Raw genomic sequence first — 49979 nt, 5'->3', positions numbered from 1 at the left:
GGACCTGCCGGCCATATACAGCCCCAGTCGTGGCTTCGGGTACTTCGGCGCCCCGCCCGACAGCGCCGAGACCGCCCTGATCGTCGGCGGTGACGAGGCGGACCTGCACGCCCGGTGCACCTTCCTCACCCCGGTCGGCAGGGTCGACACCCGCCTCGGCTTCGTCGGCAACACCCGCGATGTCACCATCTACGACTGCACCGGCCCGAAGCGGCCGTGGTCGCGGATGTGGCCGGAATGGATGCACCTGTAGCGCGCTAGTGTTTTCGCCATGACATCCGGACAGACCCAGATCTGGCACAACCCCCGCTGCTCCAAGAGCCGCGCGGCCAAAACCGCGCTGGACGAGGCCGGGGTGGACTACATCGAGCGGCAGTATCTCGACGACCCGCCGACCGCCGATGATCTTCGGGAGGTGCTGGCCCAGCTCGGGCTGGAGCCCTGGGACATCACCCGTACCGGTGAACCGGAGGCGAAGGAGCTCGGCATGTCGGGCTGGTCGCGTACGGAGGCCGATCGCGAGCAGTGGATCGAGACACTGGCGAGCAATCCGAAGCTGATCCAGCGTCCGATCGTGGTCACCCCCGACGGCCGGGCTGTCGTCGCGCGCGACGAGCAATCGCTGAAGTCGGTGCTGTAGACCCCCACCCGGTGCGCGGCCGGAGTACGAGTCCGGCTGCGCGGCAACCACTTCGGTGCGCCGCGGCATTACCCGACGGGTAATCGACCCGCCGCCCGCTCTGCGACATGCTCGTCCTATGAGCGAAAACGAAACCACCAGCACCTACGACGCCATCGCCCAGCGCTACATCGACGCCTGGAACGAAGCCGACGCCGCGGCGCGGCGCAAACTTCTCGACGAGCTGTACCGGCCCGACGCCACCTACACCGATCCGCTCGCGGCCGTCGCCGGAGTTGCCGCGATCGACGAGATGATCGCCGGCGTCCGGGAACAGTTCGCCGGTATGCGATTCGGCCTCGGGCCGGTCGACGGACACCACGACCAGCTGCGGTTCACCTGGACGCTGGGGACTCCCGGCGCCGAGCCGCTGATCGTCGGCTTCGACGTGGTCGTTCTCGACGGTGATCGCATCGCCCGCGCGCACGGATTCCTGGACAAGATTCCGGGCTGACCGTCCGGCGTCTCAGTGAATGCCGTTGTCCGCCAGGGGAAACGGCGGCCGCCCGATTCCGGCGATCCGCAGATTTCCCCACGGGTCGCGCTCCTGCAGCCGGCCCGCGGCGGGCTCGCCACCCGCTATCCGCAGCGACACCACACCGCGCCCGGGGTCGGGCAGCAGGTCCGCCTCCGCCGCGGTGAGACGGCCGTACCAGTGGTAGTGACCGTCGATCGGGTCGGGATGCCCGTTCAGTGCGGCTGTCACCGCGAGTTCGGCGCCCGGTGCGTCGAGTACCGCGGGACCGGCGTACTCGCAGGCGGGCGCCCGATCGGCGGCGACGGTCGTGTCGAAGTGCCGGTGATCCGGTCGCGGCAGCCGCCGGCCGGGGTGGGGGTTCGCAGCCCAGCGACGTGCCGATTCGTGCTGCACGGCACGTCGCAGCTGGATCCGGGTACCGCCGGTTCGGCACATCGTCGCGATGCAGCGCGCGGCGTATTCGTCGCGGGCTTGCACCGGATAGTGCGGCCAGTGCGCGTCGGCGGGGGAGTGCGTCCAGAACAGGTTCGGCATCTCGTGCATCGCCGTGCCGAGATGGGCCACCCGGCCGTCGCTCAGCAGTGCGTGCAGATCGGCGCCGACTCCGGTGATGCGGTGAGTGTCGAGGTCGGCATCGGCCAGGATCACCACCGACGCCGTGGTCGTGCCGTCGTCCGAGCGCAGCCGCCAGCGGTCGTGCGCGCCGTCGAATTCCATGGTGTGTACCGCGGGCGATGGGTGATCGGCCGCGAGCGCGGTCGAGCCCAGGACGGTGATGTCGCGAATTCCGTTGCGCCGCAGCGTCGCTGCGACGATCGGTGCCGACGGCCGGGCCGCGACGACGGCCACGCCGCCCGCGCGGTGCCGGTCCGGCCTCATGCGAGCAACCCCCGCCGCCGCCAGAGTCGCTTGCCGATCGGGCCGAGCAGCCCGTTCTCGTCCAGGAACGCGCCCAGGTCGGCGCCGCCGGCCGCGAGCATGCGGTGCGCGTGCGGATTGGCCAGCGCGGCGCGCACGGCCACGCGCCCGTTCAATCCGGCGCGAATGTACATGTGCCGGTTGGTGATCAGCCGCACGAACAGTGGAGCGGCGACCGCGACACACATCCGCACATAGGCGCGTTCCGCGCGCGACATCGCCGGAACACGGCGGGCGAGGGCGTCACGGGCGAAACCGATGTGGCGCGCCTCCTCGGTGACGTGGACGCGGAACGTGCGCGCCACCACCGGCTGCAGCTGCGGATCATCGATCGTGCGGCGTTGCAGCGCGTCGAAGATCTCCTCACCGACCAGCGCTCCCACCCACACCATCGGGCCGTGCAGAAGCAGTTGCAACGACGAGATCGCCAGCCGGGCAGGGGCTTTGGGCCAGTAGGGCCGGGCGTCGATGCGGTCGATCAGCTTGCCGAACATGGTCATGTGCCGACATTCGTCGCCCATTTCGGTCAGCGTGTAGTGCGAGCGGTGCGAGGTGGGATCGCCGTTCATCAACTCCCGCAACAACAACCGGTTCAGGATGTTCTCGAACCAGATTCCGACCGACAGGATGTTCGCGAGTTCCTGCCGCGACAGCTCGCGCCGCTGCTCGGGTGATATCGCGTCCCAGAGGTCGGTGCCGTAGAGGGAGACCACCTCCGGCGGCAGGAAGAACTTGTCCGGATCCAGCGGGGCGTCCCAGTCCAGATCGACCACCGGGTCGTAGGACTTGCGGACCGAACCGAGCAGCAGACGCTGCGCGAAGGTATCCCGCGGGAGCAGGGTGGCGTCGTTGCCCATTGCTGCGCTCCAAACGAATCGAATTACCGAGACAGGATGTAACACCAAGGTTAGTGAGACGGGGTGTATCGGTCAATACCGCATGAGTATCGTTGACATGTGAGTGAAACCGGTGGACAACGGCCCCCGCGGCGTGCGGAACGGTCCGCGGCGGCCGGTGTGGACGGTCGCAGTACCCGCTGGAACGGGCACAAACAGCGGCGGCGTGCCGAGGTGATCGAGGCCGCGGTCGCGGTGATCGAGGAGAACGGCGCCGAGGTGTCGGTCCAGCAGATCGCCGACCGGCTGGGCCTGCCGCGTCCGGTGGTGTACCGCCATTTCGACGGGCGGACCGATCTGGACGAGCAGATTCGCGGCCGCATTTTGGAATCGCTGCTGACTCAACTACTTCCGACGCTACGGGCGGACGGAACCGTCAAGGACGCGGTGCGCGGGGCGGTCGGCACCTACGTCGGCTGGGTGGACTCGCATCCGCAGCTGCACCGATTCCTGGCGGCGAGTGCCCCGCAAGGGGATTCGTCGCTCGCGCTGGCCGGGGCACGCGACCGCATCGGCGCCCGGCTCGCGGATCTGTTCGCCACCGCCGCCGCGCGCGTCGGCATCGACCCCGTGCGGGCCCGGCCGATGGCCTTCGGGATCGTCGGCTTCGTCGACGGGGTGGTCAACAGCTGGCGCGCCGACTCCGCCTCGGCGCTGGGGTCGGAGCAGATCGAGGCGATCGTGACCGAATCGGTGCTCGGGCTGCTGGAGAGCAATGCACGCAGTCTGGGGGTTCCGCTGGACCGCGACGCCACCGTCGCCGACCTGGTGGCCCGGTCCGAGGCGGCTGCCCCGGACCCGCTGGCGGTCAACTGAATTCGCGACACCGCGCGGCGCGGTGACGGGCCACCGCACCCGGGCGGCCCCGGGGATCGCGCGCGTCGCCTAGGCTCGACCCATGCAGCGCATCATCGGAATCGAGGTCGAGTACGGCATCTCGACACCGACGGAACCCTCGGCGAACCCGATTCTCACGTCCACCCAGGCGGTGCTGGCCTACGCGGCGGCCGAGGGCGTACCCCGGGCCAAGCGCACCCGCTGGGACTACGAGGTGGAGTCGCCGCTGCGCGATGCCCGCGGCTTCGACCTGGGCCGGCTCAACGGGCCGGCGCCGGTGATCGACGCCGACGAGGTCGGCGCGGCGAACATGATCCTCACCAACGGCGCTCGCCTCTACGTCGACCACGCCCACCCCGAATATTCGGCGCCCGAGGTCGTGGACCCCCTGGACGCGGTGATCTGGGACAAGGCCGGTGAGCGGGTCATGGAGGCCGCCGCCCGCTATGCCTCGAGCGTGCCGGGTGCGCCGCGCATGCAGCTCTACAAGAACAACGTCGACGGCAAGGGCGCCTCCTACGGCACCCACGAGAACTATCTGATGAACCGCGATACGCCGTTCAACCAGATCATCGTCGGCCTGACGCCGTTCTTCGTCTCCCGTCAGGTGGTCACCGGGTCGGGGCGGGTCGGCATCGGGCAGTCCGGCGACCACGCCGGATTCCAGCTGTCGCAGCGCTCGGACTACATCGAGGTCGAGGTGGGCCTCGAGACCACCCTCAAGCGCGGCATCATCAACACCCGCGACGAACCGCACGCCGACGCCGACAAGTACCGGCGGCTGCACGTGATCATCGGCGACGCCAACCTGGCCGAATGGTCGACCTACCTCAAGGTCGGCACCACCGCGCTGGTGCTGGATCTGATCGAGGCCGGCGAGGACCTGTCGGATCTGCAGCTGGCGCGTCCGGTCACCGCCGTGCACACCATCAGCCACGATCCCAGCCTGCGCGCCACCGTGGCGCTGGTCGACGGCCGCGAACTGACCGGCCTTGCGCTGCAACGGATCTACCTCGACCGGGTGGAGAAGTTCCACGACCGCGAGGGCACCGACGACGCCCGCGTCACCGATGTGCTGGAGAAGTGGGCGCATGTGCTCGACCTGCTCGAACGCGACCCCATGGACTGCGCGCATCTGCTCGACTGGCCGGCCAAACTGCGCCTGCTCGAGGGGATGCGCAGCCGCGAGGGCCTGGGCTGGGCGGCGCCGAAACTGCATCTGATGGATCTGCAGTACTCCGACGTGCGGCTGGACAAGGGCCTCTACAACCGCCTGGTGGCCCGCGGTTCGATGGAGCGGCTGGTCTCCGAACAGCAGGTCACCGACGCGATGACCAACCCGCCGACCGACACCCGCGCCTACTTCCGGGGCGAGTGCCTGCGCCGCTTCGGCGCCGATATCGCGGCGGCGAGCTGGGATTCGGTGATCTTCGACCTGGGCGGCGACTCGCTGGTCCGCATTCCCACCCTGGAGCCGCGCCGCGGGACGAAATCCCACGTCGGCAAGTTGCTCGAGGGTGCGGGCACGGCCGCCGAACTGGTCAAGCAGCTCACCTCCTGACCGGGCGGCCGGGCGCCGGCGGCGTGCTCGTGCCCGGGTGGCACGGCGTGCTGTGACGTTGCGGCGGGGGCACATTGCGATGTAATCCGGCATGTTGTCACCGTCGCTGGGTAGTGTTGAGGGACGAGCATCGGAGGTTTCCGGTGCTCGCCGATGATCAGTACAGAGGAGGTCGGCTGCTATGGCACAAGAGCAGACCAAGCGCGCCGGTGGTGGCGACGAGGACGACGACGCGGCCGGTGTCGAGGCCGCGGGACAGGAGCGCCGCGAAAAGCTGGCCGAGGAGACCGACGACCTGCTCGACGAGATCGATGACGTGCTCGAGGAGAACGCGGAGGACTTCGTGCGTGCCTACGTCCAGAAAGGCGGCCAGTGACATCAGGTGACCCCTTGCGGCTCCACATGGGGTACGCCCTCTCGTCATTCTCCGAATATCTGCGGGAAAACGCGCCGGAACTGTTGCCGGGCAACGGTTTCGGGCGCGCTGCCGGCGGTAACGGCTCGGCCGGGGACCTGGCGCCGCACGGCACCACGATCGTCGCGGTGACCTACCGCGGCGGTGTGCTGATCGCCGGCGACCGCCGGGCCACCCAGGGCAACCTGCTGGCCAGCCGCGATATGGAGAAGGTGTACATCACCGACACCTTCTCCGCGGCCGGTATCGCCGGCACCGCGGGCGTGGCGGTCGAGATGATCCGCCTGTTCGCGGTGGAGCTGGAGTACTACGAGAAGATCGAGGGCGTGCCGCTGACCTTCGACGGTAAGGCCAACAAGCTGTCGAAGATGGTCCGCGACAATCTGCCCGCGGCCCTGCAGGGCCTGGCGGTGGTGCCGATCCTGGTCGGATACGACCTCGAGGCCACCGATCCGGAGCGGGCCGGTCGCATCGTGTCCTACGACGTGGTCGGCGGCCGCAGCGAAGAGCGCTTCGGCTACACCGCCACCGGTTCGGGCTCGATGTTCGCCAAGTCGTCGTTGAAGAAGACCTACAGCCGCGATTTGGACGAGGACCGCGCCCTGCGCATCGCCGTCGAATCGCTGCTCGACGCCTCCGACGACGACACCGCCACCGGCGGCCCGGACCTACAGCGCGGTATCTTCCCGACGGCGATCGTCATCAATGCCGAAGGGGCGCTGGAGGTTTCGGACGAGCGGCTCGAGCAGATCGCGCGCTCGATCGTCGGCGAGCGGGTGGCCGAAGAAGGGAGTGCGCGTCCATGACACTGCCGTACTACGCGTCGGCCGAACAGATCATGCGCGACAAGACCGAACTTGCGCGCAAAGGTATCGCCCGGGGACGCAGTGTCGTGGTGCTGGTGTACGACAAGGGTGTGCTGTTCGTCGCCGAGAACCCCTCGGCGACGCTGCACAAGGTGAGCGAGCTCTACGACCGCATCGGATTCGCCGCGGTCGGCAAGTACAACGAGTTCGAAAGTCTGCGTCGTGGTGGGATCCTGCAGGCCGACCTGCGCGGATACCAGTACGACCGGCGGGATGTGACCGGGCGGGCGCTGGCGAACATGTACGCCTCCACACTCGGCACGATCTTCACCGACCAGCTCAAGCCCTACGAGGTCGAGATCTGTATCGGTGAGGTCGGCTATCCGGAGCAGGCGTCGAATTCGGTCCTGTACCGGATCAACTTCGACGGCTCCATCGTCGACGAGCGCGACTTCGTGGTGATGGGCGGCAACACCGACCCGATCAGCACCGCGCTCAAGGACACCTTCCAGCCGGGCCTGGAATTGCGGGCCGCGATCCGCACCGCCGTGGACGCCCTGCAGAAGGGGTCGCCGGACAACAGCGACAAGGACAAGCGCGGCATCGCGGTGTCCTCGCTGGAGGTGGCGACGCTGGAGCAGGCCCGCCCGCGCCGGGCTTTCCGCCGCATTCCGCACGCCTCGCTGGAGACGCTGCTCTCCGCCGACGGCGCGGCGAGTGCGGAGGAGAACGCCGAGCCGGAGACTCCCTCCGCCGGAGATCCCTCCAACCCGTAACCGCTGGTAGCGGGCTCGAATCAGCCGCCCGGCCCCATCCTGTGATCGTGAGGATGGGGCCGGGCGGCTGTCGTCTGCGGGGAGCGCCCGCACCGCGAACTCGGTGCTGCCGACGGCGTCGCGGCCGGTAGAGCCCATATTGTTGTGAACCCGTATGCAACCGCTTGCTCGCACAGCCACTTTCGCCGTTCGCTTTGCCGTAATGTCGATGGTGTGCAGCGACGAATTATGGGGATCGAGACCGAGTTCGGGGTGACGTGCACGTTCCACGGTCACCGTCGGTTGAGTCCTGACGAGGTGGCCCGGTATCTGTTCCGCCGGGTGGTGTCCTGGGGCCGTAGTTCGAACGTATTTCTCCGCAACGGAGCGCGGCTCTATCTCGATGTCGGTTCCCATCCGGAGTATGCGACGGCCGAATGTGACTCGCTGGTTCAGCTGGTCACCCACGATCGCGCGGGTGAGCGGGTGCTCGAGGAGTTGCTGATCGATGCCGAGCAGCGCTTGGCCGAGGAGGGGATCGGCGGTGACATCTATCTGTTCAAGAACAACACCGATTCGGCGGGCAACTCCTACGGCTGCCACGAGAACTTCCTCGTGGTGCGGGCCGGCGAGTTCTCCCGGATCTCGGATGTGCTGTTGCCGTTCCTGGTGACCAGGCAGCTGATCTGCGGTGCCGGAAAGATCCTGCAGACGCCGAAGGCGGCCACGTTCTGCCTGTCGCAGCGGGCCGAGCACATCTGGGAAGGGGTGTCGTCGGCGACCACGCGGTCGCGGCCGATCATCAACACGCGCGACGAGCCGCATGCCGACGCGGAGAAGTACCGCCGCCTGCATGTGATCGTCGGCGACTCGAATATGGCCGAACCCACCACCATGCTGAAGGTGGGCACCGCGGCGCTGGTGCTGGAGATGATCGAGGCCGGGGTGTCGTTCCGCGATTTCGCGCTCGACAACCCGATCCGCGCGATTCGCGAGGTCAGCCATGACCTGACCGGCCGGCGACCGGTGCGGCTGGCGGGCGGGCGGCAGGCCAGCGCGCTCGACATCCAGCGCGAGTACTACGCCCGCGCGGTCGAGCATCTGCGCAACCGCGAGCGCGATCCGCAGGTGGATGCCGTGGTGGATCTGTGGGGTCGCACGCTCGACGCGGTCGAGGCGCAGGACTTCGCGAAGGTCGACACCGAGATCGACTGGGTGATCAAACGCAAGCTGTTCCAGCGCTACCAGGACCGGTACTCGATGGAGTTGTCGGATCCGAAGATCGCCCAGCTGGATCTGGCCTATCACGACATCAAGCGTGGTCGCGGAGTGTTCGATCTGCTGCAGCGCAAGGGTCTGGTCAAGCGGATCACCGAGGACGAGGCGGTCGACGCCGCGGTGACCACGCCGCCGCAGACGACGCGGGCCAAACTGCGCGGTGATTTCATCACCGCCGCGCAGGAGGCGGGCCGCGATTTCACCGTCGACTGGGTGCACCTGAAGCTGAACGATCAGGCGCAGCGCACGGTCTTGTGCAAGGACCCGTTCCGGTCCGTGGACGAGCGCGTGGATCGGTTGATCGCCTCGATGTGAGGGGCCGACGGCCCCGCGGCGGTTCGCGGGGCCGGTCGATCCGGCTGCCGGCAGCGATATCCCGGCGCGGATCGGAGCGGTGGTGCACCGTCGTTCCGGGAGTCCGATTACTCTGTGTCGGGTGGCGATTTCCAAGGTCGAGCGGCTGATGAATCTGGTGATCGCGCTGCTGTCGACCCGGCAGTTCCTGACCGCGGAGCGCATTCGCGACAGCGTTGCCGGCTACGAGGAGTCGGCCAGCGACGAGGCGTTCAGCCGGATGTTCGAGCGCGACAAGAACGAACTACGGGATCTGGGGATCCCGCTCGAGGTCGGCCCGGTGGGCCGGTTCTCCGGGCAGGAGGGCTATCGCATCAATCGCGATGCCTATGAACTGCCCGATATCGATCTGACCAGCGCGGAAGCCGCGGCGGTCGCGGTGGCGGTGCAGTTGTGGGAGTCACCGGAGCTGGCCAGCGCCGCGGAGAGCGCGGTGCTCAAGTTGCGGGCCGCCGGGGTGCACGTCGACGCGGACGCGGCCTCGGCGTCGGTACCCGCGGTTCCGGCACGTACCCGGGGCTCGGAGGCCGCGCTGGGCAAACTGCTGGCGGCCATCGACGCGGGGCGGGCGGTGCGATTCGAACATCGCGTCACCCACAACGCGCCCTACAGCACGCGCGATGTGGAGCCCTGGGGTGTGGTGACCCGGCACGGACGGTGGTACCTGGTGGGCCACGACCGCGACCGGGACGCCGTGCGGACCTTCCGGCTGTCGCGGATCGGGGCCGAGGTCGAGGTGTACGGCCCCGAGAACGTGGTGCACAAACCGGCGGATGTGGATCTGCGTCAGATCGTGGCGCGGGTGACCGGTGCGGCGCCGGTGACCGGGTCGGCGACGGTGTGGGTGGCGCAGGAGCGCGGGCAGGAGATCCGCCGGTTGGGCGTGGTGATCGCCGAGGAGACGGTCGCAGGTCGTCCGGGTTCGGTGGTGGAGGTGCCGGTGCGGTCGCGGGACTGGCTGGCCCGGCTGATCACCGGGCTCGGTCCGGATGCGCTGGTGCTGGCCCCGGAGGATCTGCGGGCCGATGTGATCGCGCGGCTGCGGTCGGTACTGGAACGGACGGAGGTGTCGGCATGAGACGCGCGAGCGTCGCAAGGGCCCGGGCGGGGGTGCGGCGATGAGCAGCAGATTGTCGACGCGGCTGTCCCGGTTGCTGAATATGGTTCCGTACTTCCTCGCGAATCCGGGGATCAGTGCGCCCGAGGCGGCCGCGGAACTGGGCGTCAGCACCAAACAGCTGATGAGCGATCTCAATCAGCTCTGGATGTGCGGGCTGCCCGGTTACGGTCCGGGCGATCTGATCGATCTGTCGTTCTCCGAGGAGAGCATCGAGGTCACCTTCTCCGCCGGTATCGACCGTCCGCTGCGGCTGACCTCGATCGAGGCGACGGCGTTGCTGGTGGCCCTGCGCTCGATAGCGGATCTGCCGGGCATGGTCGATCCGACCGCCGCCCGGTCGGCGACCGCCAAGATCGAATCCGCCATCTCCGGCGAGGCCGGGCCTCGCAGCGAACCCGACACCGCGGAGCCGGTCGAGGCGCCGGCGGTGACCACGGTGCGTTCCGCACTGGCCGACGGACGAGCGCTGCGGCTGGTGTACTACTCGGCGAGCCGGGATGTGGTGTCCGAGCGCGTCGTCGATCCGATCCGAATCGTGCTGGTGGACAACAACTCCTATCTCCAGGCGTGGTGCCGGCAGGCGGAGGGGGTGCGGCTGTTCCGGTTCGACCGGATCGAGGAGGCCACCGAACTCGAGGAGCCGGCGAACCCGCCCAGCCACGCCACCGAGGAGTCCGCGGGGCTGGACCTGTTCTCCGACGATCCCGCGGTTGCCTTGGCGCGCTTGCGTATTCGTGGCGACTACGGGTGGGTGCTGGATCAGTATCCGATGCATCCGGTGGTGGTCCACCCGGACGGCAGCGTCGAGGCGACGATGCGGTTCGCCACGCTGGGCTGGATCGCGCGACTGCTGCTCGGCTTCGGTTCCGGTGTCACCGTGCTGGGCCCGCCGGAGCTGGTGAGCGCGGTGCGGGAACGGTCGGCCGCGGCGCTGGCCGCCTATGACGAGGTCGGCGACCTCGGTTACGACCGGAACATGGTCGAGGAGGTCGGGCCCGCGTGACATTCCGGGTGACGGTGCTGGGCGCCGGAAGTATCGGTCTGTTCGTCGGTGGCAAACTGGCCGCCGCCGGTGCCGAGGTCAGTTTCGTCGGACGACTGCGGCTGCTGGACGAGATCGGCGCGCACGGGCTGCGGCTGACGGATCTGGACGGCGGCGACGATCGCGTCGCGGCGAGCGGTTTCCGCACCGAGACCGAACCGGACAGCGCCGCCACCGCCGATCTGGTGCTGGTCACCGTGAAGTCGGCGCAGACCGCCCAGGCCGCGGCGCAACTGCGCAATCGGTTGCGCGCGGACACCGTGGTGGTCAGCCTGCAGAACGGTGTCGGCAACGATGCGGCGATCCGGGAGGTGCTGCCCGCGGCGGTGGTCTCGGCCGGCATGGTGATGTTCAACGTCGTCCACAGCGGTCCCGGTCATTTCCATCGCGGCACCGACGGCACCGTGGCGGTGGCCGACGATCCGGCGCTGTCGCGATTCGCGCCGCTGTTCGAACGGGCCGGGCTGCCCCTGGACCGACATCAGGATCTGCGCCCGGTGCAGTGGGCCAAACTGCTGCTCAACCTCAACAACGCGATCAACGCGCTGTCGGGCCGGCCGCTGCGCGAGGAACTGGCCACCCGCGACTACCGGCGCTGCCTGGCGCTGGCGCAGGACGAGGCGCTCGCGGCGATGCGGCGCGCCCGGATCCGCCCCGCGCGGCTGACCGTGCTGCCGCCGCGCGTGATGGCCCGCCTGCTGACGGTTCCCGATGCCGTCTTCGAGCGGGTGGCCGGACGGGTGCTCGCGGTGGACCCGAAGGCGCGCTCGTCGATGGCCGACGATCTGGCCCTGGGCCGGCGCACCGAAATCGATTGGCTCTGTGGGGAAATCGTCGAGCTGGGCCGGATGGTGGCGGTGCCCACCCCGGTGAACGCACGGCTGGTCGACCTGATCCGGGCCGCGGAGAACGGCGACGAACGCCGCTGGACCGGCCCCGACCTGCTCGCGGAGCTGAGCGGAGCGGTCGCCCGCGAGGCGACGCGGCCGGTGTCGAGCTGACCTACGACACCGTTTCGCCGATTCGCGGGTGACGACGCGCGTCGTCGCCGGATCGGGGTCCGGTAGCATCGGACATACCACAGTCTTGGGAGGTTTTCGATGGGTTCATTGAGCCCGACGCACTGGCTCATCATTGCGTTGGTGATCCTGCTGCTGTTCGGCGCCAAGCGGCTGCCCGACGCCGCCCGGGGTCTCGGACGTTCCTTGCGCATCTTCAAGAGCGAGATGAGCGAGATGCAGTCCGAGGGCTCGGCGAACGCGGGTTCTGCGAGCACGGGGTCGGCGAACGCGGCCGGCACCGCACAGCAGTCGGCGCCCGCGGCCGAGCTGCCGCCTGCTCAGCCGGTGAATCCGGCGCCGCAGGCCGACAAGGATCGTCACACGGCCTGATCCGGCCCGTCTCGAGGCCGTCACCCCGGTAACGCCCGCGGGGTGGCGGTGCGATGGCGGTTGGGCGTTTCATCCGGATCCGGCCAGGTGATCAGCGAGGCAGTCACATCCATGCGCATTCCGTTCGACCCCCGCCGTAGCCGGCGCAGGACGAATCCCGACGGCACCATGTCGTTGGTCGAACATCTGCACGAGTTGCGTTCGCGACTGCTGAAGTCGTTGCTGGCGGTGGCGCTGACCACGGTGCTCGGATTCCTCTGGTACTCGCATTCGTTCCTGGGCATCGAGAGCCTGGGCGATCTGCTGCGCGGGCCGTACTGTTCGCTGCCGCCGGAACATCGGGCGCAACTGACCACCGACGGCGCCTGCCGATTGCTGGCCACCGCCCCGTTCGAACAGTTCATGCTGCGGTTCAAGGTCGCCTTCACCGCGGGTGTGGTGATGGCGTGCCCGATCTGGCTGTATCAGCTGTGGGCGTTCGTGACGCCCGGCCTGTACGCCAAGGAGCGCAAATACGCGGTCAGCTTCGTCGCCTCCGGTGTGGTGCTGTTCGTCACCGGTGCGGTGCTGGCGTACTGGGTGGTGGCGCATGCGCTGAGCTTCCTGATGGGGATCGGCAGCAATGTGCAGATCACCGCGCTCAGCGGTAGTCAGTACTTCGGGTTCATCATCAAGCTGCTGATCATCTTCGGGCTGAGCTTCGAGACACCGCTGCTGATCATCGGGCTGAACATGGTCGGCGTGCTGACCTACGAGCGGCTCAAGAAGTGGCGTCGCGGCATGATCTTCGGGCTGTTCGTCTTCGCCGCGATCGTCACCCCGCAGGATCCGTTCTCGATGCTGGCGCTGGCCGCCGCGCTCACCGTGTTGTTCGAGGTGGCCGTGCAGATCGCCCGGCTCAACGACCGGCGCCGCGCCCGCCGGGGCGACAACTGGGGTGCGCTGTCCGACGACGAGGCCTCCCCGCTGGGCGGACCGGACGATCTGGACGGGGTGAGCCCGGTGGAGCCCGCCCAGCCGGTGACGGCGAGCGGACCGGTCTCGGCCGATCCCGCGCCGAAAACTCCGCGCCCGGTGTCGGACTACTCCGATACCCTCTGAGCGTGGGACAACCGTCGCTGACTGGCGAACTCGCGGCATTCGCCGCCGACCTGAAATTCTCCCTGGACCCGTTCCAACAGCAGGCCTGCGCGGCGCTGGAGAACGGGCACAGTGTGCTGGTGTGCGCGCCGACCGGCGCCGGTAAGACCGTCGTCGGGGAATTCGCCGTGCATCTGGCCCGCGCGGCCGGGGGGAAGTGCTTCTACACCACCCCGATCAAGGCGCTGTCGAATCAGAAGTACTCCGATCTGGTGGACCGCTACGGCCGCGACGCGGTCGGACTGCTGACCGGCGACCAGTCGATAAATCCGGACGCCCGGGTCGTGGTCATGACCACCGAAGTGCTGCGCAACATGCTCTACGCGGGCTCGGACGCGCTGCACGGGCTGTCGTTCGTCGTCATGGACGAGGTGCACTATCTGGCCGACCGGTTCCGCGGTGCGGTGTGGGAAGAGGTCATCCTGCATCTGCCGCCGGAGGTGCGCCTGGTGAGCCTGTCGGCGACGGTCAGCAACGCCGAGGAGTTCGGTGCGTGGATGGAGACCGTGCGCGGCGACACCGCGGTCATCGTCGACGAGACGCGGCCGGTGCCGCTGTGGCAGCACGTCATGGTGGGGCGGCGGCTGTTCGATCTGTTCGACACCAAGTCCAGCGACCAGAAGATCCTCGTCGACGAGGATCTGGTTCGCTACATCAAACATCGCGAGGCCGCCGATCGGATGAACGGCTGGTCCGGGCCACGCCACCGCGGTGGCCCGCGCCGCGACTTCCGTCCGCTGCCGCGCCCGGAGATGCTCGCCCGCCTCGACGAGGAAGGGCTGCTGCCGGCGATCACCTTCATCTTCAGCCGGGCCGGCTGCGACGGCGCCCTCGCCCAGTGCCTGCGTTCGCGCCTGGATCTGAGCCGTCCCGACGACGCGGCAGAGATCGAGGCGGTGATCGAGCGCCACACCGGTGATCTGCCGCGCGCCGATCTCGATGTGCTCGGCTACTGGGAATGGCGTGAGGCGCTCTTCCGCGGCCTGGCCGCCCATCACGCCGGCATGCTGCCCGCCTTCCGGCACACCGTGGAGGAGTTGTTCGTCCGCGGGCTGGTGCGGGCCGTATTCGCCACGGAGACACTGGCTCTCGGCATCAATATGCCGGCGCGCACGGTGGTGCTGGAACGGCTGGTGAAGTTCAACGGCGAAACCCATGCCGAGCTGACCCCGGGCGAGTACACGCAGTTGACCGGGCGCGCCGGGCGCCGCGGTATCGACATCGAGGGCCACGCGGTGGTGATGTGGCATCCCGACGTCGACACCAGCGCCGTCGCGGGCCTGGCCTCGACCCGCACCTATCCGTTGCGCAGCTCGTTCCGGCCCGGCTACAACATGTCGATCAATCTGATCGATCGGATGGGCGCCGTGCAGTCGCGGGAGCTGCTGGAGCGCTCGTTCGCGCAGTTCCAGGCCGATCGGTCGGTGGTGGGCCTGGTCCGCGGTATCGAGCGCAACGAGGCGCAGGTGCGGAAACTGCGCTCGCAGATCGGTGACGACGGATTCCTCGAATATCTGTCGCTGCGCGAGCGGATCAAACAGCGCGAACGCGAACTGGAACGGCAGGGGCGGGCCGACCGGCGCGGGGCTTCGGTCGAGTCGCTGACCTCGCTGCGCCGCGGTGACGTGGTGGCCATCCCGACCGGGCGTCGCCAGGGCCTCGCGGTGATCCTGGAACCGGACGCGAGTCCGGGCGATCCCCGGCCGCTGGTGCTGACCGCCGACACCTGGGCCGGTCGCGTCTCGGCCGCCGATTTCCCGACCCCCGCTCAGCCGCTGGGCCGCATGCGGCTGCCCCGCCACGTCGACCACCGCACCGCGCGGGCGCGCCGCGATCTGGCATCGGCGTTGCGCAGCACGGGAATCTCGGTCCCCGGACGAGGCCGGCGCGGTGGTCGTGCGCGCGCGGCCGATGATCGGGAACTGGCGACGCTGCGGCGTGCGCTGCGCGCCCATCCCGCCCACTCCCGGCCCGACCGGGAGCAGCTGGCCCGGGTGGGGGAGCGCTACAACCGGCTCGAGCGCGAGACCGAGTCGATGCGCCAGAAGGTCGCTGCGACAACGAATTCGCTGGCGCGCACCTTCGATCGGATCGTCGCGCTGCTGAGTGAGCGCGGCTATGTCGACGGCGGGGAGGTCACCGCCGACGGCCGGCGGCTCGCCCGGATCTACACCGAAGCGGATCTCGTTGTGGCCGAATGCCTTCGGCAGGGCCTGTGGCGCGGGCTCGGTCCCGCCGAACTCGCGGGCGTGGTGTCGGTGCTGGTCTTCGAATCGCGGCAGGAGGGCGGCTACCTCGGCCCGGCCGGGCCGACCGAACCGGTGCGGCGCGCGGTCGGCGCCACCATCGGCGTGTGGAGCCAGTTGCGCACCGACGAGGCACGGCACAAGCTGCCGCCGACCCGGGAACCGGATCTGGGCTTCGTCACCGGCATCTACAAATGGGCCCGCGGCGACGGATTGGCCGAATCGTTGCTGGCCAGTGGTGATCAGGGCAGTGCGTTGTCCGCGGGTGACTTCGTACGCTGGTGCCGGCAGGTGATCGATCTGCTCGACCAGATCCACCAGACCGCCGACGACACCGAAATCGCCGCCACCGCCGCGAAGTCGGTGCGTGCCATCCGGCGTGGCGTTGTGGCGGTGGACGCCGCGTAGCGTGTCCGGCTGTGATTGGATGACTACCGGTACCGACCGTGGTGAGGGCCTGATCACCTCACGCGGGGGGATGTGAGACGACGAGTGCGAGTGGAGGCAGGCACATGAGCGGCCCGTACGGACCGAACGAGACCCCTGGCCCAGGGGAGGGCCACAGCAGCGATCCGACCCAGCAGTGGTCGGGCCAGCCGCAGCCCGGCCAGTCCGGACCGGCGCCGCAGTGGGGTGGCCAGCAGCCGCAGCAGCCCCAGTGGGGACAGCCCGCACCGTCGCAGCAGCAGTGGCAGCCGCAACAGCCGCAACCCCAGCAGCCGCAGTGGGGTGGTCAGAGCCAGCCGTCCTGGCCGCAGCAACCGCCGGCGCAGGCGCAGCCGTGGGAGCCGACCCAGCAGCAGTGGGGTCAGCCGCCGCAGCCGTCGCAGCAGCAGTGGGCGCAGCAGCAGCCCACTCAGCAGGGTTGGGCGCCGCAGCCCGACCAGTCGCAGCAGCAGTGGGGGATGCAGGAACCGCAGCTGAGCACCACGCCTGCCAAGAAGTCGAAGAAGGGCCTGCTCTTCGGCGGTATCGGCGTGCTGGTCGTGGTGGTCGTCGCCGTGGTCCTCGCCTTCGTCTTCCTGGGCAGCGACAAACTGGACAACAAGGCCGTGCAGGACGGTGTGCAGAAGGTCCTCAAGGATTCCTACGGCATCGACGACGTCCAGAGCGTCAGCTGCCCCTCGGGTCAGAAGGTCGAGGTCGGTGGCACCTTCGACTGCACCCTGAAGGTCGGTGGCGAGCAGAAGAAGGTCACCGTCAAGATCACCAAGGACGACGGAACCTACGAGGTCGGCCGCCCGAACTGAGCCGGCCGACACGCAACGCCCGGCCCTACGTAGTCCCCGCGTGCGCCGGGTGGCTGCGAGGCCGGGAGCGGTGAGTGTGTGCTGCGGCCGTGCCCCGTCCTGTCGGCTCCGACTTGGTGGCTATGGGTATGGCCGACCGGATTCGCGACTGTCCGCAGCGCTCGCGTGCCCGGTGGCATTCGAGCGTTTCCGGCCACGCCGAGCACGGGGAGCCATGCCTGCCAGAGCTTTTCGACACGGCGGCGCGCGTCAGGTGTTCGCCGCGAGGGCGGCGGTCAGTCGCTTGACGGGGCTTTCGGCGTTGTAGGCGGTGGCCAGCGCGTGGAGTCGGTCCGGGTCGGCAGGTTCGGCCGGCAGCAGATCCGGGCCGGACAGTTCGACCTCGGCATCGCGGACGACCCGCACCACGGGGGCGGCCGCCTTCAGATAGTCTTCGGCCGCAGCCAGTTTCGCGCGCACACCGCGCGCCAGATCGGAGGCGGGGTCGGCGACGGCGGCCACGAGCGCTTCGAGTGAGCCGTACCGTGAGATCAGCGTGGCGGCGGACTTGTCTCCGATCCCGGCGACGCCGGGCAGGCCGTCGGACGCATCGCCACGCAACGTCGCCATATCGGCGTAGGCGGGGCCCGCATTCTCTTGCGGCACACCGTATTTGGCGGCCACCTCGGTGGGGCCCCAGAGTTCGGCCTTGGCCAGTCCGCGGCCTACATAGAAGACGTGGACCGGGGGAGCGTCGGCGCGCACCACCTGCAGCAGATCGCGATCACCGCTGACCACGATCACCTCGTTGTCGCGTTCGCGGGCGGCGAGGGTGCCGATCACATCGTCGGCCTCCAGCCCGGCCGCACCCGCGGTCGCGATCCCGGCCGCGGCGAGCACCTCGGCGATCATGTCGACCTGCGGGGTGAGTGTGTCGGGCACCTCCTCGGCGCCGGACTGGGCGTCGGCGGTGGTGTCGAGCCGGTGGGCCTTGTAGGAGGGCACCAGCTCGACGCGGAAAGCCGGACGCCAGTCGAGATCCAGGCACACCACCAGGCGGCCCGGATTGTGGCGGGTGATCAGCGCGGCGACCATATCGGTGAAGCCGCGCAGTGCGTTCACCGGGCGGCCGTCGGGCGCGGTGATCTTCTCCGGGATGGCGTAGAACGCCCGGAACCACAGGCTCGCGCCGTCGAGCAGCAACAGTGGCCGGTCACTCGCACTGGAGGTGAGCATGGCGCAGACGCTACCGGGCCGCACCGACAATCCGGCCACGACCCGGTCGCGAACGTCGTGATCGTCCGGACCGTGTCCGGAGTGACGGGTAACGTCGTATCGCATGAGCGCGCATACGGAGTCACGATTCGGTGCCGAGATCTACGGCAAGCGGCTGGAGCGGGCGGCGGAGCTGACCCGCGCGGCGCATCTGGACGCGCTGCTGATCACGCCCGGGCCGGATCTGCGATATCTGCTGGGGTCGGCCGCGCAATCCTTCGAGCGGCTCACCTGCCTGGTCGTCCCGGCCAGCGGCGAAACCCCGTCGGTGGTGGTGCCGAAACTGGAGTTGGCCGCGCTGGACGGCTCGGCCGCCGGTGAGCTCGGATTGCACATGGTGTCGTGGGTGGACGGTGTGGACCCGTACGGGGTCGTGAAATCGACGCTGAACGCGGGCGCTCGGGTCGCGGTCGACGATGCCATGCCCGCCCTGCATCTGCTCCCGATCGCGGACGCGCTGACGGCCCTGCCGGTATCGGCGACCCCGATCATCCGGGAGTTGCGGATGATCAAGGATGCCGCCGAGATCGACGCATTGCGCCGCGCGGGTGCCGCCATCGATCGGGTGCATGCCCGGATGGGTGAGTGGTTGCAGCCGGGCCGCACCGAGGCCGAGGTCGCCGCCGACATCACCGCCGCGATCGTGGCGGAGGGGCACGACCGGGCCGATTTCGTGATCGTCGGCAGTGGACCCAACGGCGCCAACCCGCACCACAGCCATTCCGACCGGGTCATCGAAGCCGGTGATGTGGTGGTCATCGATATCGGCGGTCCCGTCGAACCCGGATATTTCTCCGATTCCACCCGCACGTACGTGCTGGGCGAGCCCGATCCGGAGATCGCCGAACGCTACGCCGCCCTCGAACGCGCGCAGGCCGCCGCGGTGGCCGCCGTGCGCCCGGGTGTCACCGCCGAATCGGTCGACGCCGCGGCTCGAAACCTGTTGTCCGAGGAGGGTTTCGGCGAGGCGTTCATTCACCGCACCGGCCACGGCATCGGGCTGTCGGTGCACGAGGAGCCCTACATCGTGGCGGGCAACGAGACCGTGCTGCGGCCGGGGATGGCGTTCAGCATCGAGCCGGGCATCTACTTCGGCGGTGAATGGGGCGCCCGCATCGAGGACATCGTGGTCGTCACGGAGGATGGCGGCGAGTCGGTGAATCGACGTCCGCACGGCTTGACGGTGCTGTAAGGCCTCGCGCGCGCCCGACGTTTCGGTGAAGCGACAGGTGTCGGGTGAAGGTCCTTCCACCCGGGCATCGTGAAGTGTTCGAGGCAGCTATCGGAGGATGTCGCCCGGAACGGGAGCGAAGCGTCCGGTCGGCCGACAACGGTGGCCGTACGGTTCGGCCCCGGTCGCTCCGCTCGGCCGCGGCGTATCGCTCAGCCGCGCAGGGTACTGCTCGACAACACGCGCGCGACACGGACCGCGATCACCACCCGCTGCGGGTTCTCGCGCGGGGTGCGGTAGCGCTCGGCGTAGCGTGCCTCGGCCTCGGCGACCCGGTCGCGGTCGGTCCAGACCTCGGCCGGACCTTCCAGGGTGAGCCAGCGCGGGCCGTCGACCTGACTCAGCGCGGCGTATCCGCGCCGGTCCGCATTGCGGGCCTTGGTGGTGGGGCCGCCGGTGATCACCCGTGCGATACCGGCGTCGGGATCCCAGGTGAAGCCGACCGCGACGACGTGCGGTGTACCGTCCGCGCGCAGGGTGGTCAGCGTGGCCAGATGCCGTTCGGTCACGAATTCCAGCGCGCTGGGGGACAGGTCGATGCGCGCGGCCGCGGTACTCGTCATGGCTGCGACGCTAGCAACCGGCGCCGATGGCAGACTATGCGCCATGGGTGTGCGTGAGGTCGACGACGGGGTGATCGTGCTGTTCGGCGGGCGCAGCGAGATGGGACTCGAGGTCGTCCGCCGGATCTGCGCGGACCGCGAGATCGTGCTCGCCGCACGTCGCAGCGATCGGCTGGGGGAGGAGACCGCCATGCTGCGCGCGGCGGGCGCCCGCGCGGTCCATGCGGTGGAGTTCGACGCCGACGACCTGTCCGGTCATCAGCCGCTGCTGGAGAAACTGGCCGCCGACCACGGCCGGATCGGGGTCGCGATCCTGGCCTTCGGAATCCTGGGCGATCAGGCCCGCGCCGAACAGGATCCGGCCGCGGCGGTCGCGGTACTGCACACCGACTTCGTCGCACAGGTGAGCCTGTTGACCGTGCTGGCGAATCTGCTGCGCGCCCAGGGCAGCGGCCAGTTGGTGGTGTTCAGTTCGATCGCGGGGGCGCGGGTGCGGCGTGCCAACTACGTTTACGGCTCGAGCAAGGCGGGACTGGACGGATTCGCCTCCGGGCTGTCGGATGCCTTGCACGGCAGCGGAGTCCATGTGCTGCTGGTGCGTCCCGGTTTCGTCATCGGCCGGATGACCGAGGGGATGAGCCCGGCGCCGTTGTCGAGTACGCCCGATCAGGTGGCGGCAGCCGCGGTCGCCGCCCTACGCCGGCGCGCCACCAGCGTGTGGGTCCCGCGATCGTTGGGACCCGCCGCTGCCGTGGCCCGATGGGTACCACGGGCCGTCTGGCGCCGGATGCCGCGGTGATGCGCGTGCCCACACCGCGTGCGCGCCAGAGCCGCTGCGCCGGAAGCCCGGCAGTGCCGCTGTCCGCCCGCACGGCTGGGACGCTGCCCAGCGGCGCGGGTGGAGCGCTGCTGGGGGCGCGGCTGAAGCGTCGTCCATCAGCGCGGCAGCGTCGTGACGGCGGCGGCTGGTGACGGTATGACAGGCGAAAAACCCGCCCTCGCAACCGGCGACATGCGGGACACGCCGGAGAACGATCGCGTGATAGCGGTCGTGGGCATCGGTGCCGACGGCTGGCCGGGGTTGAGCCCGCGCGTGCGGGCCGAGATCACCTCGGCCGAGGTACTTTTCGGATCGCGCCGCCAGCTGGATCTGGTTCCCGTCGACGCGAGCGCCGCGGATCGCCGGGCCTGGCCGACCCCGTTGCTGCCCGCGCTGCCGGAATTGCTTGCCGCGAATCGGGATTCGCGTATCTGCGTTCTGGCCAGCGGCGATCCGATGTTCTACGGCATCGGCGTCACGCTGGCGAAACTGCTCGGGCCGCAGGCTATCCGGGTCTACCCGCAGCCGTCGTCGGCCACGCTGGCCTGTGCCCGACTGGGCTGGGCCAGTGCGCACACCCCGGTGGTGAGCGTCGTCGGCCGCCCCCTCGAAACGGTTCTGCCCGAACTCGCCGACGGCCGGCGGCTCCTGGTGCTCAGTGCCGACGAGCACTCTCCGGCGCGGGTCGCGGAACTGTTGCGGCGCAACGGGTTCGGCGAATCACGGCTGACCGTGCTGGAACAGCTCGGTGGTCCCGGCGAACGGATCGTCGCCGCGACGGCGACGCAGTGGTCACGGTCTCCGGGCGATCCACTGAACATCGTCGCCGTCGAGGCGGTCCGTGAGCCGGGCGCGCCCCGGCTCACCCGGATGCCGGGTCTGCCCGACGCCTCCTACGGCGGCGACGGACAGCTGACCAAGGCGGAGGTCCGCACCCTGTCGGTCGCGGCCCTCGCCCCGGCGCCCGGCGAACTGCTGTGGGATGTCGGCGGCGGATCGGGCACCATCGCGATCGAGTGGTGCCGCACCCATTCCGACTGTCGCGCAATCACCTTCGAGCGCAGTGCGGCCCGCCGTGAACAGATCGCCGCCAACGCCGCGGCACTCGGGGTGCCCGCGATCGTCGTGCGCGGCGAGGCGCCCGCCGATCTGCCCGCGCCCGGCGATCCGGCGCCCGACGCGGTCTTTCTCGGCGGCGGCCTCACCCAGGCCGGTCTGTTCGCGACATGCTGGGATCGGCTGCGGCCGGGCGGACGACTCGTCGCCAACGCCGTCACCGCCGAATCGGAGGCGCTGCTGCTGCGCTGGGCCGCGGAACATGGCGGCGAACTGCGGAAATTCCAGATCTACCGGGGCGAGCCGCTCGGCGGATTCACCGCCTGGCGCCCGCATCTGCCGGTGGCGCAGTGGATTGCGGCGAAGCCGGCCGAGTAGTCCGCCTCCGCCTTTCTTGCCACAGCGCAGCGAAGGATCATCGGTACGCTCGTGGGCATGGGCGGGGACTTGCTTCTCGTGATCGCCACGGTCGGCCCGCCGGCACTGTTCGGATGGGCGGCTGTTCGGGCGAAGCATCGCGGCCTCGGAGGGCCGTTCGTCTTGCCGTTTCAGGAAATGTTCGATCCCGGCGCGGCACGAGCGCAAATCGTCGTCGAGGAGAGCGCGGAACTGCCGGATCCTTCGGCCTCCGGCGATCCGGACGACGACGATGCGCCGAACACTTTGGTGTACAACGGTTCTGGGCGTCCGAGCTTCGGTTCGTCCTCCATCGACTGCCGGGGACGCTGATCGGATCACGGCTGTGGCCACAGTCCGGCGAGGCGGGCGACGCGCAGTCCGGCATGCAGGTCCAGGCGGGTGGCGCCGTCGGAGATATCGCATCCGGTCACCTCGCGGATACGGTCGAGGCGGTGGTACAGCGTGCTGCGGTGAATGTTCAGCCGGCGCGCGGTGCCCTGGATTTCGCCGCCGCTGTCGAGATATCCCTCCAGCGTCGCGGCGAGCTCCGAAGCCTGGGCGGCCGCCAGCAGGCGTTGCACTCCCGGTGGAAACTGGCTCGCCGTCATCCGGTCGAGCGGAAGTTGCAGCAGCAGCCGATCGATTCCGAGATCCTCCCAGAACACCTTGCGGCCGTAGCGCTTCGGGTCGGCATCGGCGGCGCGGCATGCGATCTGCGCCTCGTGGTAGGAGGTCACGGCGTCGGCGAGCTCGTCCTGCACGCTGCCCACTCCCGCCCGCACCCGTTCCAGTCCGGGGCGGTCGAGCACCCGGTCGAGCCGGTCGCGGTTGACCCGGCGCGGGAACAGGACGACGCCGTCGTCACCGAGTACCGCGCCGACGACTTTGACGGTGGTGGCGCGGCCGATGAAGTCCAGCGTCGCATCGACGGCCAGACGGGTGACCGACTGCGGAAGATGCGCCGGCGCACGGTGCACGAGGACCGTGTAGTGCTCGACGTCCTCGATCAGTCCCTCGCGAACCAGCGTCGCGGCGGCGTGGCGGCGTTCCCGCTGCGAACCGTGCAGCAGATCGGACAGCAGATACTTCGAATGCTCCACGCCGTGGCGCAGATCCGACATGTGCAGGGCGAGCAGCATGGCGATGTCGGGCAGGGCCGGTTCGAGCACGTCCATATCGGCGGCGATCGTCTGTGGTCCCGGCCGGTCGTCGAGGTAGAACAGATAGCCGAGCAGTCGTTTGTCGTGGCGCAGCGCCAGCACGACCGCCTCGCCGGAATCGCCGGCGGGGATTCGCACCGGGCGCGCGGCCGCGCGCAGGTCGTGGGTGCGAATCACGTCCTCGGTCACCGGATTCCAGCCGGCTAGCAACTGAGCCAATCGCGCGCGTCGAACGTCGTTGTCGTGAATGCTGTACGCCGCGATCCGCAGATCCAGATCCAGCACCACCAACGGAGTGTTCAGCCGGTCGGCCGCATCCTGGACCGTGTCGTCAAGGCTCACCGGAGCTTCTCCTCTCGTCCGACAAATCGTCGGGTCCGCGCCTGAAACGAGCGACAGATCGTTCGATGCGCTGCCGTGGTGTGCCCGGATACGGTGAGACCGGGCTCACACACGATAACGATATCCCGAATTCCGAAGCAGCCGACACCGCATTCGACAGCGCGCATTCGAGGCCGCGCGGAACTGCCGTGCGAGAAAGAAAAGCGAGACCAGTGACCGAAATTCACGAACGTACCGTAACGACGAACGGATACTCCACCTTTCTGCTGGAGAGTGGCGCGGAGAATCCGGAAACGGTGATTCTGTTGCACGGCGGCGGTCCCGGCGCCAATGCGTCGTCGAACTGGCGCGGGTTCATGCCGCTGCTTCCGGAGCATCGCGTGCTGGCGCCGGATCTGGTCGGATACGGTCGTACCGATCATCCCGACGAAGGCCCGGCCGCCCTGCTGGGCTGGTTGCGCATGCGCGTCGAGCAGGTCCTCGCGCTCATGGACGCCCTCGGTATCGCACGGGCGCATCTGGTCGGCAACTCCATGGGCGGCGCCCTGGCCATGCACCTGTTGATGGCCGAACCCGAACGCTTCGAACGGGTTTCGCTCATGGGCAGTGCCGGTGGCGAGGCACATCCGACGCCCGAGGTGATGCGGATGGTCACCTTCTACAAGGACCCGTCGATCAGCGCGCTGGAGAACCTCACCACGTGGTTCGTCTACGACGAAGACCTGCTGGACCGATCGGTGTCGTCGATCGTGGCCGAGCGTCATCGCGAGATCATGCGCTCCGAGGTGCGCAGGTCCTACACGCGTTTCTTCTCGCCGACCTCGACGCCGGCCGAGGCCGCGGTGCCGCCGTCGGCGCTGCGCCGGATGCCGCACCCGTTTCTGGTCGTGCACGGCCGCGAGGACCGATTCGTCGCTCCGGAATCCAGCGTCTATTTGCAGCAGCACTTGCCGAACGCGCAATTGCACATCTTCGAGAAGTGCGGCCACTGGGTGCAGATCGAAAAGGCGCAGGGATATGCCGTATTGCTGCGTGCCTTCTTGTCCGGCGCATTGTGATCGCCGCGGAAAGGAATAGAACATGAATATCGAACAGCTCGGCTATCTGGGGCTCTCGGCGCGTCACCCCGAGGCGTTCGTCACTTATGCCACCGACATTCTCGGCATGCAGCGGGTGGCGGGCGAGGACGGCACCACGCATTTCCGCATCGACGACCGCCACCACCGGGTCACGGTCGAGACCGGTGAGCGTGACGGCGGCGCGTACTACGGCTGGGAGCTGGCAGACGGCGCCGCGTTGGCCGCCGCGGTCGACGAACTCTCCGATCGTGGCGTCGCCGTCTCGGTGGCCACGGCTCGCGAGCTGGAGATTCGGCGGGTCGCCGCCATGGTGCACTTCCTCGATCCGGCGGGCAACCGCGTGGAGCTCTACCACGGCGCCGCGGCCGGCGAGGGGCAGTTCACCTCCGCCCGGGACGTCGAGCAGTTCGTCACCGGCGACCTGGGCCTCGGTCACGTCGTGCTGGCAGGTCCCGACGTCGCCGCGCTGCAGGACTTCTACACCGACATCCTCGGATTCAAGATCAGCGACACCATGCGCACTCCGTTCCGGGCGAGCTTCCTGCACACCAATCCCCGCCATCACAGCATCGCCTTCGTCGACGGCCCGTTCTTCGGCATCGACGAGCCCTTCCTGCATCACTTCATGCTCGAGGTGCCCGATATGGACCAGGTCGGCCGCACCTACGACCTGGTGCTGGACCGCGATGTGCCGGTCACGATGTCGCTGGGGCGCCACACCAACGACAAGGTCTTCTCGTTCTACGCGCAGTCACCGGTCGGAGTGAACACCGAATTCGGCTTCGGTGGCGTCCTGATCGACGACGAGACCTGGGAGCCGACCGAGATCCCGGGCCCGGACCTGTGGGGGCACCGGCACTGACAACGACGCGGCACGACGAGTCACCGATTCCCTGAGGAGCCAAGCACCATGAATACCCACAACGTCGTGGAAACCGAAGTTCTCGTGGTCGGCGCCGGACCGGCCGGCGCGGCCGCGGCCGCGTTGCTGTCCACGTACGGCATCGCCAACATCATGATCAACAAGCATGGGGGAGTGTCGAATTCACCCCGGGCGCACATCACCAACCAGCGTTGCGTCGAGGTGTTTCGTGACCTCGGTCTGGAGGCGGAAGTTCAGCGGCAGGCCACCCCGCAACGTCTGATGGGCGAGCACGTGTACGCGATGAGCCTGGCCGGGCCGGAACTGGGGCGACTGCGGACCTGGTACACCCACCCGCATTTTCAGGCCGAGCACGATCTGGCCAGCCCGACATCGGTGTGCGACCTGCCGCAGCATCTGCTCGAGCCGATTCTGGTGAACGCCGCCACCGCTCGCGGTTCGTCGGTGCGCTGCCACACCGAGTTGCTCGGTCTCGTTCAGGACGAGGACGGAGTGAGCGCGCGCGTCCGGGACCGGATCAACGGCACCGAATACGAGATTCGCAGCAAGTACCTGATCGGCGCGGACGGCGGTAATTCCCTTGTGGCGCAACAGATCGGCCTGCCCCTGGTCGGGAAGATGGGAGCCGGGGGTTCGATCAATGTGGTCTTCGAGGCCGACCTCACCCATCTCGTCGAGCACCGCCCCGGCGACATGTACTGGTTCGTGCAGCCCGGTGTGGGCCACGGCGGCAACGGCGTCGGGGTGCTGCGGATGGTGCGGCCCTGGAACAAGTGGATCGGTGTGTGGGGCTACGACGTCGACGGCCCGGCCCCGGATCTGTCCGAGGCCGAGGGCGTCCGGATCGCGCACCAGCTCATCGGTGACGACAGCATCTCGGTGCGGGTCGAGTCCATGTCGACGTGGGCGGTCAACGACGTCTACGCCGAGGACACCATGCGCGGGCGGGTCTTCTGTGTCGGCGATGCCGTGCACCGGCATTCGCCGATGAACGGTCTCGGCTCCAATACCTCGATCCAGGACAGCTACAACCTGTGCTGGAAGCTGGCGATGGTAGTGCGCGGGCAGGCCGGCCCGTCCCTGCTCGAGACCTATCGGGACGAGCGGCAACCGGTCGCCGAGCAGATCGTGCGGCGTGCCAAGCGCAGTGAGGGACTGATGCCGCCGCTGTTCATGGCGCTGGATCTGCCGCCGGCCCCGGATCCGGAGACGATGAGCCGCGCGCTGGCCGCGCTGCGAGCTCCCACCCCCGAGGCCCGGGCCAAACGGCAGGCGTTCGATGCCGCCCTGCAGGGCACGATCATGTGCTTCAACACCCACGGTGTGGAGACCAACCAGAACTACACGTCGAGCGCGATCGTGCCGGACGGTTCACCGGAGGTGCCGGCACCGCGTGACGAGGAGGTCTACTACTACGCGACGACCCGTCCCGGCCGGCATCTGCCGCATGCCTGGGTGACCCGGAATCAGAAGCGGGTCTCGACCTTCGACCTCTGTGGCAAGGGGCAATTCACGCTGATCACCGGCGTGGGCGGGGCGGCGTGGCAGGAGGCGGCCGAGGCTGTCGGCGCGCGCTTCGACGTGCCGATCCGGGTGCGGACCGTCGGCCGGGGTTGTGACTTCGAGGACAGCTACGGCGATCATCGCCGCCTCTCGGAGGTCGACGACGACGGGGCGCTGCTGGTGCGCCCCGACCACATCGTCGCGTGGCGGGCGGCGACGCTGCCCGCGGATCCGGAAAACGCACTGTCGGACGTGCTCACGGCGATCCTCGGTCGCCGCGCGCCCGTCACGGCCGCCGTCGAATGAGCACCGCCGAAACCGATCGCCGACCGCACACCCGCAGCGATTCGTACCCAGTCGAGACAGGAAACCGATGGCCCTGACAGACAAACCCTACGCACCGCCGCCGCCACTGCGGCGCGTGGCGTGCATCGGCGGCGGCCCCGGCGGTCTGTTCGCCGCGATCGCGCTCGCGCACTCCGTGCCGGGCGTCGAGATCGACGTCTACGAACGCAACGCCGAATCCGACGTCTTCGGTTTCGGCGTGGTGTTCTCCGACGCGACGGCCGACAACATCGACGCCGTCGACCCGGTACTGCGCAATGCGCTGCGCACCGACGGCCGCCACTGGGACACCATCGAGGTACATCTGAAGGGCGCCACCGTCGCGGCGGGGGGCAACGGAATGTCGGCCATCCATCGCCGTGTGCTGCTGGACGCGTTGCGGCGACGAGCCACCGAATTGGGCGCGCGGCTGCACTTCTCCGTTCAGGCCGACGTGGCGGAGCTTGATGCCCGCGGTTACGACTTGATCGTCGCCGCCGACGGCGCCAATTCGACGGTGCGCGAACGATTTGCGAGCGAGCTCGGCCATCGCGTCGATCAGGCGGCGGTCAAGTTCATCTGGTTCGGCACCACCTATCGGTTCCGGGGACTCACCTTTCTGCACGCACGGTCCGAGCACGGCAACTTCGCCGTTCACGGCTATCCGATCGGCTCGGGGCTGAGCACCTTCATCGTCGAGGCCGATGAGGACACCTGGCGGCGAGCGGGTCTCGACGGTTTCGATACGACCGCGCCGCCGGGCGAGTCGGACGAGGTGACGCAGCGCTATCTCGAGCGGTTGTTCGCCGACCGGATCGACGGACATCCGCTGGTGGCCAACAACTCTCGCTGGGCCAACTTCCGCACCCGCCGTACCGAGAACTGGTATTGCCGTAGCGCGTCGGGCACGCCGGTGGTCCTGATCGGGGATGCGGTGCACACCGCGCATTTCTCGGTGGGGTCGGGCACCAAGATGGCGATGGAAGATGCCGCCGTGCTGGCGCGGACGGTCGCCGAGCATCCGGCCGATCTGGACGAAGCGCTGCGGCGCTTCCAGGAGATCCGCCGGCCGCAGGTGGCGAAGATTCAGGATGCCTCGTTGCCCAGTCTGGCGTGGTGGGACCACTTCGGTGAGTATTACGGGGCGTTCGAGCCGTGGCAGTTCGGTTTCCACTTCTTCACCCGCGCGATTTCGGCGGAGAAGATCCGCATCCGCGATGATGCCTTCGTGGCGAGCGCCGAAGACGCGTGGCAGGCGAAATTCGCTGCGGCGCCGCTGGATACGCCGTTGCGGATCGGTGCGGACACACTGCGTTCGCGGTTGTTGGTCCTGACGCGGCACTCGGGCGATCGGGTCGTCGTCGGCGACGGCGCCACCACGGTCGACGCGCATGCGTCCGAGGGGCCCGTTCGCCTGTTCACCGCACCGGTCGACGGGACGACCTCGCTGCCGTCCTCCAGCCGCGACGATCTCGACACAGTCATCGCGACACGACCGAAAGCCGTTGTCGTACAGGGTGGTACGCCGCTGTCGCGGGCATTGTGCGCCGAACACGTCCGATTGCGGCACGGCATTCCGGTGATCGTGATCGACACACCGGCCGCCGTGCGCGTGCGCCGCGCCGCCGATGAGCGCGACTGCGCGGCGACGCTGGTGCTGTCGGGGCGCGCGGATGCGGTGGCGTTCGAGACCCGGGAGGCGCGATGACCTCCACCCGAACGACCGCCCCACGTTCCGGCCTCGACCGGTTGTTGCGGCCGGAGTCGGTCGCCGTCGTCGGCGCCTCCGAGGCGCCGGGCAAACTCGGCTCGGTCATGCTCGCGGCGGTCGGCCGCGACGATGCGACCGCCACGTACGGTGTCAACCCCCGCGCCGAGCGAGCGGGATTGCATCGCAGCCTGGGTTCGGTCGTCGAATCCCACGGCGGACCGGTGGATCTCGCGGTGCTGTGCGTCCCGGCGTCGGCCACCCCGCGGGCGCTGCGCGACGCCGCGGACTGTGGTGTCGGCGCCGCCGTGATCTGCTCCGGCGGATTCGCCGAAGCGGGTGCCGAAGGTGTCGCGCTGCAAGCGCAGGTGGCCGATATCGTCGCCGGTACCGGCATCCGCGTCCTGGGACCGAATACGTCCGGGTTCTTCCGGCCCGGCGGGGTGACGGTGAGTTTCGTCCCGACGGTGCGGCATCTGACCCCGGGCTCGGTCGCGGTCGTTGCCGCCAGTGGCGGAATGAATCACGCGCTGTCGTTTCTGCTGTCCGAACACGGTGTCGGCGTGGGACTCGGTGTGGGACTGGGCAACAGCGTCGACGTGACCGCCACCGACGTGCTCGGCCATCTGCGCGCGGATCCGTCGATCACCGCGGTGGCCCTGCACGTCGAGGCGGTAGCGGACGGCGAAGCGTTGTTGTCGGCGGTACGCGCGGTCACCGCGGTCAAGCCCGTCGTGGCGCTGGTCGTCGGCCGCAGCAACGTCTCCGCGTTCGCCGCCTCGCACACCGGCGCGCTCGCCACCTCCTGGCACACCACCCGATCGCTGCTGGCCGAAGCGGGTGCGGTGGTGGTGGATTCGGAGACGGAACTGGTCGAGGCCGTCGCGGTACTGAGCCGAACTCGACTGCCGGCGACCCCTTCGGCCGGAGTCGGGGTGGTGACCGCCCAAGCCGGTCCCGGCCTGGTGATCCTGGATCATCTCCTGGCACACCAGGTTCGGGTGCCGCGCCTGATGCCCGGCACTCAGCGCGAACTCGCTCGTGTGCTGCCGCCGATGACCTATCAGGCGAACCCGGTCGACACCGGCCGGCCCGGTCCGGCCTTCGACGTCGTGCTGTCGGCCACCGCCGCCGATCCCGGCATCGACGCGCTGGCGGTCTACGCGCTGGCGGAGCCGGATGCGGTCGATCTCGCCGACGCCGTGCATCGCGCGGGCGTACACGAGCACCTGCCTGTCGTGCTCGCCCTCGGCGGCCCGCGCGCGGCCCGCGCCGACACCACGGCTCGTGCCGGTGAACTCGGTGTCCCCGTACTCGCCGGCCCGACCGCCCTCGGTATCGGCCTGCGCGCCCTGGCCGCGGATGCCCGCAGTCGCTGGTTGCGTTCGGCGACCGCAGCCGAGCGTCCGATCCTCCCGCCGGCGTTGCCGCCGGTGCCCGCGATGTCGCTGCCCGCCGACGAGGCCGCGGCCAAGGATCTACTGGACGTCCTCGGTATCGCGACGCCTCGACGGCGCGTGTGCACCGACCGCGCCGCTGCACACGACGCCCTGACGGAACTGCCGCACCCGGTCGCGGTGAAAATCCTCGACGCCACGGTGCTGCACAAGACCGATATCGGCGGTGTCCACCTGAATATCGGCAGCGCGGCGGAGCTGGACACCGCCCTCGACGCGCTCGACGCCATCGGTGCTCCGGCCTATCTGGTGGAGTCGATGGCCGACGCCGGAGTGGACCTGTTCCTGGGTGTGCGCCGTGACCCGGTGTTCGGTCCGATCGTGGTCGCCGGCCTCGGCGGCATCGCTGCCGAGGCGATCGGTGATGTCACCATCCGCAGCGGCGCGGTCACTGTCGCGGGCGCCGCGGCGATGCTCGACGACCTGCGATGCGCCCCACTGCTGTTCGGCGGGCGCGGGGGACCGGTGCTGGACCGTGACGAATTCGCCCGGGCGGCAGTGCGTCTTGTTCGCTATCTCACCGAACACCCCGCCATCGACGAGATCGAGATCAATCCGCTGCGCTCGACTGCCGCCGGACTGATCGCCTTGGACGCGGTCGTGCCGGCCGCGCCGCATCGGCTGGAAGGAGAGCTGCCGTGACCATCCGCAGACAGGCCGCGATCGACGGTGTCGTGCCATGGCCCGACGACATCGCCGCCGAGTACCGCACGGCGGGCTACTGGCAGGGCCGATCCCTCGGCTCTTACATCGAGGCCCAGGTGGCGCGGCGTCCCGACCGGGTGGCCGTGGTCGACGGCGCCACCCGCCTGACCTATCGCCGGCTGTGGGAGCGCGCGGCCTCCTGCGCGCGGGCGCTGCTGGACCTCGGCCTCGCTCCCGGCGATCGAATCCTGGTGCAACTACCCAATTGCTGGGAGTTCGTGGCCCTCACCCTGGGCTGCCTCCGTGTCGGCATCGTGCCGGTGATGGCGCTGCCCGCACATCGCCGCCACGAGCTCACCCACCTCGCCGCGGCGGCCGAGGCCGTCGCTCTCGTGGTGGCCGACACCGATCGCGGCACCGACCTGCGCCACGTCGCGCAGCAGGTGGCCGCCGAGGTGCCGAGTGTGCGGGCCGTCCTCGTGCACGGCGAATCCTCCGCCGAGCCCGGCCGAGCGGCACCGGAATACCGGCTGGCCGACGCCCTGACCACCACCGTCGCCTTCGACGAGGCCGAGTACGCGCCGCAGGGCTCGGATGTCGCGTTGATGCTGCTGTCCGGCGGGACCACGGGCCTGCCCAAGCTCATCGTCCGCACGCACGACGACTACGCCTACAACGTGCTGTGCTGCAACGAAGTGAGTGAATTCGATTCCGCCACAGTGTATTTGGGAACACTGCCGAGCAGTCACAACTTTCCGCTGGCCTGTCCGGGCATTCTGGGCGCGCTCTTCGCCGGCGGTCGCGCGGTGATGCTGCCCTCGCCTTCGCCGCAGCGGGCGCTGGCCACCATCGATGCCGAGGGTGTCACGGTCGCGGCGGCCGTTCCCGCGGTCGCGCAGGTCTGGATCGAGCACCAGCGCGAGCACGCCACGATGCGCGGCACCACCCTGCGAGTGCTCCAGGTCGGCGGCTCGCGGATGCCGGACGAACTGGCAGCGCGCGTCGAACCGGTGCTGGGCGCGCGGTTGCAGCAGGTGTTCGGCATGGCCGAGGGCCTGATCAACATGACGCGCATCGATGACGACGCCGACGTCGTCGTGAGCACCCAGGGGCGTCCGGTCAGTGCGGCGGACGAAATTCTCGTCGTCGACGAGGACGGCAACCCGTTGCCCGACGGCACTCCGGGCGCGCTGCTCACCCGTGGACCGTACACGCCCCGTGGTTATTTCCGTGCGCCCGAGCACAATTCGCGCGCGTTCACTCCGGACGGCTGGTACGCCAGCGGTGACATCGTCATCCGCCGCCCGGACGGCAACCTCGTCGTCGCCGGCCGGGACAAGGACATGATCAACCGCGGCGGCGAGAAGATCTCCGCCGAAGAGGTCGAAAACTTCGCCTACCAGCTCGACGGCGTCGAAATGGCCGCCGCGGTAGCCATGCCCGATCCGGCTCTCGGCGAACGCCTGTGCCTGTATCTGATGTTGCGGCCCGGCTGTGTGGTGGAGCCCGCGGACATCGAGGCGGTGATGGAGGCGGCGGGTGCGGCTCGGTTCAAGATTCCGGAACGCATCGAATCGGTCGCCGCGATGCCGTTGACGAAGGTCGGCAAGATCGACAAGAAGGCGCTGCGCGACGACATCCGGGCTCGCCTGGCACGCACCGCCGAGTCCGCCTGATCCTTCGGGAGGAATGTGGCGCCGCATCGCGGGGTTGACCCGATCGTTCGACGGCAGTGAGGTGTTGGGAGTGACGATGCGAGCCCTGGTGATGACCGCCCCCGGCGGTGCGGAGAAGTCGGAGATCCGCGAGGTGGAACCGCCGCGGCCCGCCGCGGGCGAGGTGGCCATCGATGTCGCCTACGCGGGCGTGAACTTCATGGATGTGATGGCTCGCCGCGGAGATGCGGGCTATGCACCGTCGTGGCCCTACCGCCCCGGCCTGGAGATCGCGGGCACAGTGCGTGAATTGGGTGCCGAAGTCACCGGCCTCGCCGTCGGCGATCGGGTGGCGGCCGTCGCGCTCGGAGGCGGCGGCTTCGCCGAGATCGCCACGGCCCGAGCAGAACTCACCGTGCCGGTGCCGGATGCCGTCCCGTTGAGCTCGGCCGCCGCCACCCCGCTCGGCTTGGCGACCGCCCTGCTGCTGCTCACCGACGCCGGTCGCTTCACCGCCGGGGATACGGTTCTGGTGCACTCCGCCGCCGGCGGTATCGGCGGCGCGGTGGCACAGCTGGTGCCGCTACTCGGCGGTGGCCGTCTCCTGGGGACGGTGAGCCGCGCCCGCGGGTCGGTACCCGGCTATGACGCCGTCCTCGTCCGCGATGACGGCCTGGCCGACGAAATCCGCTCCGTGACCGATGGCCGCGGGGTAGACCTCGTGCTCGACCCGCTCGGCACCGAGGCCCTGGATCTGGATCTCGAGGTCACCCGCCCCACCGGACGAATCGTCTTGTTCGGCAACGCAGGTGGCGGCGCCCCCGCCCCGCTCCCGCCGTTCGGTCGCCTGCTGGGCGGCAACCTCACCCTCACCGGTTTCAGCCACCGCGGCCTCGTCGCCGGCGCCCCGTCGAAGGTCGCCGCCGCTACCCGCCAGGTGCTGGATTACCTTGCCGCAGGCGAACTCTCGCTCCCGGTCACCGAAGTGTCGTCGCTGGATGAGGTGATCACCGCACATGACCTGCTGGCATCCGGACACGGCACGGGCAAGTACGTCGCCCGTATCCGCTGACAACCGGGGCGACGCGCCGGGGGCATCCTCACGCCGAGGTTTCCGGTAGCGGGTTCCGGGCTCGGGCAAGTTCGCGGTAGTCCTGGAGGATGCGGCGAATGGAGGGAGTCACGCGGAGGTCGCCGTCCAGTGGCGCCCAGATGTAGGCGGTGTGGGCGGACAGGCGGATGGGGTACGTGGCGGCGACGTCGACGGCGAAGTGCAGGCGGCGGACCGGTTTTCCGATGGGGGACAGGTAGTCGAAATAGCCTACGTGGCTACGGATTCGGGTGACGAGCAGACCTGTCTCGGTGGCGACGCCGCGTGTCACGGCCGCGTCCAGCGGTTCGCCGGGTTCGACGGTGGTGCCGGGAAGTTTGAGGGTGGCCTTGACGGGGCCGCTGTCGTCACGTTCGAGCAGCAGAACCTGCCCGCCACGATCGATGATCACGCCGATTCTTAGTGCGACACCGTCGTTTTGCGCGCGTTCGTACAGTTCGTCGAGCATGGATGCAGGCATCATCCGACTCACCAACCCTCGATCGGTGCACCACGCGGGTAGTGCAGGGGATGACCCATTATGACGGTAGAACATGGTCGCGCGTGGCAGGACGGCGTCCGCGCCCCGAGATCGAGCGTGTCGACGGCGAGGTGGTCCGCGTGGTCGAATAAATCGGTGTTCAGTGCCGAGGTCGTCGTATTCGGCCCCGAGCGACGAGTTCGACGGTGACCGCCACCGCGCACGATTGCGCGAGCAGCAGGCCGAGGAGCACGAGGATCTGGACCGCGGCTGCTCGGCCCGCGGAGCCGCTGGCGATGAGGACACCGACGAATGCCCCTGGCAGCGTGACCAATCCGACTGTGCGGGTTTGGTCCACGCCGGGCAGCAGCGCGTCGGCCGCGGTGGAACGGATGATTTCCAGGCGTGCGTGGCGGTCGTCGAAACCCAGGCTCATGGCCGCCTCGATCTCGCCGCGCCGGTCGTGAACGGCGTCCAGGGCGCGGCGTGCGGCCAGCGAGGTCGCGGTCATGGCGCCACCGAGGATGATGCCGCCCACAGGGACGACCGCGGGCCCGGAAAGAGGGACGACACCGCTGACGAGCATCACCGGAAGGACGGCAGCCCACCCGGCCGCGAGGGCCGCGGCCAGCCATGCTCCGGAGCGTCCCGCTCGTGCTCGGCGAGCGGAGGTGAACACCGCGGCCGCGAACATCACGCCCAGAACGAGAAACGAGGACCACAGATGGCGCAGGGCGGCGGCGAGCACCAGCGCGACCACACTCAGTTGCACGACCGCGCGAACGGCCGCCCCGGGCACGATCAGCATCGAGCCGAGGTAGGCGAACCGGTACACCGCTGCTGACGCGGCCACCAGAACCAGGCACAAAACCGCCAAACCCACACCGGGCGATGCGACGTTCACCGTTCCCACCTTCTGTTGCCGCCGGGCTGCTGTCCAGCTCGGCCGGTACCAGGAGGTATCGGCCGAGCGAGCGTGCTTCCACGGATAGCCAGGTGGCGCACTCAGCGTTTCCACAGCGGTGCTTCGCGACACTGGGCGCGTGTCAGCGATTGTCGATGTCGTCCACGGGTTGGTCGACGAGGTCCGTACCGAATCGTCGAGCAGGGAGATCGCGGTCGGTGCGTCCGCTCTCGGTACGGCTGTCCTTCTCGCCTCGGCCCTCGCCGGCCGGGTCGGCGATTCGCCGGTGTCCGGCGTGCGCGTCGGCTGGTCCGCACTGCGAGCGCTCGTGCTTGCGGCGTTGTTCGTGGTGGTGGCGGTGCAGGTCGCGGAGTCCGGATGGATCACCGGAGCCGATGCGGCCACCCTGCGATGGTTCGTCGAACATCGCAACGGCACCGCGACCGCGTGGGCGCGGGCGATCACCGAGATCGGCAGTCCGGTCGGTGTGGCAGCGTCGGCGGTGATCGTGGCGGGGATGCTCGCGTGGCGGCGGCGCAGTGCTGTTCCGGCCGTATTCGTCCTCGGCACAGTGGGTTTCGCGGCCGGCGCGAGTACGTTGACGAAACTTGCCGTCGCGCGGTCGCGTCCCCCGGCCGCCTTGCATCTGATGGCCGAAGCCGACTTCTCCTTCCCTTCCGGCCACACCACGGCCACCACGGCCTTCGTCGGTGCGGTGCTGGTCGTGTATGCGTCGACGCGGCCCGGGTACGTGCGCACAGCGGCGGCGAGTGTCTCGGCCGCGGTGATCGTAACGATCGTCGCGGCCACCCGGCTGTATCTGGGAGTGCACTGGCTCACCGATGTGGTCGGCGGCGCGATGCTCGCAACGGCGGTCACGCTGGCGGCGGCGACGGTGCTGCTGTGGATGTCCCAATCCGCCGGCGACGGTCGGTGGCGATCCGGACCGGGCCCGGCCGTCGTCGCTGCGGTCCCGGCGGACAACCGATCGGCATGATCGGGCGGCGGACAACGGTCGAGGGCCGGAGCTGAGCGAGTCGGCCGGTGCCTGGCGTTCGATGCGGTGCAGTAACCGGGCGATCCGAACTCCGGAATCGGCGTCGAGGGCTATACCTCGATCTGGGAGCCCATGATGATGGTGCGGTCGCGGGGGAGGCTGAAGTAGTCGGCGGCGTCGGCGGTGATGTAGGACGTGGCGATGAACAGGCGTTTGCGCCAATCCGCCATGGTCGGGGTGGTGCCGCGGCGGAGTTCGATGGTGGACAGGAAGTAGGAGGCGTGGTCGAGGTCGAGCGGGCCTTCGGTGTCTCGTTCGTCGACGAGGGTGAGTGCGTGCGGAACGTCGGGGGTTTCCATGTAGCCGTAGCGGGCGGTGACGTGGGTGATGCCGTCGTCGGGCGGTCCCAGCGGGTCGGTCGCGATGCGCTCGTTGTCGGGGATGCGGGGGACGGGTTCGGTGTGGATGGACAGGATCACGATGTGGTGGTGGCGCACATGGTTGTGTTCGACATTGGCGCGCAAGGCGAGTGGTGCCGTTTCCTTGCCGCGGTTGAGGAAGATGGCGGTGCCGGGAACATGCGTCGTGGCGGGTGTGCCGGCGGCGAGTTCGTCGACGAATGTCCGTAGCGATCCTTCCCGCCGGATTCGTTCGGCGGTCACGATCCGGCGCCCACGTTGCCAGGTTGTCATGACCGTGAATGCGGTCAGGCCGATCAGCAGCGGCAGCCATGCGCCGTGGGCGAACTTGGTGAGATTGGCTGCGACGAACAGCAGATCGACGGTCAGCAGTGGCAGTGCCCCGGCGGCGAGGATCCAGCGTGGGATGTGCCAGCGGGTTCGCGCGACGTAGAAGAACAGCAGGGTGGTGATGGTGATGGTTCCGGTCACCGCCATGCCGAAGGCGAAGGCCAGCGCGGTCGAACTGCGGAACGCGAAGACGAGGGTGAGTACCGAGACCATCAGCAACCAGTTGATCCACGGGACGTAGATCTGGCCGATCGTGGACTCGGAGGTGTGCGCGATCCGCAACCGCGGCAGGTAACCCAGTTGCGCGGCCTGGGAGGCGACGGAATACGCGCCGGTGATCACCGCCTGGGACGCGATGACCGTGGCGGCCGTGGCCAGCAGCACCAGCAGCAGCCGTGCCCACCCGGGTGCCAGCAGGAAGAAGGGGCTGCTGATGTTGCGGGCGTCGTCGAGGATGAGCGCGCCCTGCCCGAGATAGCTGAGTGTGCAGGCGGGAAAGACGAGGATCAGCCATGCGCGGGTGATGGAACGGCGGCCGAAATGTCCCATATCCGCGTAGAGTGCCTCGGCGCCGGTCACCGCGAGCACGATCGCGGCCAGCGCGAAGAACGCGGTTCCGAAGTGTCCGATCAGAAAGCCCAGCGCGTATGTGGGCGACAGCGCCTCCAGGATGCGGGGATTGTGCAGGATGCCGCTGATTCCGCAGGTGCCGATGGTGAGGAACCACGCGATCATGATCGGGCCGAACATCCGCCCGACCGTCGCGGTGCCGCGGCGTTGCACCACGAACAGCGCCACGATGATCACGACCGTCACCGGGATGACAAGATCCTTCAACGCCGGCTCGACGACCTTGATGCCCTCGACAGAGGACAGCACCGAGATCGCAGGCGTGATCATGCTGTCGCCGAAAAACAGTGAGGCGCCGAAGATTCCGAGCGCGGCCAGGCCTATGGCCGCTTTTCGCCCGCGCGGTGAACTCCACCGGCGAAGCAGCGTGATCAACGCCATGATGCCGCCTTCACCGTCGTTGTCGGCGCGCATCGCGAGCAGGACATAGGTGACGGTGACGATGATCATCACCGACCAGAACACCAGCGACACCACGCCGAACACGTTGTCGGCGTTCACCGGCACGGGATGAGGGTCACCCGGGTCGAAGACGGTCTGCAGGGTGTAGATCGGGCTCGTCCCGATATCGCCGAACACCACTCCCAGCGCGCCGACCACCACACCCCAGCGCACCGTATCGGTGTGGCTCGCCGGCCGGTCCGGCTCCACCTCGAACGCGGGACCGCCTCCGATGGTGCCCTTCGCCGCTGCCATGCTGCTCCTCCACATCGCGGTGCCACGCCAGTCGGACGATACAACGCACCGCCTCCGCTGCCGGTGAGAGCACGGCCGCGGGGCCACCGCGTCCCGATGTGTCGCCGGCCCGGGACCGGCGGTGGAGAGGCTGAAAGACGTGTTGCGGCGGGCAACAGCATATCTGTCGCAGGCAGAGTTACCGGGGAACGCCTTGCCGATCGTGAAACAGCTTGCCGCAGAAGGAAGTCCCCCGGATATGACGTGCCGGTCTTGATTGCTCGCCGGCCTGTTCACGATCCGGTGCGGCGAAACTTCACCGCAGAGGGCCAAAATCGTCTGTGGCTCAACGATATCACTGAACATCGCACCGGTGAAAGAAATGTCTACCTGTGTACGGCGAAAAATGGGTCCTGCAACCAGGTCATCGGTTATTCCATCGATTCGTACATGAAGTCGCCGGCGGTGCGCGAGTCGGACGCTGCTGTTGCGCGCCGCGGTGATGTCGCCGGTGGTGGTTCTGCGCGCCGATCCGGTGCGGTACAACGTGCTGGACCGGCAGCGGTGGGGCAGGTGAACAATGGGGGCGCGATCGTGACCCGATCGAAACCGTGATTATCGGCGCTGGCGTCAAGCCAGTCTCCAGCGACTGATCCGCGATCGAATACGAGACAATCAGCACCTCGGCGACAATACGGGCATGTAGCCGCCGTTACCCGATCGTGCGACGGCTCTCGAGCAGTTCCTCCGCACTTTCAGAGGCCATTGTTTCCCGCTCGGAGCGCGGATATATATGCACTTCCATTGCGTACAAATTTCGCAACGCGCGTTCTTTGGTCAGGATCGCAGACGCTTGCTAAAGTCGCTTCGCACAACCCCTGGCAGGGGGCACTCCCCGCGGTTTCGTCCGAACAAAGGATGTGGCTTGTGAGAGGGTTTTTGGCAGCTGTGGTAACCGTTGTCGTCGCTGGTGCGTTGTTGGGCGAACCGCCCGCTCGGGCGGACGAGGGTCCGCCCATCGGGCCGATGCCGCCGTTGTCGCCCGTGAATCTCCCTCCCTCCCCGCTACAGAACTGGATCGACGCGAACATCAAGCCGCCGCAATTGACCACAGGCCCCGGTGACCAGCAGGCGGCATTGTGGCGGGCGATATTGTCGTCGCCGACCGGGGATCAGACCTTCGATGCGTGGCCTGCGAATCTCGCCGGCCTGGAGCCGGGACAGATCATCGAGACGCGGGACGTGACGGCGACGGCAGCTCAGCATATGGCGGTACCGATCCAGCGAGCGGAGCTGCTGAAGTTTCGCTCCACCTCGGGGACGGGCACGCCCTCCTTCGGTACCGCCACATTGATCACGCCGGCGGCCTCGTGGGACGGTCCGGGGTCTCGCCCGGTGGAAGTGAACGCCATGCCGATCAACGCACTCGGGTTGCACTGCACGCCGGGCTATCAGTTGTCGCACGACATACTCGATCGAACCAATAGCGATCTCGTGTGGTTTCTGCCGGCCATCTGGTCGGCCCTGAACAAAGGTCACGCGGTTCTCCTGCCCGACCATGAGGGCCCATTGATGGCCTACGGCGAGACGAATGTGGCCGGGCACATGATGCTCGATTCGATTCGCGCCGTGCGTAATGCGTTGCCGGAGTTCGGTAACAGCCGCTATGTGGTCGACGGCTACTCGGGTGGAGCGATCGCCGCGTACGCCACCGCGATGTTGCAGAGCGAGTACGCGCCGGAGCTGTCGGACGTGCTGATGGGGGTGGCCTCGGGTGGACTGGCCGCCGACTACCGGAATATCGCCCACCGCTTCAACGGCTGGATCGCCTCCGGCATTCTGTTGTCGGTGTCGACGGCGATAGCGCGCGAACATCCGGAGGTGCTCCAGTACATGAATAATCTCGCGCAGTGGGTGACGACTTCTCCGACGCGAGATCTGTGTGGTGACGCCGACGGGCCGCTCGGCGTCGTCGGTATCCCGATGGACGTGGCGACCAATATCGGCAACCCACTCGACAGCCCGGTGGCCGAAAATCTGTATCGCCAACTGGATCTGTCCGACCGGAGGTCGGGTGTGCCGCTGTATATCTACCACGGTGCGTGGGATCCCTGGATTCCCCTCGAGGACGCTCAGCGTATGTACGGTGAACAATGCAGCCGGGGCGTTCCGGCCATTTTCCGCACAGTGCCCGGTGAGCATCTGAGTAGTTACGTCACCAGCTTTCCCGGCCTCGAGGACTGGATCGACGCGCGACTGCGCGGCGAACCGGCACCGAGCGAATGCCCCGGTAGGTAGCCCGGTAATTGTGGCCGGATTTCGCGGCAGGAGGGCGTTGCGGCAGAACCGTTTCCAATAGCCATACCTCAGGTTGATCCTCGTCGGGTGAATGAGAGACGGGCTATGACGGTTTCGGACGTGCCCAGGTTCGCGATCACAAACGCTACCTCTGGGTCCTGAGTTCAGTTGGCGCCGCAGGAGCTCTACTGCCCGGCAACTGGTGACCTTCACGGCTCGAATTGTTCTGGCGGATCGGCCCTGTCGCGGTGCTCGGGGTGATTCCGCTCCTCGACATCGCGATGGGAGTCGACAGCAGAAGCCCGCGCGAGGAAGCGATTCGGCGAGTCGCTCTGGAAGTTCCTGCCCCGCAGCTCCCTGGGCGGCTTCCGCTCGGCGCTCGCCCTGGAACGAGAACGCCTGTCCCACCATGGACACAGGTGGTTCAGCCGGCACAACAACCTGCTGCGCAGGCGCCGTCCGGACGGTCGTTACGCGCGGTGTTCACCGCGCGACAGTTGGAACAGCGACCGCCTCGTGACCAATGTCTTCCTGTTCCACCTGCAACGCCACAGCGACCGCCACGCCAACCCGGGCCGCCGTTACCAGACTCTGCGCACCTCCGAAGAGTCGCCGCAGCTGCCCTATGGCTACGCCGCCGGTGTCGGCCACCCGGGTCCGCCACGCCGACATCGCGGCCGATTGGGCCGACGATGGGCGGGTAAGGCGTAGATAGCCGACCGCCGGTCGCGTGGCCGCAGCTGCCGCATCGGCGGTTGTCCGGAACTCGGATCCTTCAGGAGGTTTCATGTCCACCGACGCCATCGTGCTGCTGCGCGAGGACCACAAGCAGATCCGCAAATTGTTCCGCGAATTCGAGAAAGCGGGCCCCGACGCGCACGCGACGAAGAGCCGTATCGTCGACAAGATCATCGAAGCGCTGACCGTGCATACCTATCTCGAGAACGAGGTCATGTATCCCGAGGTCCGCGAGCTGGTGCCGGAGGTCGAAGACGACATCCTCGAGTCCTACGAGGAACATCATGTCGCCGATGTCCTGGTCATGGAGTTGTCCACGATGAAGCCCGAAGACGAACGCTTCACCGCGAAGGTCACGGTGCTGATCGAGAATGTCGATCATCACATCGACGAAGAAGAGGACGAATGGTTCCCCAAGGTGCGAGAACACCTGGGGCGGAAACAACTTCAGGATATCGGCGCTCGGATGCTGAAATTGCGGGAGAAGGCGCCGACCACCCCCGCCGCCCCGAAGGCCCTCAAAAAGGCACTCGACGCGCTCACCGCCTGAACCGTCGTCGACAGCGGATGAGGTTCAGCGCGCCAGCTCCAGGACCGCCGAGCGGCAGGCCGCCCACGCGGAGGACGCCACATCGATGAGTGCGAAGTGGTCGACGCCGGGGAGCACCAGTAGCCGGGAGTCGTCCCCGGCGCGTCGAGCCGCGGCGACGAAGCGCTGCGACTGGCTGAGTGGTACCTCGTCATCGGCCGTGCCGTGCACGCAGATCGAGGGGACACTCATCGGAAGCAGTGCGCTGGGACAGGCCGGCGTGCAGGACTCGGGGTCGTCGGCCCGAGCGCCCAGGAAGCTTCGGACGGCTCCGGAACCCAGGTCCTCCTGCAGTGCGAGCTCGAGGTCCAAAACTCCTGCCTGACTGACGAATCCGGTCAGTCGTACGCGGGGCGTGGCTCCGGGAGAACCGGCGGGCAGCGACCCTCGACCTGCCAGCCAGCCGGCGAGCTGACCTCCCGCGGAGTGCCCGATCGCGACGACTCGGGAGAGGTCGAGACTGCCGACTTCCAGGCTCTGATTGATCGCGGCGAGCAGGTCGGCAGCGGCGGCGACGTCGAGACAGGTCGCAGGCCAACCTCCGCCTCCGCGGTCCGGGTCCTCGCCCACCCTCCGGTATTCGATGTTCCAGGCAGCGAAGCCGTGCCGGCTCAGATCCTCGGCCAGATCGGAGGTCAGGTCCGCGCCGTAGGCCGTTCGCCAGAAGCCGCCATGGATGACCATGGCAACCGGCCAGAGGCCGGGCCGGTCGGGAACGCTGAGAAAGCCGTGCTGACTCGGGTGGGTGCCGTAGCGCACCAACGTCATCGGCGGGAACCCTCACTCAAGCGATCGATCAGGAAGCCGAGCCCGACGGTGCCCCCGGTACCCCGGCGGTCCCCGATGAAGCGGCGGACCACGTCCAGATGGTTCAGACGCCACCGCGTGAGGCCGGCGATGAATACGTCGAGCTGCGCGCCCAAGTGGACCCGCTGCCGTCGGTCCTTGCTGTCGCCGTCGCGCCGGTCGTCCACGATCTCGAGCAAAGCTGTCACGGGAGCGTGTCGAACGCCGGCCAGCATGGTCGCCAGCTGGGTCGACTGTGCCGCACTCACCCCCTGCAACCGAGGCCGGAACTGTTGGAACGCGTCCACCGTGAGATGTTGCAGGGCACTCTCTGTCGACATCATCAATTCGAGCACGGCATTGGCCCGCTTCATCCGATCGATCGCCCGGTCGAACTCCGCCCGGCGGGCGGACTCCAGCGCGAGCTCGAGGTCCATCAGGATCTGCGAAACCCACAGTTCCGAGGTCTGGTGAACGATCAGGAAGTACCGCTCGTCGCTCCACGCGGAACGGTCGCCGTTGGCGAACAAGGGCTGAACGGCGCCGAGCAGCTCGTCGAGGTGAAGGTAATTCGCGTAGCTGAGGCGCTCTTTCCCGGGCTTCTTCTCGGCCTCGGAGGCGCCGGCGTGGTCAGCCAGATCGCCGACCGGGCACGCAGCGGGAAATGTGTCCACCGAGCCGGCATCGATGTGCTGCTGACAATCCTGCGCTGGAGCAGTATCGGAACGAGTCATCGTGGTCCCACCTTGTCGCGCATACGCGCAGATCCCGCCGAGGGCTTCGAACCACAGTCGGCTGAGCCTCGTGATCGCCGCGCGATCGAGCTTGGATGATGCCCACGTCCACTGGGCATGCAGGTGCGGGCCGCTGTCGCTGTCGACGGTGACAGCATTCACGGCCGCGGTGTGCGCCAATGGCATGGCGTGATCGGCGTTGCCGCTGTCGGTGAACAACGAACCCCAATAGCCGATCCGCCAGACATCACCATCGGCCGAAGTGTCGAGCACGGGTACGCCCAGGCGCCCCAGATAGTTGAATCCGATCTGCGGGTCGGAACCGGTCACGTCGACATCGGTGTTCAGATAGCGCAGCACGCCGTAGGTCACCGGGTTCGGGACCGTACGAAGTTGCTGCTCGGCGTCATGGATCACTGCCCCCAGCGCTGTCTCGCCGGCCGCCACCTGCGACCATGACAGCCCACCCACCGCCAACGACACCGGGTATTTGGTCGTGAACCACCCCACGGTGCGCGACAGGTCGACGTCGGGGGCCAGCTCCTCGTCGCGCCCGTGGCCCTCCACGTCGATACCGATCGGTGTGCCGCCGTTGCCCAGAAACTCCGTCCACGCCAAGGCGAACGCGATCAACAGGATCTCGTGCACTCCGGCATGGAGCGCCGCGGGCACCTCACCGAGGATCGTGCGGGTGGTCTCGACGTCCAGCGACACCTCCATGTGCTCGGCGGTGGCAAACGTATCCTCGGGCTGCACCGCCGGCAGCGCGGCGGGGATCGCCGTCACCTTTCGCCAAGCGGCCGCCTGGCCGACGGTTTCGGGGCGGCGCGCGTGCTCGGCCAGCAGCGACGCCCACCGGGCGAACGACGTCCCGGCTGTCGGCAACGCGACTTGCTGCCCCGCACGGTGTTGGGCCCAGGCGGTGTTGAGGTCGTCCAGCAGAATCCGCCACGACACGACGTCGACGGCCAGATGATTCACCACCAGCGCCAACTGGCGGGTGGACGCGACCCACAGCGCGGCCAGCATCACCCCGGCGGCCGGATTCAACCGAGATTGCGCCTTCGTCAGCTCTTCATCGGACAGCTCGTCGACCGATTGCAGACAAGCGCTCGCATCCACCGACCCCGCCTCGGGCACCTGCAACGACCACTCGCCGTCGCCGTCGCCGTCGCCGTCGCCGTCGCCGTCGTCGTCGACGCGGAGCCGCAGCATGGCATGCCGGTCCAGCAGGGCTTGCACCATCTCCACCACGTCGGTCTCGGTGACACCCGTGGGCGCCTGCAACAACGCCATCAGATTGAACTGTTCGATCGGGCCGCGAACACTCTGCAGCCAGCGCATGATCGGGGTCGCGATCACCGGCCCGAGACCCTCGTCGATCGGGCGATCCGCACTGCCGGCCACCTCGGCCACCTCGGCCAGACGGGCAACGGTCTGCTCGACGAAAATATCGCGCGGCCTGAACACGAGGCCGGCCGTCCGGGCCCGCGCCACCACCTGCGTCGACGAAATACTGTCTCCGCCGAGGTCGAAGAAGGAGTCGTCGACGCCGACGCGGTCGAGTCCGAGTGTGTGGGCGTAGATGGCGGTGAGGACTTCCTCAGTGGCCGTGGTGGGTGCGCGGTAGTGGCTGGTGGTGTATTCGGGTGCCGGTAGGGCGCGGGTGTCGAGCTTGCCGTTGACGGTCAGTGGCAGTGCCGGGAGTGTCATGATCGCGGAGGGGATCATGTAGGCGGGGAGTTTTCGCGTGAGTTGGGTGCGTATCTCGTTCGGGTTTGCGGTGCCGGTGATGTAGGCGACGAGGCGTTTGTTTCCGGGTTGGTCTTCGCGGGTGATGACGGCTGCTTGTTCGATGCCGTCGAGTTGGGTGAGGGCGGTTCGGATTTCGCCGCATTCGATGCGGTAGCCGCGGATTTTGACTTGTTCGTCGGCGCGTGCGACGTAGTGGAGTTGGCCGTCGTTGGCCCAGCGGACCAGGTCGCCCGTGCGATACATGCGTGTCCCGGGTGCGTATGGGCAGGCCACGAACCGTGATGCGGTCAATGCGGGCCTGCGCCAATACCCGTAGCTGACTCCGGCGCCTGCCACGTACAACTCGCCGGTGACGCCGATCGGCACCGGTTGTAACCGGCGGTCGAGGACGAACAATGCTGCCTCTGGTACTGCTGCCCCGATCGGCGGTTTTCCCGATCCGCCGCTCAGGGGTGTGGTGAGGGTGACGCACATGGTGGTTTCGGTGGGTCCGTAGCCGTTGATGACCGTGTGCGTGGGTGCCCACTGGTCTACCACTTGGGCGGGGCAGAATTCGCCGCCGAGTATCAGGGTGACCGATTCCAGCCCTTGTGGTGTCAGCATTGCTGCGGCGGTGGGTGTTTGGGTCAGGACGGTGACGTGTTCGGCGGCGAGAACGTCGTGAAAGTCGTTGGGGGAGCGGGTGATCGCGTCGGGGATGACCACCAGTCGTCCGCCGTGGAGCAATGGGCTCCAGACTTCCCAGACGGAGACGTCGAAGGCGAGCGAATGACACTGCGCCCACACCTGTTCGGACGCGGGAGTGGGGCCGATGTTCAGGTTTGTCAGTAGTTGGGTGATGTTGTGGTGTGCGGTGGCCACGCCTTTGGGGGTCCCGGTGGTGCCGGAGGTGTAGATGAGATAGGCGATGTTGTCCGGGCTGGGCGCGGGTAGTGGAGTACTGGGTTGGGTGTCGAGTGCGGGGTCGTCGACGTCGATGACCGGTATGCCGAACCCGTCCAGCCGCTGGGCCAGGTCGGCGGTGGTGATCACGGCTGCGGGTGTGGCGTCGGTGAGCATGAATTCGATTCGTGCCCTGGGGTGTTCGGGATCGATGGGTAGGTAGGCCGCCCCGGTTTCGAGTACCGCGGTGAGTGCGGTGATCGCTTCTGCCGAGCGTTCCATCAGTATCCCGACCACGCATCCGGGACCGACACCGTGGCCGGTCAGCAAGTGCGCGAGCCGGTTCGCGGTCCGGTCGAGTTGCTGGTAGGTCCAGGAGTTCTCGCCGCAGGTGAGTGCCGTTGCGTTGGGGATGCGGGCGACTTGTTCGGCGAACAGTGCCGGCACCGACATCGCTGAGGGGGTGTGCGTGTGCAGTACCGCGCGGTTGCCGATCTCGTCCAGCCGGGTGTGTTCGGATTCGTCGAGCAGGTCCACCGATGACAGGGGTTGTTCGGGGTTGGTGGTTATCGCCATCAGTACTCGTTCCAACCGTTGGATGAGTGTGTTGATGGTGGTGGTGTCGAAGATGTCGGTGCGGAATTCGACTGCGCCGGTGAGACCGGCGGGTTCGCCGGTGTCGGTGAAGCGTTCTCCCAGGGAGAAGGCTATGTCCATGCGGGCGCTGTGGGTGTCCAGCGGCAGGGAGGTGACGTCGAGATCCCCCAGCGCCAAACCGGCTTCGGCTTCGTTGTTGTATCCGGCGAAGTTCTGCCACGCCAGTAACACCTGGATCAGCGGGTGATGTGTCAGCGATCTGGCTGGGTTGAGTCGTTCGACCAGCACTTCGAAGGGCACGTGTTGGTGTTCGAATGCTTCGAGGCTGCGCGTGCGGACCTGGGTGAGGAGGTCGGTGAGGGTGGGGTCGCCGCTGAGATCGACTCGTAGTACGAGGGTGTTGACGAAGAAGCCGACCAGTTCGTCGAGAGCGGGGTCGCCACGGCCGGCGACGGCGAATCCGACCGCCACGTCGGGGTTGGCGCTGATCTTCGACAACAGGATCGTCAGGGCGGCTTGGATCACCATGAAGTTGGTGGCGTTGTGTTCGCGCGCTGTCCGAGTGAGGTGTTGCTGCAGTTCGGCGGGCCAGTCGATGACGACGCGGGCGCCGTGTTGGTCGGTGGTTGCTGGGTAAGGTCGGTCGGTGGGGAGGTCGAGGTGTTCGGGCATCCCGGCCAAGGTCTGTTCCCAGTACTCCAGCTCGGTGGTGATGCGGCTGTGGGGGTCGTGTAGTTCGCCGAGTTGGGTGCGTTGCCAGAGTGCGTAATCCACGTACTGCACCGCCAACGGTGCCCAACCCGGCGCCCGTCCCGCGCAGCGGCTGGCGTAGGCCACACTCAAATCCGCTGCCAGCGGCCGCAGCGACCAGCCATCCGCGGCGATATGGTGCATCACGATCACCAGCACGTGTTCCTGATCCGAAACAGCGAAAAGCCTTGCCCGCAACGGAATCTCGGCCGCCAGGTCGAACGGGTAGCGCGCTGCCTCGTTCACGGCGGCGTCGAGCCGGGTGTGCGACCATCCGGTCGCATCGACGACGTCGCACCCGAAAATGACCCGCTCAATGGGGACAACCACCTGCCGGGGTGTTCCCTCGGTCGCGCGGAACACCGTGCGCAGGCTTTCGTGACGGCCCACCACATCGGCCAGCGCCGCACCCAGAGCGTCGACATCGAGCCCACCGCTCAGCCGCAACGCCGCCGCCACGTTGTAGACCGGGGAGGGTCCTTGGAGTTGGTCGATGAACCAGAGTCGTTGCTGGGCATACGACAACGGGATCGCGTCGGGTCGTTCCACTGGTGTGAGTTGTGGGAGTCGGCTCGAGCCCGCAGTGTCGATTCGGGGGGCCAGGTGGGCGACGGTGGGTGTGTCGAAGACGGTGCGTACGGACAGGTCGGTGTCGAGGGTCGTGTTGATCGCGGCGATCAGGCGCATCGCCGACAGCGAATCTCCGCCGAGGTCGAAGAAGGAGTCGTCGATGCCGATATGGTCCAGTCCGAGTATTCGAGCGTAGATCGTGGTGAGGATTTCCTCGACGGGCGTGGTGGGTGCGCGGTAGTGGCTGGTGGTGTATTCGGGTGCCGGTAGGGCGCGGGTGTCGAGCTTGCCGTTGACCGTCAGTGGCAGCGCGTCCAACGTCATGATTGCGGCGGGGATCATGTAGGCGGGGAGTTTTCGCGTGAGTTGGGTGCGTATCTCGTTCGGGTTTGCGGTGCCGGTGATGTAGGCGACGAGGCGTTTGTTTCCGGGTTGGTCTTCGCGGGTGATGACGGCTGCTTGTTCGATGCCGTCGAGTTGGGTGAGGGCGGTTCGGATTTCGCCGCATTCGATGCGGTAGCCGCGGATTTTGACTTGTTCGTCGGCGCGTGCGACGTAGTGGAGTTGGCCGTCGTTGGCCCAGCGGACCAGGTCTCCGGTGCGGTACATGCGTGCCCCGGTTTCTCCGAAGGGACAGGCCACGAACCGCGATGCGGTCAACGCGGTGCGACGCCAATATCCGCAGCTGACTCCGGCGCCGGCGACATAGAGTTCACCGGGCACTCCGATCGGTACCGGCCGGAGCCATTCATCCAGCACGAACAGTGCTGCTGTGGGCATCGGTGCCCCGATCGGTGGTGCCCCCGATCCGGGTGTCAAGGGTGTGGTGAGGGTGACGCACATGGTGGTTTCGGTGGGTCCGTAGCCGTTGATGACCGTGTGCGTGGGCGCCCACTCGTCGATGACCTGGGCGGGGCAGAATTCGCCGCCGAGTATCAGGGTGACCGATTCCAGACGTTGGGGTGTCAGCATCGCCGCCGCGGTGGGTGTTTGGGTCAGCACGGTGACGTGTTCGGCGGCGAGAACATCGTGAAAGTCGTTGGGGGAGCGGGTGATCGCGTCGGGGATCACCACCAGTCGTCCGCCGTGGAGCAATGGGCTCCAGATTTCCCAGACGGAGACGTCGAAGGCTAGTGAATGACATTGCGCCCATACCTGTTCCGGCGCAGGCGTGGCGCCGGTGTCGAGGAACGCCAGTAGCTGGGTGATGTTGTGGTGGGTCGTGGCCACGCCTTTGGGGGTCCCGGTGGTGCCGGAGGTATAGATGAGGTAGGCGATGTTGTCCGGGCTGGGCGCGGGTAGCGGCGTGCTGGGTTGAGTGTCGACAGCAGCGTCGTCGACATCGATGATCGGTATGTCGATACCGTCGAGTCGTCCGGCCAGATCGGCGGTGGTGATCACGGCTGAGGGTGTGGCGTCGGTGAGCATGAATTCGATTCGTGCCCTGGGGTGTTCGGGATCGATGGGTAGGTAGGCGGCTCCGGTTTCGAGCACTGCCGCTATCGCGGT

General features: G+C 68.1%; 41 protein-coding genes and 2 pseudogenes. 33 read left to right on the top strand and 10 right to left on the bottom strand.

The window, feature by feature from the left end:
* From RJ03_RS13230 to RJ03_RS13220, 3 genes and pseudogenes are all read left to right on the top strand, one after another.
* A pseudogene (locus RJ03_RS13230) lies at positions 1 to 253 on the top strand (glycosyl transferase family 39); the annotation flags it as partial.
* 18 nt (positions 254 to 271) lie between these two features.
* A complete protein-coding gene (locus tag RJ03_RS13225; RefSeq protein ID WP_036501735.1) occupies positions 272 to 640 on the top strand; it encodes an arsenate reductase family protein in 369 nt (122 codons plus the stop codon).
* Between the two features lie 118 nt (positions 641 to 758).
* Positions 759 to 1133, top strand: a complete 375-nt coding sequence (locus RJ03_RS13220) for a nuclear transport factor 2 family protein (protein WP_036501732.1) — start codon at positions 759 to 761, stop codon at positions 1131 to 1133.
* A 12-nt stretch (positions 1134 to 1145) separates the two neighbouring features.
* Here RJ03_RS13220 and RJ03_RS38370 read toward each other — a convergent pair whose 3' ends face one another.
* Together RJ03_RS38370 and RJ03_RS13210 are read right to left on the bottom strand one after the other, a co-directional pair.
* On the bottom strand, positions 1146 to 2036 hold the full coding sequence (locus RJ03_RS38370) for a DUF4873 domain-containing protein (protein ID WP_245552273.1): 891 nt from the start codon (positions 2034 to 2036) through the stop codon (positions 1146 to 1148).
* Positions 2033 to 2932 carry an AurF N-oxygenase family protein gene (locus RJ03_RS13210; RefSeq protein ID WP_036501729.1) on the bottom strand — a complete coding sequence of 300 codons (900 nt, stop codon included), beginning with the start codon at positions 2930 to 2932 and terminating at the stop codon, positions 2033 to 2035. The genes RJ03_RS38370 and RJ03_RS13210 overlap by 4 nt, the downstream gene beginning before the upstream one ends.
* Before the next feature lie 99 nt (positions 2933 to 3031).
* Between RJ03_RS13210 and RJ03_RS13205 the strand changes: the two genes are divergently transcribed.
* The 13 genes from RJ03_RS13205 to RJ03_RS35965 all read left to right on the top strand — a co-directional run bounded on the left by RJ03_RS13205 (position 3032) and on the right by RJ03_RS35965 (position 17166).
* Entirely contained in the window at positions 3032 to 3787 is a 756-nt protein-coding gene (locus RJ03_RS13205) for a TetR/AcrR family transcriptional regulator (protein WP_051024646.1), read from the top strand.
* A gap of 82 nt (positions 3788 to 3869) precedes the next feature.
* Positions 3870 to 5369, top strand: coding sequence for a depupylase/deamidase Dop (gene dop / locus RJ03_RS13200; RefSeq protein WP_030518124.1), 1500 nt, complete (start codon positions 3870 to 3872; stop codon positions 5367 to 5369).
* Between the two features lie 181 nt (positions 5370 to 5550).
* Entirely contained in the window at positions 5551 to 5745 is a 195-nt protein-coding gene (locus RJ03_RS13195; RefSeq protein ID WP_030518123.1) for a ubiquitin-like protein Pup, read from the top strand.
* A 26-nt stretch (positions 5746 to 5771) separates the two neighbouring features.
* Positions 5772 to 6590, top strand: coding sequence for a proteasome subunit beta (gene prcB / locus RJ03_RS13190; RefSeq protein ID WP_051024645.1), 819 nt, complete (start codon positions 5772 to 5774; stop codon positions 6588 to 6590).
* Entirely contained in the window at positions 6587 to 7366 is a 780-nt protein-coding gene (prcA, locus tag RJ03_RS13185; protein WP_036501725.1) for a proteasome subunit alpha, read from the top strand. The genes prcB and prcA overlap by 4 nt, the downstream gene beginning before the upstream one ends.
* Before the next feature lie 213 nt (positions 7367 to 7579).
* Positions 7580 to 8938 (top strand): Pup--protein ligase, encoded by a 1359-nt coding sequence (pafA, locus tag RJ03_RS13180; protein WP_181320965.1) that lies wholly within the window; start codon positions 7580 to 7582, stop codon positions 8936 to 8938.
* Positions 8939 to 9059: 121 nt separating this feature from the next.
* The gene (locus RJ03_RS13175; protein WP_086007245.1) at positions 9060 to 10055 is read left to right on the top strand and encodes a helix-turn-helix transcriptional regulator; all 996 of its coding nucleotides are present in this window, start codon (positions 9060 to 9062) and stop codon (positions 10053 to 10055) included.
* A 40-nt stretch (positions 10056 to 10095) separates the two neighbouring features.
* A complete protein-coding gene (locus RJ03_RS13170; protein WP_036501721.1) occupies positions 10096 to 11100 on the top strand; it encodes a helix-turn-helix transcriptional regulator in 1005 nt (334 codons plus the stop codon).
* A complete protein-coding gene (locus RJ03_RS13165) occupies positions 11097 to 12140 on the top strand; it encodes a 2-dehydropantoate 2-reductase (RefSeq protein ID WP_036501719.1) in 1044 nt (347 codons plus the stop codon). The genes RJ03_RS13170 and RJ03_RS13165 overlap by 4 nt, the downstream gene beginning before the upstream one ends.
* Before the next feature lie 99 nt (positions 12141 to 12239).
* Positions 12240 to 12530: a Sec-independent protein translocase subunit TatA gene (tatA, locus tag RJ03_RS13160; RefSeq protein ID WP_036501717.1), complete on the top strand. Its 291-nt coding sequence runs from the start codon at positions 12240 to 12242 to the stop codon at positions 12528 to 12530.
* A gap of 111 nt (positions 12531 to 12641) precedes the next feature.
* On the top strand, positions 12642 to 13631 hold the full coding sequence (gene tatC / locus RJ03_RS13155; protein ID WP_036501779.1) for a twin-arginine translocase subunit TatC: 990 nt from the start codon (positions 12642 to 12644) through the stop codon (positions 13629 to 13631).
* Positions 13628 to 16324, top strand: coding sequence for a DEAD/DEAH box helicase (locus RJ03_RS13150; protein ID WP_036501777.1), 2697 nt, complete (start codon positions 13628 to 13630; stop codon positions 16322 to 16324). Before tatC ends, RJ03_RS13150 begins: the two co-directional genes overlap by 4 nt.
* 104 nt (positions 16325 to 16428) lie before the next feature.
* Positions 16429 to 17166, top strand: coding sequence for a DUF4333 domain-containing protein (locus RJ03_RS35965; RefSeq protein ID WP_051024644.1), 738 nt, complete (start codon positions 16429 to 16431; stop codon positions 17164 to 17166).
* Between the two features lie 249 nt (positions 17167 to 17415).
* Here RJ03_RS35965 and RJ03_RS13140 read toward each other — a convergent pair whose 3' ends face one another.
* Positions 17416 to 18381 carry a 5'-3' exonuclease gene (locus RJ03_RS13140; RefSeq protein ID WP_036501772.1) on the bottom strand — a complete coding sequence of 322 codons (966 nt, stop codon included), beginning with the start codon at positions 18379 to 18381 and terminating at the stop codon, positions 17416 to 17418.
* Positions 18382 to 18484: 103 nt separating this feature from the next.
* Between RJ03_RS13140 and RJ03_RS13135 the strand changes: the two genes are divergently transcribed.
* Positions 18485 to 19612: a M24 family metallopeptidase gene (locus RJ03_RS13135; RefSeq protein WP_036501715.1), complete on the top strand. Its 1128-nt coding sequence runs from the start codon at positions 18485 to 18487 to the stop codon at positions 19610 to 19612.
* Between the two features lie 191 nt (positions 19613 to 19803).
* Here the strand turns inward: RJ03_RS13135 and RJ03_RS13130 are convergent, their stop codons facing one another.
* Positions 19804 to 20214: a TIGR03618 family F420-dependent PPOX class oxidoreductase gene (locus RJ03_RS13130; RefSeq protein WP_036501711.1), complete on the bottom strand. Its 411-nt coding sequence runs from the start codon at positions 20212 to 20214 to the stop codon at positions 19804 to 19806.
* Between the two features lie 43 nt (positions 20215 to 20257).
* Between RJ03_RS13130 and dprE2 the strand changes: the two genes are divergently transcribed.
* From dprE2 to RJ03_RS13115, 4 genes are read left to right on the top strand one after another with little or no spacing between them, the layout of a single operon-like run.
* Complete coding sequence (gene dprE2 / locus RJ03_RS13125) at positions 20258 to 21013, top strand: decaprenylphospho-beta-D-erythro-pentofuranosid-2-ulose 2-reductase (RefSeq protein ID WP_174372297.1); 756 nt, start codon at positions 20258 to 20260, stop codon at positions 21011 to 21013.
* Positions 20974 to 21186 carry a hypothetical protein gene (locus RJ03_RS37115; protein ID WP_157122119.1) on the top strand — a complete coding sequence of 71 codons (213 nt, stop codon included), beginning with the start codon at positions 20974 to 20976 and terminating at the stop codon, positions 21184 to 21186. The genes dprE2 and RJ03_RS37115 overlap by 40 nt, the downstream gene beginning before the upstream one ends.
* Before the next feature lie 40 nt (positions 21187 to 21226).
* Positions 21227 to 22468, top strand: a complete 1242-nt coding sequence (locus RJ03_RS13120; RefSeq protein ID WP_036501768.1) for a bifunctional cobalt-precorrin-7 (C(5))-methyltransferase/cobalt-precorrin-6B (C(15))-methyltransferase — start codon at positions 21227 to 21229, stop codon at positions 22466 to 22468.
* Positions 22469 to 22525: 57 nt separating this feature from the next.
* Positions 22526 to 22819 (top strand): hypothetical protein, encoded by a 294-nt coding sequence (locus tag RJ03_RS13115; RefSeq protein ID WP_051024643.1) that lies wholly within the window; start codon positions 22526 to 22528, stop codon positions 22817 to 22819.
* A 5-nt stretch (positions 22820 to 22824) separates the two neighbouring features.
* Here the strand turns inward: RJ03_RS13115 and RJ03_RS13110 are convergent, their stop codons facing one another.
* Entirely contained in the window at positions 22825 to 23991 is a 1167-nt protein-coding gene (locus RJ03_RS13110; RefSeq protein WP_036501708.1) for a PucR family transcriptional regulator, read from the bottom strand.
* Between the two features lie 212 nt (positions 23992 to 24203).
* On the opposite strand from RJ03_RS13110, the gene RJ03_RS13105 reads away from it, so the two are divergent.
* The 7 genes from RJ03_RS13105 to RJ03_RS13075 all read left to right on the top strand — a co-directional run bounded on the left by RJ03_RS13105 (position 24204) and on the right by RJ03_RS13075 (position 34317).
* Positions 24204 to 25049 (top strand): alpha/beta fold hydrolase, encoded by an 846-nt coding sequence (locus RJ03_RS13105; RefSeq protein WP_051024642.1) that lies wholly within the window; start codon positions 24204 to 24206, stop codon positions 25047 to 25049.
* Positions 25050 to 25071: 22 nt separating this feature from the next.
* A complete protein-coding gene (locus RJ03_RS13100) occupies positions 25072 to 25932 on the top strand; it encodes a VOC family protein (protein ID WP_036501705.1) in 861 nt (286 codons plus the stop codon).
* A 48-nt stretch (positions 25933 to 25980) separates the two neighbouring features.
* Positions 25981 to 27762: an FAD-dependent oxidoreductase gene (locus tag RJ03_RS13095; protein WP_036501703.1), complete on the top strand. Its 1782-nt coding sequence runs from the start codon at positions 25981 to 25983 to the stop codon at positions 27760 to 27762.
* A gap of 67 nt (positions 27763 to 27829) precedes the next feature.
* Entirely contained in the window at positions 27830 to 29488 is a 1659-nt protein-coding gene (locus RJ03_RS13090) for an FAD-dependent monooxygenase (RefSeq protein ID WP_051024641.1), read from the top strand.
* The gene (locus RJ03_RS13085; RefSeq protein WP_036501702.1) at positions 29485 to 31587 is read left to right on the top strand and encodes an acetate--CoA ligase family protein; all 2103 of its coding nucleotides are present in this window, start codon (positions 29485 to 29487) and stop codon (positions 31585 to 31587) included. The genes RJ03_RS13090 and RJ03_RS13085 overlap by 4 nt, the downstream gene beginning before the upstream one ends.
* A complete protein-coding gene (locus tag RJ03_RS13080; protein ID WP_036501700.1) occupies positions 31584 to 33266 on the top strand; it encodes a (2,3-dihydroxybenzoyl)adenylate synthase in 1683 nt (560 codons plus the stop codon). The genes RJ03_RS13085 and RJ03_RS13080 overlap by 4 nt, the downstream gene beginning before the upstream one ends.
* Positions 33267 to 33342: 76 nt before the next feature.
* Positions 33343 to 34317, top strand: a complete 975-nt coding sequence (locus tag RJ03_RS13075) for a quinone oxidoreductase family protein (RefSeq protein ID WP_036501751.1) — start codon at positions 33343 to 33345, stop codon at positions 34315 to 34317.
* Positions 34318 to 34345: 28 nt separating this feature from the next.
* Here the strand turns inward: RJ03_RS13075 and RJ03_RS13070 are convergent, their stop codons facing one another.
* Together RJ03_RS13070 and RJ03_RS13065 are read right to left on the bottom strand one after the other, a co-directional pair.
* Positions 34346 to 34819: an NUDIX hydrolase gene (locus tag RJ03_RS13070; RefSeq protein ID WP_036501698.1), complete on the bottom strand. Its 474-nt coding sequence runs from the start codon at positions 34817 to 34819 to the stop codon at positions 34346 to 34348.
* Positions 34820 to 34976: 157 nt separating this feature from the next.
* Positions 34977 to 35720: an ABC transporter permease gene (locus RJ03_RS13065; RefSeq protein ID WP_373281698.1), complete on the bottom strand. Its 744-nt coding sequence runs from the start codon at positions 35718 to 35720 to the stop codon at positions 34977 to 34979.
* Positions 35721 to 35859: 139 nt separating this feature from the next.
* Here RJ03_RS13065 and RJ03_RS13060 point away from each other — a divergent pair, with 139 nt between their 5' ends.
* On the top strand, positions 35860 to 36717 hold the full coding sequence (locus tag RJ03_RS13060; protein WP_157163412.1) for a phosphatase PAP2 family protein: 858 nt from the start codon (positions 35860 to 35862) through the stop codon (positions 36715 to 36717).
* A gap of 110 nt (positions 36718 to 36827) precedes the next feature.
* On the opposite strand, the gene RJ03_RS13055 is transcribed toward RJ03_RS13060, so the two are convergent.
* Positions 36828 to 38792 carry a potassium transporter Kup gene (locus RJ03_RS13055; protein ID WP_083870799.1) on the bottom strand — a complete coding sequence of 655 codons (1965 nt, stop codon included), beginning with the start codon at positions 38790 to 38792 and terminating at the stop codon, positions 36828 to 36830.
* A 243-nt stretch (positions 38793 to 39035) separates the two neighbouring features.
* On the opposite strand from RJ03_RS13055, the gene RJ03_RS37110 reads away from it, so the two are divergent.
* The 4 genes and pseudogenes from RJ03_RS37110 to RJ03_RS13040 all read left to right on the top strand — a co-directional run bounded on the left by RJ03_RS37110 (position 39036) and on the right by RJ03_RS13040 (position 42357).
* Entirely contained in the window at positions 39036 to 39386 is a 351-nt protein-coding gene (locus tag RJ03_RS37110) for a hypothetical protein (protein WP_157163411.1), read from the top strand.
* Between the two features lie 189 nt (positions 39387 to 39575).
* Positions 39576 to 41069: a lipase family protein gene (locus tag RJ03_RS13050; RefSeq protein ID WP_245552272.1), complete on the top strand. Its 1494-nt coding sequence runs from the start codon at positions 39576 to 39578 to the stop codon at positions 41067 to 41069.
* Between the two features lie 288 nt (positions 41070 to 41357).
* A pseudogene (locus tag RJ03_RS35960) lies at positions 41358 to 41780 on the top strand (fatty acid desaturase family protein); the annotation flags it as partial.
* A gap of 76 nt (positions 41781 to 41856) precedes the next feature.
* Positions 41857 to 42357 carry a hemerythrin domain-containing protein gene (locus tag RJ03_RS13040; RefSeq protein ID WP_036501685.1) on the top strand — a complete coding sequence of 167 codons (501 nt, stop codon included), beginning with the start codon at positions 41857 to 41859 and terminating at the stop codon, positions 42355 to 42357.
* A 24-nt stretch (positions 42358 to 42381) separates the two neighbouring features.
* Here the strand turns inward: RJ03_RS13040 and RJ03_RS13035 are convergent, their stop codons facing one another.
* Entirely contained in the window at positions 42382 to 43164 is a 783-nt protein-coding gene (locus RJ03_RS13035; RefSeq protein WP_036501682.1) for an alpha/beta hydrolase family protein, read from the bottom strand.
* Positions 43161 to 49979 (bottom strand): non-ribosomal peptide synthetase (locus RJ03_RS13030; protein WP_157163410.1); only part of this gene is annotated, 6819 nt, incomplete at its 5' end. The genes RJ03_RS13035 and RJ03_RS13030, both read right to left, overlap by 4 nt.

This window comes from Nocardia aobensis NBRC 100429 (genome assembly GCF_000308375.1).
In the GTDB taxonomy this organism is placed as follows: domain Bacteria; phylum Actinomycetota; class Actinomycetes; order Mycobacteriales; family Mycobacteriaceae; genus Nocardia; species Nocardia aobensis.
Note: the sequence above shows the minus strand (reverse complement) of the source record. Positions and strands in the feature narration are given on the sequence as shown.

Coding starts and splice junctions, on each gene's coding strand:
- RJ03_RS13225 (WP_036501735.1), top strand. CDS start 272: ATGACATCCGGACAGACCCAGATCTGGCACAACCCCCGCTGCTCCAAG.
- RJ03_RS13220 (WP_036501732.1), top strand. CDS start 759: ATGAGCGAAAACGAAACCACCAGCACCTACGACGCCATCGCCCAGCGC.
- RJ03_RS38370 (WP_245552273.1), bottom strand. CDS start 2,036: ATGAGGCCGGACCGGCACCGCGCGGGCGGCGTGGCCGTCGTCGCGGCC.
- RJ03_RS13210 (WP_036501729.1), bottom strand. CDS start 2,932: ATGGGCAACGACGCCACCCTGCTCCCGCGGGATACCTTCGCGCAGCGT.
- dop (WP_030518124.1), top strand. CDS start 3,870: ATGCAGCGCATCATCGGAATCGAGGTCGAGTACGGCATCTCGACACCG.
- RJ03_RS13195 (WP_030518123.1), top strand. CDS start 5,551: ATGGCACAAGAGCAGACCAAGCGCGCCGGTGGTGGCGACGAGGACGAC.
- prcB (WP_051024645.1), top strand. CDS start 5,772: ATGGGGTACGCCCTCTCGTCATTCTCCGAATATCTGCGGGAAAACGCG.
- prcA (WP_036501725.1), top strand. CDS start 6,587: ATGACACTGCCGTACTACGCGTCGGCCGAACAGATCATGCGCGACAAG.
- RJ03_RS13170 (WP_036501721.1), top strand. CDS start 10,096: ATGAGCAGCAGATTGTCGACGCGGCTGTCCCGGTTGCTGAATATGGTT.
- tatA (WP_036501717.1), top strand. CDS start 12,240: ATGGGTTCATTGAGCCCGACGCACTGGCTCATCATTGCGTTGGTGATC.
- tatC (WP_036501779.1), top strand. CDS start 12,642: ATGCGCATTCCGTTCGACCCCCGCCGTAGCCGGCGCAGGACGAATCCC.
- RJ03_RS35965 (WP_051024644.1), top strand. CDS start 16,429: ATGAGCGGCCCGTACGGACCGAACGAGACCCCTGGCCCAGGGGAGGGC.
- RJ03_RS13140 (WP_036501772.1), bottom strand. CDS start 18,381: ATGCTCACCTCCAGTGCGAGTGACCGGCCACTGTTGCTGCTCGACGGC.
- RJ03_RS13135 (WP_036501715.1), top strand. CDS start 18,485: ATGAGCGCGCATACGGAGTCACGATTCGGTGCCGAGATCTACGGCAAG.
- RJ03_RS13130 (WP_036501711.1), bottom strand. CDS start 20,214: ATGACGAGTACCGCGGCCGCGCGCATCGACCTGTCCCCCAGCGCGCTG.
- dprE2 (WP_174372297.1), top strand. CDS start 20,258: ATGGGTGTGCGTGAGGTCGACGACGGGGTGATCGTGCTGTTCGGCGGG.
- RJ03_RS37115 (WP_157122119.1), top strand. CDS start 20,974: ATGGGTACCACGGGCCGTCTGGCGCCGGATGCCGCGGTGATGCGCGTG.
- RJ03_RS13120 (WP_036501768.1), top strand. CDS start 21,227: ATGCGGGACACGCCGGAGAACGATCGCGTGATAGCGGTCGTGGGCATC.
- RJ03_RS13115 (WP_051024643.1), top strand. CDS start 22,526: ATGGGCGGGGACTTGCTTCTCGTGATCGCCACGGTCGGCCCGCCGGCA.
- RJ03_RS13100 (WP_036501705.1), top strand. CDS start 25,072: ATGAATATCGAACAGCTCGGCTATCTGGGGCTCTCGGCGCGTCACCCC.
- RJ03_RS13095 (WP_036501703.1), top strand. CDS start 25,981: ATGAATACCCACAACGTCGTGGAAACCGAAGTTCTCGTGGTCGGCGCC.
- RJ03_RS13090 (WP_051024641.1), top strand. CDS start 27,830: ATGGCCCTGACAGACAAACCCTACGCACCGCCGCCGCCACTGCGGCGC.
- RJ03_RS13085 (WP_036501702.1), top strand. CDS start 29,485: ATGACCTCCACCCGAACGACCGCCCCACGTTCCGGCCTCGACCGGTTG.
- RJ03_RS13075 (WP_036501751.1), top strand. CDS start 33,343: ATGCGAGCCCTGGTGATGACCGCCCCCGGCGGTGCGGAGAAGTCGGAG.
- RJ03_RS13070 (WP_036501698.1), bottom strand. CDS start 34,819: ATGATGCCTGCATCCATGCTCGACGAACTGTACGAACGCGCGCAAAAC.
- RJ03_RS13055 (WP_083870799.1), bottom strand. CDS start 38,792: ATGGCAGCGGCGAAGGGCACCATCGGAGGCGGTCCCGCGTTCGAGGTG.
- RJ03_RS13040 (WP_036501685.1), top strand. CDS start 41,857: ATGTCCACCGACGCCATCGTGCTGCTGCGCGAGGACCACAAGCAGATC.
- RJ03_RS13035 (WP_036501682.1), bottom strand. CDS start 43,164: ATGACGTTGGTGCGCTACGGCACCCACCCGAGTCAGCACGGCTTTCTC.